General features: G+C 39.6%; 58 protein-coding genes (1 of these 58 running past the window's edge). 22 read left to right on the forward strand and 36 right to left on the reverse strand.

All coding sequences use genetic code 11. The features are described from left to right. From KIT27_01680 to KIT27_01710, 7 genes are all read right to left on the reverse strand, one after another. The coding region (locus tag KIT27_01680; protein MCW5588350.1) for a hypothetical protein at positions 1-419 on the reverse strand (419 nt) is incomplete at its 3' end. Between the two features lie 49 nt (positions 420-468). Then, positions 469-741 (reverse strand): cell division protein FtsB, encoded by a 273-nt coding sequence (gene ftsB / locus KIT27_01685; GenBank protein MCW5588351.1) that lies wholly within the window; start codon positions 739-741, stop codon positions 469-471. A gap of 11 nt (positions 742-752) precedes the next feature. After that, on the reverse strand, positions 753-2,021 hold the full coding sequence (gene eno, locus KIT27_01690; protein MCW5588352.1) for a phosphopyruvate hydratase: 1,269 nt from the start codon (positions 2,019-2,021) through the stop codon (positions 753-755). Between the two features lie 115 nt (positions 2,022-2,136). Continuing rightward, positions 2,137-4,281, reverse strand: a complete 2,145-nt coding sequence (locus KIT27_01695; protein MCW5588353.1) for a hypothetical protein — start codon at positions 4,279-4,281, stop codon at positions 2,137-2,139. Positions 4,282-4,313: 32 nt separating this feature from the next. Then, a complete protein-coding gene (gene kdsA, locus KIT27_01700; GenBank protein MCW5588354.1) occupies positions 4,314-5,123 on the reverse strand; it encodes a 3-deoxy-8-phosphooctulonate synthase in 810 nt (269 codons plus the stop codon). Then, positions 5,120-6,796, reverse strand: coding sequence for a CTP synthase (locus KIT27_01705; protein ID MCW5588355.1), 1,677 nt, complete (start codon positions 6,794-6,796; stop codon positions 5,120-5,122). The genes kdsA and KIT27_01705 overlap by 4 nt, the downstream gene beginning before the upstream one ends. A 122-nt stretch (positions 6,797-6,918) precedes the next feature. Then, on the reverse strand, positions 6,919-8,307 hold the full coding sequence (locus KIT27_01710; protein MCW5588356.1) for a hypothetical protein: 1,389 nt from the start codon (positions 8,305-8,307) through the stop codon (positions 6,919-6,921). 229 nt (positions 8,308-8,536) lie between these two features. Between KIT27_01710 and KIT27_01715 the strand changes: the two genes are divergently transcribed. From KIT27_01715 to KIT27_01765, 11 genes are all read left to right on the forward strand, one after another. Beyond that, on the forward strand, positions 8,537-8,869 hold the full coding sequence (locus KIT27_01715; protein ID MCW5588357.1) for a hypothetical protein: 333 nt from the start codon (positions 8,537-8,539) through the stop codon (positions 8,867-8,869). Positions 8,870-8,914: 45 nt separating this feature from the next. After that, a complete protein-coding gene (locus KIT27_01720; protein MCW5588358.1) occupies positions 8,915-10,300 on the forward strand; it encodes an ankyrin repeat domain-containing protein in 1,386 nt (461 codons plus the stop codon). A gap of 55 nt (positions 10,301-10,355) precedes the next feature. Continuing rightward, positions 10,356-11,735, forward strand: a complete 1,380-nt coding sequence (ffh, locus tag KIT27_01725) for a signal recognition particle protein (protein MCW5588359.1) — start codon at positions 10,356-10,358, stop codon at positions 11,733-11,735. A gap of 35 nt (positions 11,736-11,770) precedes the next feature. Further along, positions 11,771-12,472, forward strand: coding sequence for a hypothetical protein (locus KIT27_01730; GenBank protein ID MCW5588360.1), 702 nt, complete (start codon positions 11,771-11,773; stop codon positions 12,470-12,472). A gap of 218 nt (positions 12,473-12,690) precedes the next feature. After that, entirely contained in the window at positions 12,691-12,948 is a 258-nt protein-coding gene (gene rpsP / locus KIT27_01735; protein MCW5588361.1) for a 30S ribosomal protein S16, read from the forward strand. Next, positions 12,948-13,466, forward strand: coding sequence for a ribosome maturation factor RimM (gene rimM / locus KIT27_01740; protein ID MCW5588362.1), 519 nt, complete (start codon positions 12,948-12,950; stop codon positions 13,464-13,466). The genes rpsP and rimM overlap by 1 nt, the downstream gene beginning before the upstream one ends. A gap of 16 nt (positions 13,467-13,482) precedes the next feature. Further along, complete coding sequence (gene trmD / locus KIT27_01745) at positions 13,483-14,226, forward strand: tRNA (guanosine(37)-N1)-methyltransferase TrmD (protein ID MCW5588363.1); 744 nt, start codon at positions 13,483-13,485, stop codon at positions 14,224-14,226. Continuing rightward, positions 14,223-14,609, forward strand: coding sequence for a 50S ribosomal protein L19 (gene rplS, locus KIT27_01750; protein ID MCW5588364.1), 387 nt, complete (start codon positions 14,223-14,225; stop codon positions 14,607-14,609). The genes trmD and rplS overlap by 4 nt, the downstream gene beginning before the upstream one ends. Before the next feature lie 233 nt (positions 14,610-14,842). Continuing rightward, positions 14,843-18,265, forward strand: coding sequence for a hypothetical protein (locus KIT27_01755; protein MCW5588365.1), 3,423 nt, complete (start codon positions 14,843-14,845; stop codon positions 18,263-18,265). 337 nt (positions 18,266-18,602) lie between these two features. Then, the gene (locus KIT27_01760; protein ID MCW5588366.1) at positions 18,603-19,061 is read left to right on the forward strand and encodes a mobile mystery protein A; all 459 of its coding nucleotides are present in this window, start codon (positions 18,603-18,605) and stop codon (positions 19,059-19,061) included. Further along, complete coding sequence (locus KIT27_01765; GenBank protein ID MCW5588367.1) at positions 19,049-19,648, forward strand: mobile mystery protein B; 600 nt, start codon at positions 19,049-19,051, stop codon at positions 19,646-19,648. Before KIT27_01760 ends, KIT27_01765 begins: the two co-directional genes overlap by 13 nt. A 55-nt stretch (positions 19,649-19,703) precedes the next feature. Here the strand turns inward: KIT27_01765 and KIT27_01770 are convergent, their stop codons facing one another. Then, positions 19,704-19,952: a hypothetical protein gene (locus tag KIT27_01770; protein MCW5588368.1), complete on the reverse strand. Its 249-nt coding sequence runs from the start codon at positions 19,950-19,952 to the stop codon at positions 19,704-19,706. Between the two features lie 349 nt (positions 19,953-20,301). Between KIT27_01770 and KIT27_01775 the strand changes: the two genes are divergently transcribed. Beyond that, positions 20,302-20,778, forward strand: coding sequence for a GNAT family N-acetyltransferase (locus tag KIT27_01775; protein ID MCW5588369.1), 477 nt, complete (start codon positions 20,302-20,304; stop codon positions 20,776-20,778). A gap of 34 nt (positions 20,779-20,812) precedes the next feature. Here the strand turns inward: KIT27_01775 and KIT27_01780 are convergent, their stop codons facing one another. From KIT27_01780 to KIT27_01790, 3 genes are read right to left on the reverse strand one after another with little or no spacing between them, the layout of a single operon-like run. Beyond that, the gene (locus KIT27_01780; protein MCW5588370.1) at positions 20,813-21,088 is read right to left on the reverse strand and encodes a helix-turn-helix domain-containing protein; all 276 of its coding nucleotides are present in this window, start codon (positions 21,086-21,088) and stop codon (positions 20,813-20,815) included. After that, on the reverse strand, positions 21,081-21,263 hold the full coding sequence (locus KIT27_01785) for a type II toxin-antitoxin system RelE/ParE family toxin (protein MCW5588371.1): 183 nt from the start codon (positions 21,261-21,263) through the stop codon (positions 21,081-21,083). Before KIT27_01785 ends, KIT27_01780 begins: the two co-directional genes overlap by 8 nt. A 49-nt stretch (positions 21,264-21,312) precedes the next feature. Continuing rightward, positions 21,313-21,771 carry a hypothetical protein gene (locus KIT27_01790; GenBank protein MCW5588372.1) on the reverse strand — a complete coding sequence of 153 codons (459 nt, stop codon included), beginning with the start codon at positions 21,769-21,771 and terminating at the stop codon, positions 21,313-21,315. A 198-nt stretch (positions 21,772-21,969) separates the two neighbouring features. Here KIT27_01790 and KIT27_01795 point away from each other — a divergent pair, with 198 nt between their 5' ends. Together KIT27_01795 and KIT27_01800 are read left to right on the forward strand one after the other, a co-directional pair. Then, complete coding sequence (locus KIT27_01795) at positions 21,970-22,419, forward strand: hypothetical protein (GenBank protein MCW5588373.1); 450 nt, start codon at positions 21,970-21,972, stop codon at positions 22,417-22,419. A 284-nt stretch (positions 22,420-22,703) separates the two neighbouring features. Then, the gene (locus KIT27_01800; protein ID MCW5588374.1) at positions 22,704-23,618 is read left to right on the forward strand and encodes a DUF2608 domain-containing protein; all 915 of its coding nucleotides are present in this window, start codon (positions 22,704-22,706) and stop codon (positions 23,616-23,618) included. A 263-nt stretch (positions 23,619-23,881) separates the two neighbouring features. On the opposite strand, the gene KIT27_01805 is transcribed toward KIT27_01800, so the two are convergent. The 8 genes from KIT27_01805 to KIT27_01840 all read right to left on the reverse strand — a co-directional run bounded on the left by KIT27_01805 (position 23,882) and on the right by KIT27_01840 (position 31,241). Then, the gene (locus tag KIT27_01805; protein ID MCW5588375.1) at positions 23,882-25,054 is read right to left on the reverse strand and encodes an MFS transporter; all 1,173 of its coding nucleotides are present in this window, start codon (positions 25,052-25,054) and stop codon (positions 23,882-23,884) included. 19 nt (positions 25,055-25,073) lie between these two features. After that, positions 25,074-25,763: a DnaA regulatory inactivator Hda gene (gene hda / locus KIT27_01810; protein ID MCW5588376.1), complete on the reverse strand. Its 690-nt coding sequence runs from the start codon at positions 25,761-25,763 to the stop codon at positions 25,074-25,076. 3 nt (positions 25,764-25,766) lie between these two features. Then, complete coding sequence (locus tag KIT27_01815; protein MCW5588377.1) at positions 25,767-26,843, reverse strand: AI-2E family transporter; 1,077 nt, start codon at positions 26,841-26,843, stop codon at positions 25,767-25,769. A 9-nt stretch (positions 26,844-26,852) separates the two neighbouring features. Then, positions 26,853-27,920 (reverse strand): DUF2066 domain-containing protein, encoded by a 1,068-nt coding sequence (locus KIT27_01820; protein MCW5588378.1) that lies wholly within the window; start codon positions 27,918-27,920, stop codon positions 26,853-26,855. 484 nt (positions 27,921-28,404) lie between these two features. Further along, positions 28,405-28,704, reverse strand: a complete 300-nt coding sequence (locus KIT27_01825; protein ID MCW5588379.1) for a HigA family addiction module antidote protein — start codon at positions 28,702-28,704, stop codon at positions 28,405-28,407. 17 nt (positions 28,705-28,721) lie between these two features. Continuing rightward, complete coding sequence (locus KIT27_01830; GenBank protein ID MCW5588380.1) at positions 28,722-29,000, reverse strand: type II toxin-antitoxin system RelE/ParE family toxin; 279 nt, start codon at positions 28,998-29,000, stop codon at positions 28,722-28,724. A 137-nt stretch (positions 29,001-29,137) separates the two neighbouring features. Continuing rightward, positions 29,138-30,376 carry an MFS transporter gene (locus KIT27_01835; protein MCW5588381.1) on the reverse strand — a complete coding sequence of 413 codons (1,239 nt, stop codon included), beginning with the start codon at positions 30,374-30,376 and terminating at the stop codon, positions 29,138-29,140. Positions 30,377-30,473: 97 nt separating this feature from the next. Continuing rightward, positions 30,474-31,241: an FKBP-type peptidyl-prolyl cis-trans isomerase gene (locus KIT27_01840; GenBank protein MCW5588382.1), complete on the reverse strand. Its 768-nt coding sequence runs from the start codon at positions 31,239-31,241 to the stop codon at positions 30,474-30,476. Between the two features lie 215 nt (positions 31,242-31,456). Here KIT27_01840 and KIT27_01845 point away from each other — a divergent pair, with 215 nt between their 5' ends. After that, the gene (locus KIT27_01845; protein ID MCW5588383.1) at positions 31,457-32,815 is read left to right on the forward strand and encodes an L-serine ammonia-lyase; all 1,359 of its coding nucleotides are present in this window, start codon (positions 31,457-31,459) and stop codon (positions 32,813-32,815) included. Between the two features lie 479 nt (positions 32,816-33,294). Here KIT27_01845 and KIT27_01850 read toward each other — a convergent pair whose 3' ends face one another. The 4 genes from KIT27_01850 to pssA all read right to left on the reverse strand — a co-directional run bounded on the left by KIT27_01850 (position 33,295) and on the right by pssA (position 36,399). Further along, a complete protein-coding gene (locus KIT27_01850) occupies positions 33,295-34,128 on the reverse strand; it encodes a hypothetical protein (protein ID MCW5588384.1) in 834 nt (277 codons plus the stop codon). A gap of 115 nt (positions 34,129-34,243) precedes the next feature. Further along, positions 34,244-34,624: a hypothetical protein gene (locus tag KIT27_01855; GenBank protein ID MCW5588385.1), complete on the reverse strand. Its 381-nt coding sequence runs from the start codon at positions 34,622-34,624 to the stop codon at positions 34,244-34,246. 157 nt (positions 34,625-34,781) lie between these two features. Continuing rightward, positions 34,782-35,606, reverse strand: coding sequence for a carboxylating nicotinate-nucleotide diphosphorylase (gene nadC / locus KIT27_01860; GenBank protein MCW5588386.1), 825 nt, complete (start codon positions 35,604-35,606; stop codon positions 34,782-34,784). Between the two features lie 19 nt (positions 35,607-35,625). Continuing rightward, entirely contained in the window at positions 35,626-36,399 is a 774-nt protein-coding gene (pssA, locus tag KIT27_01865) for a CDP-diacylglycerol--serine O-phosphatidyltransferase (GenBank protein MCW5588387.1), read from the reverse strand. A gap of 177 nt (positions 36,400-36,576) precedes the next feature. On the opposite strand from pssA, the gene KIT27_01870 reads away from it, so the two are divergent. Continuing rightward, complete coding sequence (locus tag KIT27_01870; GenBank protein MCW5588388.1) at positions 36,577-36,888, forward strand: DUF3579 domain-containing protein; 312 nt, start codon at positions 36,577-36,579, stop codon at positions 36,886-36,888. A gap of 6 nt (positions 36,889-36,894) precedes the next feature. Here the strand turns inward: KIT27_01870 and KIT27_01875 are convergent, their stop codons facing one another. The 8 genes from KIT27_01875 to clpB all read right to left on the reverse strand — a co-directional run bounded on the left by KIT27_01875 (position 36,895) and on the right by clpB (position 45,451). Further along, positions 36,895-37,926 (reverse strand): spermidine/putrescine ABC transporter substrate-binding protein, encoded by a 1,032-nt coding sequence (locus tag KIT27_01875; protein MCW5588389.1) that lies wholly within the window; start codon positions 37,924-37,926, stop codon positions 36,895-36,897. Further along, positions 37,926-38,687, reverse strand: a complete 762-nt coding sequence (locus KIT27_01880; protein MCW5588390.1) for an ABC transporter permease subunit — start codon at positions 38,685-38,687, stop codon at positions 37,926-37,928. The genes KIT27_01875 and KIT27_01880 overlap by 1 nt, the downstream gene beginning before the upstream one ends. A gap of 8 nt (positions 38,688-38,695) precedes the next feature. Further along, entirely contained in the window at positions 38,696-39,550 is an 855-nt protein-coding gene (gene potB, locus KIT27_01885) for a spermidine/putrescine ABC transporter permease PotB (GenBank protein MCW5588391.1), read from the reverse strand. Next, positions 39,537-40,631, reverse strand: a complete 1,095-nt coding sequence (potA, locus tag KIT27_01890; GenBank protein ID MCW5588392.1) for a spermidine/putrescine ABC transporter ATP-binding protein PotA — start codon at positions 40,629-40,631, stop codon at positions 39,537-39,539. The genes potB and potA overlap by 14 nt, the downstream gene beginning before the upstream one ends. Positions 40,632-40,827: 196 nt before the next feature. After that, positions 40,828-41,268: an Hsp20/alpha crystallin family protein gene (locus tag KIT27_01895; protein MCW5588393.1), complete on the reverse strand. Its 441-nt coding sequence runs from the start codon at positions 41,266-41,268 to the stop codon at positions 40,828-40,830. A gap of 220 nt (positions 41,269-41,488) precedes the next feature. Further along, positions 41,489-41,917 carry a universal stress protein gene (locus tag KIT27_01900; protein MCW5588394.1) on the reverse strand — a complete coding sequence of 143 codons (429 nt, stop codon included), beginning with the start codon at positions 41,915-41,917 and terminating at the stop codon, positions 41,489-41,491. Positions 41,918-42,006: 89 nt separating this feature from the next. Beyond that, positions 42,007-42,714 (reverse strand): gamma-glutamyl-gamma-aminobutyrate hydrolase family protein, encoded by a 708-nt coding sequence (locus tag KIT27_01905; protein ID MCW5588395.1) that lies wholly within the window; start codon positions 42,712-42,714, stop codon positions 42,007-42,009. A 157-nt stretch (positions 42,715-42,871) separates the two neighbouring features. Further along, positions 42,872-45,451, reverse strand: a complete 2,580-nt coding sequence (clpB, locus tag KIT27_01910; GenBank protein MCW5588396.1) for an ATP-dependent chaperone ClpB — start codon at positions 45,449-45,451, stop codon at positions 42,872-42,874. Positions 45,452-45,681: 230 nt separating this feature from the next. On the opposite strand from clpB, the gene KIT27_01915 reads away from it, so the two are divergent. Together KIT27_01915 and KIT27_01920 are read left to right on the forward strand one after the other, a co-directional pair. Beyond that, positions 45,682-46,611: a S49 family peptidase gene (locus KIT27_01915; GenBank protein MCW5588397.1), complete on the forward strand. Its 930-nt coding sequence runs from the start codon at positions 45,682-45,684 to the stop codon at positions 46,609-46,611. 150 nt (positions 46,612-46,761) lie between these two features. Beyond that, the gene (locus tag KIT27_01920) at positions 46,762-47,166 is read left to right on the forward strand and encodes a type IV pilin protein (GenBank protein ID MCW5588398.1); all 405 of its coding nucleotides are present in this window, start codon (positions 46,762-46,764) and stop codon (positions 47,164-47,166) included. Positions 47,167-47,173: 7 nt separating this feature from the next. On the opposite strand, the gene KIT27_01925 is transcribed toward KIT27_01920, so the two are convergent. After that, entirely contained in the window at positions 47,174-47,752 is a 579-nt protein-coding gene (locus KIT27_01925; GenBank protein ID MCW5588399.1) for a hypothetical protein, read from the reverse strand. A gap of 257 nt (positions 47,753-48,009) precedes the next feature. On the opposite strand from KIT27_01925, the gene KIT27_01930 reads away from it, so the two are divergent. Then, positions 48,010-48,942, forward strand: coding sequence for an SDR family oxidoreductase (locus tag KIT27_01930; protein MCW5588400.1), 933 nt, complete (start codon positions 48,010-48,012; stop codon positions 48,940-48,942). Between the two features lie 13 nt (positions 48,943-48,955). Continuing rightward, on the forward strand, positions 48,956-49,366 hold the full coding sequence (locus KIT27_01935) for a hypothetical protein (protein ID MCW5588401.1): 411 nt from the start codon (positions 48,956-48,958) through the stop codon (positions 49,364-49,366). 18 nt (positions 49,367-49,384) lie between these two features. Here the strand turns inward: KIT27_01935 and ispH are convergent, their stop codons facing one another. The 3 genes from ispH to ileS all read right to left on the reverse strand — a co-directional run bounded on the left by ispH (position 49,385) and on the right by ileS (position 53,889). After that, the gene (gene ispH, locus KIT27_01940) at positions 49,385-50,338 is read right to left on the reverse strand and encodes a 4-hydroxy-3-methylbut-2-enyl diphosphate reductase (GenBank protein ID MCW5588402.1); all 954 of its coding nucleotides are present in this window, start codon (positions 50,336-50,338) and stop codon (positions 49,385-49,387) included. Positions 50,339-50,400: 62 nt separating this feature from the next. After that, on the reverse strand, positions 50,401-50,880 hold the full coding sequence (locus KIT27_01945) for a lipoprotein signal peptidase (GenBank protein ID MCW5588403.1): 480 nt from the start codon (positions 50,878-50,880) through the stop codon (positions 50,401-50,403). Between the two features lie 192 nt (positions 50,881-51,072). After that, on the reverse strand, positions 51,073-53,889 hold the full coding sequence (ileS, locus tag KIT27_01950) for an isoleucine--tRNA ligase (protein MCW5588404.1): 2,817 nt from the start codon (positions 53,887-53,889) through the stop codon (positions 51,073-51,075). A gap of 207 nt (positions 53,890-54,096) precedes the next feature. Between ileS and KIT27_01955 the strand changes: the two genes are divergently transcribed. After that, positions 54,097-56,262, forward strand: a complete 2,166-nt coding sequence (locus KIT27_01955; protein MCW5588405.1) for a hypothetical protein — start codon at positions 54,097-54,099, stop codon at positions 56,260-56,262. 37 nt (positions 56,263-56,299) lie between these two features. Further along, the gene (locus KIT27_01960; protein ID MCW5588406.1) at positions 56,300-56,674 is read left to right on the forward strand and encodes a hypothetical protein; all 375 of its coding nucleotides are present in this window, start codon (positions 56,300-56,302) and stop codon (positions 56,672-56,674) included. Positions 56,675-56,824: 150 nt separating this feature from the next. On the opposite strand, the gene KIT27_01965 is transcribed toward KIT27_01960, so the two are convergent. Continuing rightward, positions 56,825-57,671: the 3' portion of an aminoglycoside phosphotransferase family protein gene (locus KIT27_01965; protein ID MCW5588407.1), read on the reverse strand. Its footprint extends 140 nt past the window's final position; only the last 847 of its 987 coding nucleotides appear in the window; its start codon lies off the right edge, out of view — the gene reads right to left on this strand; the stop codon is at positions 56,825-56,827.

The following is a 57,671-nucleotide window of genomic DNA, read 5'->3' on the forward strand; positions in this document are numbered from 1 at the left end:
TTAAATTTAAGGCTGGGTGAATAAACGTAATAGCCAATCACTTCTAATTTATCGTTATAGGCTAAGGTAAACCGCAATAAACCGCGTTCTGTTGTCATGACTGAAGCAGCAACCAAGTGGGCGCGTTTATCTTCAGGTTTATCGGTGATGATCACTTGGCCAGATAGTTTAATTTTACCGAGTTTTCTCCGCAGTTTTTTCAGCATAGCCATATGTTCATCGGTATTTTCAATAAAATGCGTTTGATTAACGGTTTTCATGAACTCGTCAAAATTATTATTATCCCAGTAAGTTTCTAATTGTGAGAATTGTTGATTGATAATGGGTGTTGCCGATTTTACACTCACTCCACCGCATGCGGTTAAACTTAAAATAAACACTACGAGGAAAAAAAACTTCTGTTTCGACAAAAAATTCATTGGCAATTCCTTCTTAACCTATCCGTTGCAATTAACGTTAACAAATTTTTTAATGTTTAACAACTTGATAAAACGTTTCGCCTTGTTTGACCATACCCAATTCACTACGAGCACGTTCTTCAATGGCGGCCTCACCGTGTTTTAAATCTAACACTTCGGCGCTTAAGGCTTGATTACGATCGTTGAGTGCTTGATTTTCCATTTGTGCATTTTTCACTTGGCTATTTAATTGCAAGGATTCACGAACGCCGTCTCCTGCTAACCAAATTTTATATTGCAGCACCGCTAATAATGCAATTAATGCAATCCCTACTAATTTCATGATGTATTCCCTTAATCAAAGACTCGCGCAAACTGCGCATTTTCCCTCAACTCTTCTTCAATCCGTAATAATTGATTGTATTTTGCCATGCGATCGGTACGACATAAAGAACCGGTTTTAATTTGTCCGGCATTCACAGCCACGGCTAAATCCGCAATACTGGTATCTTCAGTTTCCCCCGAACGATGGGAAATAATCACACCATATTTTGCTTGTTGAGCAAGCTTTATTGCTTGCAAGGTTTCACTCACGGTACCAATTTGATTGAGTTTAATTAAAATCGCATTCGCAATGTGTTTATCGATACCTTGTTGCAAAATACGGGGATTAGTTACGAATAAATCGTCACCGACGAGTTGAATTTTTGAACCTAATTTTTCGGTTAATAATTTCCAAGACAGCCAATCGTTTTCTGCCATTCCATCTTCAATGCTGATAATAGGATAGCGCTCCACCCAGCGCGCTAAATAGTCGACAAATTCTGCGCCGGATAATTTTTTATTTTCCGATTGTAAATAATAAATATCATGCTCAAAAAATTCTGAACTTGCCACGTCCAGAGCTAAAGAAATATCTTCACCGGGTCGATATCCTGCGTGTTCGATGGCTTGCAAAATGACTTCAATGGCTTCTTGATTAGAATTTAAATTAGGCGCAAAGCCCCCTTCATCACCAACACTGGTGGTGAGTTTGCGATCGTGTAACACTTTTTTTAAGTGATGAAATACTTCAGTACCATAACGCAACGCTTCACTGAAACTAGGTGCGCCATGCGGTACGATCATAAATTCTTGCATATCAACATTATTATCAGCATGTGCGCCACCGTTAATGACATTCATTAATGGAATAGGTAACACGCGTGCTTTTTCACCTCCGAGGCTGCGATATAAGGGGACTGCTTGTAGTTTTGCGGAGGCATGCGCAAAGGCCAGTGAAACCGCTAAAATGGCATTGGCGCCTAAATGCGATTTATTCTCAGTACCGTCCAATTCTAATAAGCATTGATCAAACTGTTGTTGATCGCTAAAGGTTTGTCGAGTAATGGCTTTGGCAATGTCGACATTCACGTGTTTTACTGCAGTTAACACACTTTTACCCAAATAAAAGTGAGCTTCTTTATCGCGTAATTCCAAGGCTTCGCGCGAACCGGTGGAGGCACCCGAGGGTACACTCGCACGCGCAGTGATACCAGTGCTGAGCGTTAATTCCGCTTCGACGGTTGGATTACCCCTGGAATCGAGAATTTGTCGCGCATGTACGCGTTGTATTGTTATCATTTTCACCCTGCCCGCTTGGTTTAATTCATTCGATTCTACTCGAATTTTTAGGGTTATTAAACACTCATGGTTAGATTTTCTGCAGTAATAAAATTGTTGCCCTGAGATCGGTAAATTATGAAAAAGCTTTGAAGTTTTGCATCAAAGTGTTTCGAATATCATCAGTCGTAAGCATCGTTGTGATGTGCAAGGGATGTTGGCAAACTTGAGCTTGATTAAATAAACTGGGGGAATATTGAGGTTTTGGACGTGGTGCTATGACATCGGCTTGTAATATTTTATTAATTTCCTCATCTGCAAGTTTTGATAAATGGTAGAGTTGCAGAGGTTGGTGCTGTTTTATTAGCTGCAGCACGGTAATATTTTGATTTGTTTTAATCAATAAACCATCGCGCAATAGTTTTCGCCAAGGCTCGTGTATTTTCGCCAGTTCAATGATTTCTATTAGTAATAATGGCGAATAGCGAGCGATATGATGCATACCAGTCCACCCATAAAGATTGGCTTGTCTCAATAATCCAATGATCGTAGCTTGTAATAAAGGATTGGGGCTCTGAAATAATAATACTAAAGATTCTTGTAATCCAGCGTTCAAATGCTTTTGATTCGTTTGACTATAAAGAATTAATTCACTTAACCCTGAAGAAAAAATTTGATTTTTTTCGGCTAGTTTATCGCAAAGCAGACTCATCAGATTTGGATTTGAAAATGCTTGTTGGATGGTCAAAAATAATGATGTCTCATAATTTAAAAATTGTTTATCATAATTTATTCTCAACTCAGGCGCATTGCGCGCGAAACGCAGAGTTTCCAAAAGGTAATCTCTACATTCTAAAATAGCATGAAATTCGAATATCCTCTGGGTTGTCAATAAGACATAAAGTTTTTCGTATTTCTCGCGGATCACTTGATGAAGCAATAATACTCTTGAGTAAAAATTTGCGGGAATACCTGTTGTGCCCAGCAGAATAGTTTGAATTTTCCGCAATGACATTAACGGGCAGCGAACTCTTCTTAGCCAGAAATACAAATGAGCCCAATGCTTATCATCCAAAATAATGTAATAGAGTTGATTCTTTTGTGTGATATCGACTTGCGACAAATGCGAGACATAAATATCCGTTAAATAGGTAGCATATGCCGTCATAAAGCTATATAACCTCGGCAAGAGCCATTTAAAATTTAAGGCCTTAATTAACCCTCTCTCACCCTGATGATTAATTTGCAGGAGACCCTGCTCAATAACTTTTTGGGCATTGACTGAATGCTCACTATAGTTAAAAAATTGAATTAAGGTTTGTTCACAACCTGCATCTATTAATGCTGAAACTAAATTCCAGGATTGATAATAATAATGATAATAAAGGGCATTATTCAACGCAAAATCAATCGTTGGATTAATACTGGCTAATTCTAACAAACGCTCAAATATACTACTGTCCGGAGAAATGCTTAAGTCCAAACGGTTTGAATTCAAAAATTTTAATCCAAGTATTTCAGACTCGATATTGAGCAAATTAATTTTTATTTGCTCATCCCAAGTTGCGATATAAAAATCAAAATAGCCCCTATGGGATTTACTCATGTACTCAATAAATGATGTGGCATTCTCAAAGGGTATTTCAAAAGCCTGATTGTTTGCATCATAAAAATAATAGGCATATAGATCAGCATTGGGTTGGCCAATTCGCAAGGAATACGCATGCCTAATTTCTTCATTGACAAAATAAAGAATTAGATTTTGAGTCGATGGGTTGTGTCTTGCAAAGCTCTCTAACAGTTGTTGCAGTGAGGTAGTCAGCTTAAGGCAGTGAATAAGTGGTTTATCACCTTCTAGTGGCAAATTATTATCGGTTAATATTTCATATTGGTTTGCAGAGATTTGCAAAAATTTAGCAAAATTCTGCGTATAGAACACATAATCGCTAGCGCGTCGCAGTAAATCGTGTAAGGATGTAAATCCTCTGTCCGACGCCCAAAGTTCATAGTTTTGTTCTAAAGATTTTTCTTGCCCATCCCAGCGCGAAATGATGTCTAAATGATGTTGCCAAGATAAGTTTTTTTGCACGGCTGCCATATAAGAATAAACAATGGCAAACCCCACACAACAACCCTGAAGTTTGTTACCACAAAAAGCTTCCCACTCAGCTTCCGTCCAAACATGAGAATCATTTTTTTTTCGATCAATATCGCAAAAAGTTAATAACTGTTGAATGATCCAAGATTGTTGATATCGATAGACAGGTGGATTGGACAGCATTACTACCCAGATTAATTATTATTTTTAGTTGTTCATGATTTTACCACGCCATCGATTGCACGCAACTGTTTTAATAATTCCGACATTTTCGCTAAAGGCCAACTATTAGGACCATCGCTTAAGGCATTATCGGGATCGGGGTGGGTTTCCATGAAAATTCCAGCCACGCCAACTGCGACAGCGGCTTTGGCTAATGCCGGGACAAATTCGCGTTGACCGCCAGAGGTGGTGCCTTGTCCTCCTGGAAGTTGCACGGAATGAGTGGCATCGAAAACCACAGGGCAATGCGTTTCACGCATAATGATTAACGAGCGCATATCGGAAATTAAATTATTGTAACCAAAAGTAACACCACGTTCGCACACCATAATCTGCTGATTACCCACTGCTTGGGCTTTTTTCGCCACATGTTGCATATCCCAGGGTGCGAGGAATTGGCCTTTTTTAATATTGACGGGTAGGCCAAGACTTGCTACCGCTTGAATAAAATTCGTTTGTCGACATAAAAATGCCGGTGTTTGCAACACATCCACCACATCTGCGACTTCGTTTAATGGCGTATCTTCATGCACGTCGGTTAACACTGGCACGCCTATTTGGCTTTTCACTTTCGCCAAAATTTCCAAGCCTTTTTGCACACCTAAGCCTCGAAAACTGTGATGAGAGGAACGATTGGCTTTATCAAAAGAAGATTTATAAATAAAATGAATATTTAATTTTGCCGTCATTTCTTTTAATATGCTCGCCGTTTCTAACGCTAAACTTTCGCTTTCAATTACGCAAGGTCCTGCAATTAAAAAAAAGGGTTTATCGTTTCCTACTTCGAAGCCGCATAATTTCATTTGATGATTTCCTGAATAATAGGTTGAGTGGCACGTCTATGATTAGCCTGTTGAGATTTATATTGAATCGCCGCTTTAATAAAGCCACTGAATAGCGGATGCCCATCGCGCGGAGTGGAGGTAAATTCAGGGTGAAATTGACAACCCACAAACCAAGGATGTTCGGGAAGCTCAATCATCTCTACAAGATTACCATCGCGCGAACGCCCTGCAATTAACAGTCCCTGTGCGCTGAGTTGATCGAGATAATAATTATTCACTTCATAACGATGACGATGACGCTCAATAATACAATCTTGTTGATAAAGCGATTGCGCTAAGCTGCCAGCGGTTAAATAGCATTCGTAAGCGCCTAAACGCATGGTGCCACCGAGGTCGGATTTTTTCGATCGTTTTTCAACAGTACCGGTTGGCGTTGTCCATTCTGTGATTAAGCCCACCACCGGATGCGGTGTATCAGGATTAAATTCCGTGCTATTGGCTTTTTCTAAATGCGCTTTATGGCGAGCAATTTCGACTAACGCTAATTGCATGCCTAAACAAATTCCTAAAAAGGGAATTTTTTGCTCGCGGGCAAATTGAATGGCTTTTATTTTTCCTTCAATGCCACGCTCACCAAATCCACCAGGCACTAAAATAGCGTCGACATCCTCGAGTAAAGCCGGTTTGTTTTTTTCGAGTTCTTCTGAATCCACATAGCGTATATGAACTAAGGTTTGCGTTTTAATTCCGGCATGACGCAATGCTTCGGTTAATGATTTATACGAATCGGCTAAATCGACATATTTTCCTACCATAGCAACCGTGATTTCATGTTGAGGATGGGCCTGCGCGTCGATTACGGCTTGCCATTCGCTTAAATCGGCGGCTTGCACGGTTAAATTTAATTTTTCCACCACAAAATTATCGACACCCTGCTCATGCAAAGCGAGAGGAATTTTATAAATACTATTCATGTCTTCCAGCGAAATAACCGCGCGCTCTTCGACATTGGTAAATAAAGCAATTTTATAGCGTTCTTTACTGGGCAAACCTTTTTCCGAACGACAAATTAACATATCGGGCTGGATCCCGATGGAGCGCAATTCTTTCACGGAATGTTGTGTGGGTTTGGTTTTCATTTCTCCCGCAGAAGGAATATAAGGCACCAGGGTTAAATGGATAAACAAGACGCGATGAGAGCCTAAATCAATGCGCATTTGGCGAATGGCTTCTAAGAACGGTAACGATTCAATGTCGCCAACGGTACCACCCACTTCGATTAACGCGACGTCGGATTTACCCGCGGCTTTTTTGATTAACTGTTTGATTTCATCGGTGACATGGGGGATGACTTGCACAGTGCCGCCCAAATAATCGCCACGACGCTCTTTGCGCAAGACATTCGCATAGACTTGACCGGCTGTAAAATTATTATCGCGAGAAGTTTTAATGCGAACAAAACGTTCGTAATGCCCCAAGTCTAAATCGGTTTCCGCACCATCTTCGGTAACAAACACTTCACCGTGTTGAAAAGGACTCATGGTACCTGGATCGAGATTTAAATAAGGATCCATTTTAATTAAATTAACCTTTAACCCACGTGCTTCTAATAACGTGGCAAGTGACGCAATGGCTATCCCCTTACCCAACGAAGAAACCACGCCACCAGTGACGAAAACATAACAAGTCATGAGAATCCTTTATAGAAATTTACAAACAAAAGATGGGAGTTTATTGTATCAAAATGGGGGGATTTTACAATGTTTAAACAAGAAAGTTTGTTTAAACATTTATCTTGGTGAAGTTTAAACTCCTAAGAAAAAGAAGAAAACGCTGCTGAGTTTCTCAAATGAGAAGTAAAATCCGTCCCCGAAAGATCAACCATCACTGTATTATTTTTAATATATTTGTCAATTAAATTTTTTTGTTGTAAATGATACCCCATTGAATCTGCGCAATAACCAGTAAGGCTATGCGCGTTCGGGCCATGCCCGTCAAATACCATCATAAAATATTTTTGATTTAAATTTTTGTTTGGTTCAACAATATAAGCCACATAGGAAATATCATCCAGTGATTCATCCACTCTTCTTGCAGAATTTCCCAAGTTGGCTAATAATATTGGCAACAAATTTTTAAAAGGGTTTTCAGGGTTAACTTTTCTTTTTAGGTAAACTCGATGAATTAATTTCCGTAGATGTTCTTCATTTTCTGTTAATGTATCACCCAAGATTAAACCATCCGTTGCGGCTAATACAAAATAAATAAAATCAGATTGAAGTTCGATATCCTTGTTAAATTCATGCGGCGTTCTCGGTAAATCGGGACTATGAAGATCACCAATACTACTGGACATATTAACTCTTAACCTACCTAGTTTATCATAAAAACGATAGGATGATTTATTATTTTCTTGACCTATATAACCTGCTCCAAGTTGCTCATTAATTTCTTTTCTTTGCGCTTCATCATTTAAGTTTCCAGATTGGCTTCGCAAAGTATGAATAATGATATCTTTATCTTGAAGAGCTGGCAGATCGCCGTTGCGAATTCCCACACAATATACTTTTGAATCCCCCCAATTTAATGTTTTTAGTTTAATGGTTGGTAAAGAATTGTTATTAAGCACTTCAAAGGCAATCACTGATAATGTGCTACCAGCTTCTTTCCCATACTGAACAAATCGAGAATTATTGTTTGGTAATTCCACAATACATGTTTTTAGTTGTGAACAAAATTCTTCAATTTGAGAGTTGGGATTCAATGTTCCATACACACACAAATCTTGGTTGCGATATTTTGCTTTCCCTTTATTCCGAATGTTTTCTATAGTGCAAAATATCATTCCATATTGGTCTGTTACCTGAATACTTTCTGCGACACTCGCTGCTTTTACTTTTTTCTCTGCTTCTTCTGTTGAGGTATTTGATTGAGATAGATGCGTGGTTTGGAAAGCCAGCGAATCCTCAGTGACTTTACGGTGCTTTCTCAGCTGCGGCTCAGTCTTCTCTAGAGGGCTAGCAGCTTTTCTTTTCTGACTATTTTTAGCAGCGGCAATAACTTTTTGAAGATCTAAACCTGAAATTATTTGAGCCATGGAACTTGAACTATTACTATCATCACTAATTTCTTTTTGATTAGAATCTGAATTATCGCCAGCACCAGTGATTTTTTGCAGGAGGTTGGGATCATTGCCAAGCATTATTTAACCTTATTTGTTATTCTTTTTCTCAGGGCAGAAAGTTATCATATTTAAAAAAAATAAGCAAAGCTATACCCTTGAGGATGCAGATTTTTCAGATCGCATCATTCCACAGCTTAACCACGGGATGATGCATTTTTTCTTTTACAAAAAGGATAATTCGACTTAAAATTAATAAATGAAAATTTTATGTAATTGCAACTATACTCATTGCCCATGAGGTAACCCCATGAATTTAACTAAACTGGTCACCGATCGCATACTCAATGGTAACCCAGACGACGACGAAGGTAGTGCGGGTGGGCATCAAGGGTTTGCGCGCGATTTCATTACCCTGCCCCCAGAAGATTTTTATAGCGGACAATCGCATTCGGCCCCTCATCATCCTTTGCTGGCCAAAGAGCGCTATTTTAGCGGAGTTTTTGGGCGCAGCCGTCAGGGTGGCAGTAGCACACTCAATCCCCAAGTGACTAATAATGAATTAGCCTTGCAAAATCGCTTGGCTCATCAACTGGGTAATACCAAACGTTTAATGAATACGCCGCGCTTTACTAAAACCTAATGAGATCGCTACAATAAAATTTTTCATGATACTAAAAGGTAACCCATGTCGCTGAGTGACGCCATTATCGAGCAAAATATTGCGCTGATTGAGCGCTATCTTAAGCAAGGTGTCGATGTGAATGAAATCGATAATTATGGCTACACACCCTTAATTGAAGCGGCTATTGTGAATAACGTCGAAATTGCAGAGCGTCTCATTGCTAACGGCGCGATTGTTAATCAGCAAGATATGGCGGGTAATACCGCGCTGCACTGGGCTACCGACAATAGTAATCTAGAACTCACCACCCTACTCCTGCAACATCAAGCTAATCCCAATATTTTTAATCTTGGCGCACAAAGCCCATTGGTGAAACCTGTGCTACGTGAACATAAGGAATTAAAAAATCTCTTATACCAACACGGCGGCGATTTAAAATTTGCTCAAGATTTTATTAATGCTAAATTGATTGCGCATCGCTTTGAGTTAACGGGCACCACCTATATCGTCGATCCGAATAATGTGTTTATTGAAATGGAACTTGAGGGATTTTTTTTAGAATTCACCTTGAATATAATTCGACAATCCTTAGAACGTTATCAAAATAATTTTGCTGCCCGTCACATGCGTTTATTTTTTGATAATCTTAAAATCATTACTCAGGCGTTAGCGATTGCCGCTGAATTAATTCGTTATCAACAATACGCAATGGATCGACAACCGTTATATCAACGTATTCAGCAACTCTTGCAAAACAATCCTCTCATTATTCCCTTTTCTTATGAGGGGCATGCGGTGGGAGCTGTTAAATTTAATCAATGGTTAGCGATTTGTGATCGCGGAGAAATGAGTAAAAAGCTGGGGAGTGTGAATATTTATCGGATTACGCAGCCGAATGCCTTAACGCCCGACTTTTATCACACTATTTTTTATGAGAAATTATCTAAATCGTTTATGGAAAAGCAGCTTTATCAAATTTTAGGGTTGCAAAAAATTGCCGATTTACCTTTAAGCTCACAAATCACTGGCAATTGTTCTTGGGCGAATATTGAAGCATTAATTCCCACCTTATTATTTATGCTGGCCCTGAAAAATCAGCAGCATAATGTCTTAGATATTGAAAGCGAAAAACAAGCGGCATTGAATTTTTATCGTCATTGGGTGGAATGGGATAAAGATATCGCCCTCGGTGAATGTGTGAATAGTTTTCAGTATTCCTCGCCCGCGGCGCGTGCCAGTAAAGTTGAGTTATTAGCCATGATTATTGCTCAACAGTTAAAATACAATGAACCGCATGATATTGAGCGCGCTGAACTGATGATGCCGGTACTCACTCATCCCGATTACAGTTATGTGATTAAAGCGTATTTAAAAGTATTTCAACAACACCCCGACGATAAAACCGCAGCCAATTTTATTCGCTTAGCACAATTGTTCGACCTGCACTAAATTTTAGTGGTATACTTTTTCGCAATTCTTAAAAGCAATCAACTAGGAAAACAGTATGTTTGAAACTTTAACTGAACGTTTAAGTAAAACCATCAAAGATCTCACCGGACGCGGTCGCTTAACCGAAGATAACATCAAGGATTCTCTGCGCGAAGTGCGCTTAGCACTCTTAGAAGCCGATGTGGCGTTGCCCGTCGTCAAATCATTTATTGATGACATTAAAGAGCAGGCGTTGGGTCAGGAGGTTATGCAAAGTTTATCGCCTGGACAAGCCTTGATTAAAATCGTCCATGAAAAATTAATTGCCATGATGGGTGAAAGCGTCACCGATATTAATTTCAACGCCCAGCCTCCGGTGGTAATTTTAATGGCTGGTTTACAAGGTTCGGGTAAAACCACCACCGTGGGTAAACTTGCGAAAACCTTAAAAGAAAAACGCCAGAAAAAAGTCTTAGTCACCAGTTGCGATATTTATCGTCCTGCCGCTATCAAACAATTAGAAACGCTGGCTCACACATTACAAGTCGATTTTTTTCCAAGCCTTACCACGGATAATCCTCTTCAAATTGCTAAAAATGCCATTGAGCAAGCGAAAAAAAGTTTTGCTGATGTGGTAATTATCGATACGGCGGGACGCCTACATATCGATAATGAAATGATGGATGAAATTAAAAATATTCATAACGCCATTCAGCCGACTGAAACGCTCTTTGTGGTAGATAGCATGACCGGTCAAGATGCGGCAAACACCGCCAAAGCCTTTAACGATGCATTGCCGTTAACCGGTGTCGTCTTAACCAAAATCGATGGCGATGCGCGCGGTGGTGCGGCCTTATCCATTCGTTATCTCACCGGTAAACCGATTAAATTTTTAGGCGTGGGCGAAAAATTAGATGCTCTTGAGCCTTTTCATCCTGAACGGATTGCTTCGCGAATTTTAGGCATGGGCGATGTCTTAAGTTTAATTGAGCAAGTCGAAGAAAAAATCGATAAACAACAAGCCGATAAACTCGCTAAAAAATTAAAAAAAGGTAAAAAATTTGATTTAGAAGATTTTCGCGAACAGTTAAAACAAATGAATAAACTGGGTGGCGTTGCTTCGCTCATGGATAAATTGCCTGGAAATATGGGAGAGATGGCAAAAAAAATCAAGCAACAAGATCCTAATAAAATGGTTAAACGGATGGAAGCCATTATTAATTCCATGACCGTACAGGAACGGCGTTTTCCGCAAATTATTAAAGGTTCACGCAAACGGCGTATTGCTGAAGGGTCGGGGACAGACATTCCCGATGTTAATAAATTATTAAAACAATTTGCGCAAATGCAAAAAATGTTACAAAAATTCAGTAAAGGTGGCATGAAAAATATGATGCGCAGCATGCAAGGCATGATGTCGCAACAAGGCGGTGGGGGATTTCCGCCGTTTGGTTAGTTAATAAATAATCGCTATTAATAAAGGGAATTATTATGTTGAGTTTATTTTATAAAGCTTTCCCACTCTTAGCCGTTATATCTCAAGTTTCAGCGGGCTGCGTGGAGTTCCGAGACACCGCTACGACAATGTGTTGTGATGGTGGCATATCCTGGAAGGGCAATGAAATAACTTGCATTGATGGCGAGCCTGTTAAAATTACTCAATTAAATGCTAATTCAGAACAGTTTATCTCGGAACTCATTTCATTGTTACTTTCTCTACAAGAAAAAACGCCCGATCGCATAATGACTGTTTTACTTGTACTGATTACTTTGTTATTAGTAACCAGTAATGATTTAAGAGAAAAAATCACATCATCTTCAAAGACATTGTTTTCTACTCTGCTGGATTCAGTGCAAGGTAAAGAGAAAAAACTCCAGCAAATACACCTAAAAGAAAAATTAGAACTATTTAAAAATGAATTATTTCAGCAAAATATTGTTCTCGATTTTACTATAACTGCTCATGATACTGTCGAAGTTGAAGGAGCTCAATGTAATATAAAAAAACTAAAAGGTATAATTAAATGGCAAGAAATTGATGATCCTGAAAAAGGAGAAATAATACTCGTACCAACAAAAAAGAGAGCCCAACTTATGACTCGTCTTAAATTTAGTGTAGCCAATACTATAGTAATGGACACTATCGAAGCATGGATGAAGTCTATTAACGCGAACTTGCGAATGCACCACTGAGATATACTCATCACCCTTCCATATGCGACTTTCTCCAAAAAAGAAATATGCGTCATCCCGCATCTTCATTGGCGAGCGGTATAGCATTGCAATCGTTGCTACACATCAAATTTTCAGTGGCTCGTGGCTTATAATAAAAAATCGCTTCCCATTAACCACAAAATCCAGTAAAATGCACGGCTTTTGTAAGATAGAACAATTAGTTAGAGGAAAAAAACATGGTTGTGGTTCGTCTATCCCGTGGTGGCGCTAAGAAAAAGCCCTTTTATCACTTAGTTGCTACCGATAAACGCAATGCGCGTGATGGTCGCTTTATTGAAAAGTTAGGTTATTTTAACCCTATGGCACGTGGCGCGGAAGTACGTTTTCACGTCAATGCAGAACGTTTGCAACATTGGCAAGCACAAGGCGCGCAATTATCCGATCGCGTCAGTGCACTCGTCAAAGAGCACGAAAAAGCGTCTGTAGCGGCTTAATGATTGAACAAACATTCGATCCCGTTATTGTTGGCCGCTTTGGGGCAGCATATGGGATCAAAGGATGGGTACACGTACAATCGTTTACCGATCCTTTAGATAATATTTTGAATTATTTTCCTTGGCATATACAGCGCCAAGGACAGTGGCAAGAAATCGCGATCGCCAACGCCAAATTGCACGGAACAGGTTTAGTCGTGCAAGTTGCAGGCTGTAATGATCGCGATCTTGCCCGTTTGTATACCAATAATTTAATCGCAATTGATTTTAAACAATTGCCCGATTTAAGCAACGATGAATATTATTGGGAAGAGTTACTGAATTTAACGGTGGTGAATTTAGAGCAAATTGTCTTAGGCAAGGTTACTCAAATTCTCGCAACTGGCGCAAATGATGTGTTAGTGGTAAAAGACAACCAGCAAAAAGAACGCTTAATTCCGTTTACAATGGGACAAGCTATCAAGCAAGTTGATCTCAATAGCCAGATAATAACCGTCGATTGGGACGCCGATTTTTAAGGAGCATTCACAGGAAATGAAAATTGGCATTATTAGCCTATTTCCCGAAATGTTCCGCGCCCTCCACCACGGCATTACTGGTCGTGCCTTGGAAAAGGGCTTGCTTGATTTGTATTTTTATCATCCGCGTGATTTCACGCAGGATAAACATCGCAATGTCGATGATAAACCATACGGCGGCGGGCCAGGAATGGTCATGATGTATCAACCGCTGGCTGCAGCAATCCAAGCTGCAAAAAAGGATTTAGGTGTTAACACACCGGTAATTTTTATGACGCCGCAAGGCCAATCTCTCAAACATGAGAGTGTGGTTAAAACATCGCAACACGAAGCGATTATACTGCTTGCAGGGCGTTATGAGGGCATCGATGAACGTATTCGTCAACAGTTTGTCGATGTCGAATGGTCTTTGGGTGACTATGTAATCAGTGGTGGCGAATTAGCTGCCATGGTGGTAATCGATGCAATCATCCGGCAATTGCCTGGAGCATTGGGAAATGAGCAGTCTTTAATAGAAGACTCATTTGTTAATGGATTTCTCGATCATCCCCATTACACACGCCCTGAAGTGATTGATGATTTGCCTGTGCCTAGCGTATTAATGAGTGGTGACCACCAAGCAATAAAACGCTGGCGCTTAAAACAATCCATCGGCCGCACCTGGCAACGGCGTCCCGATGTATTCAATAGCCGGCAGTTATCAAACGAACAACAACGTTTGTTAGATGAATTTATTGCAGAACATGGAGCAACAAAATGAGTAACATTATTGCAGAACTCGAAGCAGAACAATTAAAAAAAGATATTCCCGATTTTCAAGCCGGAGATACCTTACTGGTGCAAGTGCGCGTGATGGAAGGTACCCGCGAACGCTTACAAGCCTTTGAAGGCATTGTCATTGCAAAATCCAACCGTGGTTTAAACTCGTCGTTTACCGTGCGCAAAATTTCTCACGGCGAAGGTGTCGAGCGCGTATTCCAAACTCACAGCCCGAGCATTGCCAGCATCACGCTAAAACGCCGTGGTGATGTGCGTCGCGCTAAACTCTATTATCTCCGCGACTTAGCCGGCCGCGCCGCTCGCATCAAAGAAAAATTAGTCAGCAAAGACAAAGCCGAAGCCAGCGTAACCACTCAAGATTAATCAACGGTTATCTGCTTGTCTAACCCATAACGTTAGTTATTATCTAAAAACATATCCCGTGGCAAACCTGCGGGATATGTTGTTTATAGCTAAGCAAATTTTTTTCTTTGATCGCACAGTTTAATAACCTAGCTCTTGTCAGTGGAGCAAAAATGACTTATCATTTAAATACCTATAAAGTATGCCCGCATACGTTATTCAATTATGTAATGAAAACAATAGGATAAATCAACATGCCTTTATTTCGCGGTCGTAATGATATTCAACCCGTTTCCGATTCAGACGTCTTAAGAAAAGAAAATGAAAAAGCCTTAGACAATTTTTTATTATATAAGAAAAAAGGAAACATTGAGACGATTTATCCTGTTTCCAATGTTCCAGGGCGGTCAAAAGCGCTATCTGCAGATAAGTATTCTAAAGAAACATTTACAATAAGTAGTAACAACGCTACTCCTGAAAATTGTTTGCCAGTATGGGCTGATAAAGCGACATCACGTTATCAAAAACTTAGACAAGTTCAATTTGAATATCAATCAAAGAAACAACAAGAGCATGAACCCTCATCATTAAATGCAACCAATGCACCAACCAACGATTCAGCAAGTCAAGCTAAGCAAGCCCCACCACCTAACACTAAAGAACGACAGATCGATGTCATCAATAAAAATGGCGAATATCACTCTTTTGTTTGGCATGCAACCGCCGACAAAATCCGTGAAGCGGTGAGATGGAATTTAGTTTCCACGCAAGCAGCCACCTCGCAAGTCATCGGAAAATTAGGCCATTACCGTATGATTTTTTTGGAGCGCGTGCAAAATGGTATTGTGAGTAATCGTGCTACCGCCAAATTAGCATTGTTGGATTTCACTCAAGATCGTATTGAGTTACTACAAGAATTAGAGCGCATGACCAATTGCGCAAATACTCGAGAAGAGTTTGTATCTGCTATCAATCGCTATAAAACGAATATTACCGCGTTGTTTGGAACGTATGAAACTCAACTCAAACATAATATTAAAAAGACTAATTACGAGACACTAAAGACCAATGAAATCGCGCGTATCGATGAGTATTTAAAGACTATTCCCACAGATAATGGCGCCGACTTAACCGACTTCAACCGCTCTACTGGCGTGCGCTCAGTTTTTACCTTTGTTAAACAACAATTATTGCACCACTTGCGCGAAAGCCAAATGTTGAATCAGTTAATGACGTATTCTACTCAACCTGGCTTTGCCGCAACGCGCGGCGATTTGAATAGCGCCATTGAAGATGGCGTACGCGTCATTTTAGATTACGAAGCCGATCCTCACAATCCAATCCTCCCGGAGCATCAAGGAATATTTGGAGTCGGTAATGAAAAAGTGGCCTACCATTCTAAAAAATTATTGCGAGATGAAGCAGATGATCAAGCTGGAATGGCGATTACTTTTATTGAAGGTTACAATCAATTTGTTCTTGACAACAACAATATTAGTAGGGTTAAAAATCAAAACGAGGATCAAGCAAACGATTTAAATAAAAATTTAAAAACAACTCCTTACACCAAATGGCGTGCCGATGGAGGGATGTTAACCAGCCTAAAAAAAGCCAGCAAATGGTTGTGGAATATATCAACGGGCTTGTTATTGGGGTTATTTATTGACTTTCCTTTTGGATTTCTCGCTTCCCTTATTACGTTCGGGAACCTCAAACTCCCATCACTTGCAAATAAAGTTCGCTTAGCAGATACCGTAAGCTCGCATGCCCCTGTTTTAAATGGCACCGACATGTGCAATCGAATGAAACCCACTCGAGATGGACTCGGTACTCGTGTGGGTCACTTTCTTGGGAATTTAATAGCAAATGTGGTAAAAGACATTGCCTATGGCTTAAAAGACGTCGCTTCACAATGGTCAGTAAAATTAGTTAGGCAAGTGCGCGATGATTATAATCGAGCGGAGCAGGAGAATTTAGACACTAAAGAGGTATTAGATGCCATTGAAAAAAATGACTTAAAACCGAAAACTGAAGCTACTGAGCAGATTCCAGAAAATCCCTCAATTTATGATAAGATTGCAACGGCCAAATCAAGGCTAAAACTAATCAACACAAGTTCTTCTTCAACACATTCACCTACCTCGAAATTTGCAACTGTTCCATACGATCTAAGCCCAGGTGAATGGAACGACTTACTCAGCGCTGCCGCGCATGGTGGCGATCGCTTTCTCAACTTTTTCATGCACAACATTTATGCTAAACATCCATTCACAGGCCTAGTTTTTACCCTAACATTTGCGGCGGGAGGTTTTGCAGTGTTAACTCCCAGTTTAGTGAAATTTCTGGGACCGAGTTATCTTGGCTTTTCGAAATCCCTAGGCACAGCTATGGCTCATGGTACAACTTCTTCTGCTGTGGCTGGTGGTTTCATGCAGGCAAAAATGGCTGCAGCGCTGGTTGAACTTACTTTACATGGTCCGCGCAGTTGGTTTGTGAAAGGTTTAAAAGATTTGGAGCGCGACCCTGCCACTGCCATTGTTTACACTGCTGTAGCCTTAAGTCTAGGAGCGGCCATTGCCTTTAAACTCAATGTTCCCTGGTTAAGTGAACACATTCGTGAAGATCTCGGCACATTTTGGCCAGCAGCCCTAGGCTTTGCAGGTGCGAAATTAGGTGCTGTAGTCTATGAAGTTCTAAAGGAACCTGAAGCCACTCGTGAGGCAAAAATATCGGCAGCTCGCGCAGAATTAACAGCGATTCTTACAGAAGCACACAGTAAAAAATTTCCAAATGCTTCAGAGCAAGAGAGAAATACAGCAGTGGATAAGTTGGTCACTCAAATTTCAACGAATACAACTCATCAAATCACTAAACGTATAGAGCAAGCTAAAATTATCTACTTTTTACGAGAGCATAACGAACACTTAACAAAAATTAGCGATGCTAATAAATTAAAACTGGCTAGACTAATTGAAGCTAAATTTGAAAATCCGCAGCAAGTACACTCCTTAAAACAATATCTCTACCCTACCCCTAAAGAATCCATCGTTAGAACCACAATAAAATTAATCGGTAGTTATGTTGCTTTTTGTTTGCGATTCATTGCAGCTCTTGGCTCTTCAGCAATCCAAAAAAACTCCGCGCCTCTTGCTGCGTGCTCACAAGATTTTAAATATAAACTCGCAAAAGATTTGACACGTGTAGCCCGCTCTTTTTCCAAAATAACTAAAACGGTTGCTGGATTTTTTCGCTATATGGGCAGAATGCTCGGCGATGTTTTTGGAAACAGTGTAGCAGGTAGACTTGGAGCTGAAGAAACTACCATCGATAATTATGCACTATCGGCTAAACTAGATAGCTCCTATGAGTCAATGAGACAAAGCTTATCTACTCCTGTAGACGCCGCGGTGCGTTACGTAGAAACAGCTCATCCACTAGTTGCAGGTCAGGCAACTTTACTATCGGATGACTTGATAATGGCGAGCACACCTACAACGACGCATTCAGTAGATCAGCAATCACCAAGTAGTTTAAGCAACTCAAGTAGCTCAAGTAGCTCAAGTAGCTCAAGTAGCTCAAGTAGCTCAAGTAGCTCAGCGTATTCATCTTCTGCGAATAATCAAGAAAAGCCCGAAACCAGATTTAAAATGCCTCTTTTGGGAAGTTACAAAACATAAAGTTTAAAGCAAACTTTATGTTGGTATAATGTTTTTTTTTCATGCCACCGCAGAAAATTGCGAGATACAATGTTAACCGCTATTAGTTAGCTTGATATCATTAGCGATGACAATCAGGCTCGTTTTTTTGCACGCATTCGTCTTCGCAGGCTTGTAAATCGCTTCTGCCGCCGCTTTGGCATTCCACTTGACAATTTTGTCAATTTAAAATCATTAAACCTGAGATATTCAACCTATCCGAATATTAGCTACTTATTTATAACTAATAATTGACTTATTTAATTATAATTATATAATTAATATTTGTAGAATATAGTTATAAATAGATAGGTGAATTATGAAAAAGGGACTGGTAACGCTTAAACAGCTGGATCAACAATTTGCCCACTACAACGAAAATATTGCATTATCTACACCTAAGCAGGGTTGGGTGAGAACCTTGCGCAAAGCTTTAGGTCTGACGATCAAACAATTAGCGAAACGATTACACGTTGATCCTTCTCGCATTGTTAAAATTGAAACAACTGAAATCGAAGGGGCTATAACGTTGCGCACGTTAAAAACGGTAGCAGAAAGTTTGAACTGCCAGTTTGTTTATTGTTTTATCCCAAATAACAGCTTAGAAAGCCAAGTTAGAACTCGAGCACGAGAATTAGCACTGGAAAAACTCAAACGCACCTCGCACACCATGGATTTAGAAGCCCAATCCATTAGTCAGGAGTGGTTTGAACAGCAGGTAAAGGATCTGACCGAAGAATTATTACAGCATTCCTGGAGATACCTATGGGAGGAGTAGTATGGAATTACCCGCCTGGCGCTACACCACTCGATCCCGATGAAGCAAATGGTTTAATCCCTCAACATATTACTACTCAAGGGCAGTTAAATGAGTGGGAACAGGTTAATATTCTGGAAGCAGAAAAATGGTTAAGCTGGCATCGACTTGAATTTGAAGCGATCGTGAGTCAACATTTTATTAAAAAACTCCATCAACAAATGTTTGCCAAAACTTGGCGCTGGGCAGGAGAATATCGGCGAAGCAATAAAAATATTGGTGTTGATTGGCCAATGATATCCGTTCAATTGCAATTGCTGCTGGATGATTTAATTTATCAGGTTAATCATAATAGTTATGCGATTGATGAAACAGCAGCGCGCTTTCATCATCGTTTAGTGGCTATTCATGCCTTTGCTAATGGTAATGGGCGACATGCCAGAATGATGACGGATATTATATTATTATCACAGCAACAACCCAGGTTCACTTGGGGAAGGCAGGAGAGCTTGGTGCAAGTATCTCCTATTCGAGAACACTACATTCAAGCTTTACGAGCAGCTGATAAAAATAATTATGCACCATTATTAAATTTTGTACGGTCATAAAAATACCGTTGCAAAAAAAAGCAATCATCGTTAAGCCATCAATTTAAATTATAAGTTAGCGATGACAATCAGGCTCGTTTTTTTGCACGCATTCGTCTTCGCAGGCTTGTAAATTGCTTCTGCCGCCGCTTTGGCATTCTACTCGACAAATTTGCCGATATTCATCCGTGCAGCGATCATAAAAATGCGTATGATGAGATAATCTTACGGTGGGTAATTCTGAATTACTAGAGGAACCTGTGGTAGCACACGCCGATAACACGGTAGTTGCGATTATGATCCCAGCATACATCACGTAACGCATTTTACTCTCCTTGGTAGTTACAGTTCACGCTTAGTGTTTAATCGTTTTCAATAATGAAAATCAATATTTATTCCTAGATTCAGCAGTGGGTTACTACTGCTCAATCTAAGATAATATGCTAATCCTACCACTGGCACAATAGTACCATCTTAGAGCCTGTTCAAAATCTCCAAGCTTGAGTCAGAAAGTGTCGATTTTTGAGCATCGGAGCGCCGTTTACACGTCAGTAAATGAGCACAGAAAATCGGCAGTTTACGACCAAGATTGGAGACTTTGAACAGGTTCTTAGAAAAAACAGGCTTTGATTTTGCTATCATAGCTGAGGTTAGCTGATTAGAGGGAAGGAAGCATGACAATCATTATTTTACCAATGCAACAAGAGGATATTGAAGCGGTTGCGCAAATACACGCCCAAAAATTTTCACGACAGATGAATTCATTACAATGGGTTTCCTGTAATTTTGCCGCATTTCCCAGAATTATGCTGTTTGTGGCTCGCGATGAAGCCAATCAAATTGTTGGCTATATTCAATGGATGCAAAAAAGTGGTTTTCGCCAGGAAGTGGTTATCGAGCTTGAACAAATAGCCGTTCTTAGCAGTTATCAAGGTATAGGCATTGGTACGCAATTAATTAAAGAATCTCTTCAGCAAATCGAAAAGTATTTAGCACAGGATAATTCCCAATTAAAAGCGATCCTCATTTCAACCCGCCACGATAACCCAGCAAAAACCTTATATGAAAACATATTAGCAGCAAAAAAAATTGCGGTGATTAAAGATTTATATTCAAGTGATGAGGTGCTACTGTTGGCGCTTTTAAAATAAATCATTACTTTGAACACTACCACACTACAATACATTATTTCCAAACACGATCGACAAATACTTCAGGATGTTTTGAAGCAATATATAAAAGCGAACGTGCGGCTCCAGAGGGATGACGTCTTCCTTGCTCCCAATCTTGTAAAGTCCGCTCACTTACGCCTAATAATGCTGCAAATGCCGTTTGAGACAGAGATAGTTGATCGCGAATATGACGAATATCATCCAGTTTTATTTCCCTTTTTTTACCTTTACCTTGTTTAATCGTACAAATGCTTTCTAGGAGCTCTTGTTCAATATTTCGTTTACTCATGGTCTTGCAACTCCTGCTTTAATAGTCTTAATACGTGTTGAGAAATATTATCTTGTTCTTTTTTGCTATAAATGGTTAACAACCAAATCTCCTTTTTCTGTGTTTTCCAATAATAGATAATGCGATTTCCACCTCTTTTGCCCTGCCCTTTACCGCCCCAACGGATTTTTCTCAAATTTTTTAATTTTTTTGCATTACCAGTCTATAACGCTCATCTGACAACCTTAATCTTGATCCGCTAAATTATTTTCCTCAGTGCTATTTCTAGCAATAGTTTGCTGTAACAATTTATCTAATAATTCTTGGCTAGGCTTCCCGCCCGTTTTCTTCGTGGGATTTTTGCCTTTACAACCCAAATAAATCGCTTCGACAATCACTTCATCCGTAGTACTTGGATTCCAGATAAATTGTGAAATATGACAATCGGTGACGCCATGTTCACCACTGTTAAAGACGTTAACAGTAGGTTTTTCACCTGCGCGTTGATTCACGACATATAACTTCCCTAATCTAACAAAAAAAAATTCTGGGACTTCGTGTCTATGCCAATCACCCACGCTTTGTGGTGGTAACGTCACTAACCAGCGCTCAAGTTCAGCGACACCGGGTTGTGGATAATTAAAACTCTCACCGAAAACGGTTTTGTTGCCTTTGAAAAGCTGAAGGAAGTGAATTTCATTCATCCCAAATTCTCCTTATTTTTTACTCCAGGAGTTTCGTGCTAGTGTGAAACTTCTGTAATCAGTTAAATAACGTTTTAAATGCTGCTGGGGTTAGGTTCCATTAATTTCTCTGTCGCTAACTTAATGAAAATAATTCTCATTTGCATTTCTGTGTGCTATTCTCTTGGTTTAATTTTTTCTAACAAGGAGAATGGACAGATGAAAAAATCGACGATTATTCCCATGGCATTCATTATTGCATGCTTTTCACCTAGCGTATTCGCAGAGGGCGTTCACACCTGGCATAATATCACAGCAGACACCGCTACGTGGAATGGGCGCCTTATCATCACTTCCTCAAATGAACAAGCGTTTTTTACGAATAAGTCTGGCGAGAATGAAGGGAGTATTTATGATTTTACCCTCAACCCTGCAAATCCCACGTTTACTTATGGCTTTGGTTTTACCACCGCAAATTTCAATGTTTCCTATGTCTTAACGTTATATCAGCCTCAGTCAACGAAATCGATGTTTGTCAGCAAGGCGTGTCAATTTGATGTTTCAGCGAAAGGCCCTGCTAATCCTGACATCCGGGTTGAACAATACAATGGCGCCAATTGTCGCTATAGCATAGTCTCAGGGGTTGGTGAAAATTTTGAAGTAAGTTAGACAGAACTTACGAAAAACTTCGATGTTTGCCTGCACTTTTCGTTACGAACCTTGCTGCGCTGCTCGCGACGGTTCGTACCTCGATTGGAAACAAAACTCTCGTTTTTAGTAAGTCCTGTTAGAGCAAGATTCACTGCCTTTTTGTTTATATATAGTTTAATTTTGTTTAAATATAAACAAGGAGTGTATAACGCTTATATCATTGGCAAAAATCTCCGAAAGTTATTATAATCCCACCATCTTGTACTGATTTGATGCTTTGATACAACAATAAAGGAAATGCCATGAAATCATCTTGCCATGCGTTATGTGTTTTCGTTCTCTCAAGCCTACTCTTATTCACCACCTCAAGCTTTGCCATGGCGATTAAAACCAGCGCGGCGGATTTTAAGCAAGTAAATAACATTATTGCTAAAACCCTGCAACAAAACCCTGCTGCGAATACCCTGGTGGCGTTTGATGATGATGATACGTTGCTCACCACGCCCCAATATCTAGGCGGAGTGGCTTGGTTTAATTGGCAAAGTGCTTTATTAACGTCTCAACCTCAAAGCAGCCAATTAGTTGCCCAAAATTTTAACGACTTACTCAACGTGCAAACTCTCTTATTCACCTTAAGCAAAATGGTCCCAACCGATCGTGGAACAGATATCGCCAAAAGCTTAGCCACACTCGCTCAGCAATACCCCCAACTTCATCTGATTGTTGAAACTTCGCGAGGCCCAAACATGCAAGATGTTAGTGAAGCGCAATTCATGGATAATCAATTTGTGGATAATCAACACCATTTATTATTTCAAACGACAGGATTAGTCGATACCAATAATCAAGCCGATATCGCCAGCGAATTCCCTTTGTGTGATCAAACCACTCGCTCCATGTCGTATCATAAAGGCGTTTTTTATACGTCAGGTTTAGATAAAGGCCAAGCCTTACAATGTTTATTCAGTAAATTAAACATTGTTACTCCCAATGTGATTATTTTTGTCGACGATCAACAACAAAATGTTGATAATGTTTATAACGAATATGTGAATAATCCTGCGGTCACTGCCATTACCGTCCATTACACGAAATTAAATTCCTCACAACAAGATTTTGCTAATGATGTGGATCACGTTCAAGAACAAACGGCACAGCAATGGTTAACTATTAAAAAGACTTTACAAGAAAATTTAATTAAGCCTAATTTGCCTTAACTTCACTACTATACCGCTCGCCAATGAAGATGCGGGGAGTCGGAGATTAAGTCGCAGGCGTTAGTTAATAAGTGCGTTCGCTAAGCTTTCGCAAAAAAAGAGGAAAAATAGGTGTTTATTAGGATGGCTCACTTCGACAATCAGTGAAAATTTCTAACCCTAGATTTTGTCTTCAGCCGCATCTTGAAGGGCGTTGGGTATATATTCACACAAGTATTGCAGATGGTTTTGACAAGAAAAAATCTCGATGGCAGTAAAAAATATCATGATGATAACGGTCTTACTCTCCAGAACAGAATAATTGCCGCAATATTCAGCGCCGCCATTAAACCGGCGATGGTCAACATCTCTGCGTGTAAAATGAAAATGATAAAAAATCCTAAAATCGGCGCTAATAAATATTTTACCGCGTAAGTAAGTGCAGCAGCATGTGCCGATAAGGTCGATCGTGCTAAGATTAACGAAGTACCCGCACTATTAATTAATGCCACTCCCGCACTAGCAATGGCAAGTGGCACAAAGATTAAAATTTCATCATGCATAAATCCATAAAAAGCCACAATCAAAATACTACTCATAAATAATAAGCTTGAACCTAATATGGCAATCTTATCCGCTTCCAATTCTTGACTATACCAATAGGCAATCCCCGAACCTGTGGTGTAGGCAAAACCTAAAAAAATCAGCATAATGGCATAAACATGTTTATTGACGATTAAATCATTCAAAAAAATAAAGGGAGAATAGGCAATAACGATAAAATAGGCGGTAAAACCACAAGCAGTCGCCAGCAAATAGTGCCGCAAGGTATAATCGTTTAATTGCTTAAAATAACCATTCCAAATATTCATTGTTGGCGCTGGTGATAGTTTAGCTGGAGTACTTTCCTTTAACAGCAGCAGAACACCTAAAAAACCTAATACACCTAAAAAAAATAATCCTAAAAAACTAACTCGCCAACCATACCACTCATTGACATATCCCCCCACAAATGGCAGCACAGCAACAGCAAAACCTAATATACCACCGAGAATAGCCACTTTTTTTCCTAAGTCACGAGATGTTTCTTGATCGCTCAAAAAAGAAAGCGCCAAGACACCACAGCCTGTAGCGGTTAATACTTGCAAAAAACGCGAGAGATTCAACAGTGAATTAGGGATAGGGAAAAAACTTAGCAGACTAAAAACACAATATCCTGCAAGGCTAATTAATAATATCAAACGTCGACCACCATATTCAGCCAATGGCGGAAAAATAAATTGGCTTAGGCTAATACCCACCAATAAACTGATTAAAATTAATTGCATCGCGCCATGACTTGCTGAATCAAGACCACTAAAAATAGGACGCGATGCTAAATAAAGTTCTATCGATATTCCACTTAAACAAAATAAAAGTATGATGACCCCAAAATTTAAATTGTTCCGTGTTAACATGATTAAAATCCTTTTTTGGTTAAATCTCCAAAACTTGTTTTACAAAAGGTATGGTAACTTTTCGTTGTAAAATTAAGGATGCCTTATCAATTTTTTCGAGCGCATGAAATAAGTCGCTGGTTTTTCGCGGCCAACGTTTAATAATGAATTCGGCTACTTCTGTCGAGATCTCTAACCCTCGTTGTTTACCTCGCAAAATAAATGCTTGAATTTTTTCATTATCATTTAACGGGTGTAAATGAAAAATTGCAGCAAAAGCCAAGCGTGAGGCTAAATCGGGTAAATAAAAACCACAATCTTGCGGAGTCGTCGCAGCACTCATCAGCAAAGTATTTTTGGCATCAAAGATGCGATTGTAACAGTGGAATAAGGCTTCTTCCCAAATTTTATTGCTGGCAATGTAACCTACATCGTCTAAACAAATTAATGAATAATGTTCGATCCCTTGCAAAATATCGGGGTGATAACAAGAAAAATCGCGCAACGATAAATAAAATACGCTCGTCGCATTAAGTTGCGCTTGATGAGCAGCCGCTTGGAGTAAATGAGTGCGTCCGCAATTTTCACTACCCCATAAATAAATCATTGACACAATCGAGTGCATGCTATTTTTTACAGCACTAACAGCCTGTTGATTATGATCACTCACATAAAAATTTGCAAAGGTTGCATCATCATCTAATTGCACGGGCAAAGTTAATTGTTGCATTAATTATTTTTCCTCCACCTGCACTACGCTCGCTCCTGAATACAGTTCACTGTGGAGATAACGTGTTCGCCAATAACGAATTAATACCATGGTCACAGCAGCAACAGGTAATGCGAGAAGAACACCAGTAAAACCAAAAAATTGTCCGCCCACTAAAATTGCAAAGATAACAGCCACTGGATGAAGTCCTATTTTATCGCCGACTAAAATGGGTGTTAATACCGAACTTTCTACTGTTTGACCAACTGCAAAAACAATCAGAACATAGATTAAATGAATAACATCGTGAAATTGCAAATACGCAGCGAGACTTGCTGCAATCATTCCAACAATAAATCCCAAATAGGGAACTATACTCATTAATCCCGCTAACATCCCAATGATAACCGCAACATCAAGACCAATCATTAATAAACCTAGCGTATAGATTATTCCTAAACCCAACATTACCAATAGTTGACCTCGCAAAAATGCTGCAATCACTTCATCACATTGTTTGGCTAAGGCAGAAATAATTGGTTCTTGTGGACGGGGTAATAAGCGCTGAATACCTGCAATTAACCGATCCCAATCGCGGAGTAAATAAAATGTTACCACTGGAATTAAAATTAAATTGGTAAAAAATGCTAATACTGCGAGTCCTGAGTGCGTGACAGCACTCATTACACTCACTGCAACATTACCAGCTTGTTGCCAATGTTGAGTCACTGCATTTTTTACCTGCCCCAAATCGAGATGTAAATTTAAACCCAGATGCTCTTGAAGCCAGGGAATGAGCGTTTGTTGAATGTTTTCTAAAAATTGTGGAAATCGATTAATGATTAAACTAATTTGTTTTTGCAATAGCGGGAGCAGAGAAAAAACACATAATATCATGATGAAAAATAAAATAATAAATACTATGACTACGCCAATGGTACGCGATATTCGCAGACGCTGCAAAAAATCAACCAGCGGATCAAATAAATAGGCAATTAGAGCAGCGGTTAAAAATGGTACCAGCACCGCAGATAAATGGTAAATTAAAAAGATAACAACGAAAAAAAACCCAATGATTATCCAACTACGTGATTTGAGCATGTGATCTCCTTAGCCCACCCAATGGGTTATTAAATGATTAGCAGCGGCTGTCGAGCTAGGATCTGAATTGATTTTTAATTTTTGATCATTAGCCAAGGCTGCTGTTAACTCGTTGACTGTGCCATTAATTTGTAGATTAAATACCACATAGTCTGGCTCTACATTGGCGATTTCTACCTCTTTAACAACTTTTAAGCCAGCCAAATAGGTTTTGATCTGATCAAATGTCGCCAATTGATTGACCCCCATCACCGTTAAACTCGCTGTCTGAAAATCTGTTTTTTCGTTTGTTTTAAAATGACTCGCCAACGTATCTGCTAAGGTATTAATTGCCGGATTTAACACCGCGGTTAAATTTTTGCCCTGCGTTTCCCAGTGAGTTTGATCGTTGCCAATGTAGTTTTGCCATTGTGCGCGCCAATTTCCTTGATCATCAACCTGCATTTTTCCAACTAAAATAGCAGGAACCGCATAGCGAGCAGAGGCGCGCTTGATGCTTTCTTGATTAAATTCCCACACCGTTTGATCATTAATATTATTCATATCTTGCAAATCTAAAAGAGGAAATAATAGCGTAATTCCACGAGTTTTTGCTGCCTGATCGATCAATTGGCTAACGGGATTGGCAGTATCATTAATCAAGGTTTTACCCGTCGCCGTTTGTTGCACAATCCACACTAAGGTCGTGGGACGATTATGTCCCCAAATCGGTTGTTTAGCTTGTGTGAGTAAGTGATCGATGCTAGAAGGATCGAAGTGGACGTTGAGATACAGCTGCTGTTCTGGCATGCCATCGCTTTGAGTCATTTTTTTATCGAAAAAATTAAATTGATCCACATAAGTATCGGCTTTTGACCATTGCTGTTTTAACGTAGCATTATTGATTATGGATGATTGTCCGCTAATTTTTACTAATACGGCTTGCAACGCTTGCACAAATGCTTGCTGACGAGTTTGCGCCGACATATTCGCGATGGGAATATCAACTTGATAAAACGAATTCACTGCTTGGGCAAATCCCGATGAACTTACAAAAATCATAAGGCTTGCCAATAAACTTGAAAAATAACGCGACATGGTAAAACTTCCTGTATAACACAGCTAGAATGCCGACATTATAATGGTGATGAGGATAAAAAGGAATTTTTATACGCAATACGTGGGAAGGCGCGGCTTTAACTCGGAATCCTCAGGTTTTGAGAGTCTCATGACAAAGAATCGTTGAAAGGATATTTTTTTAACTTATCAAGAACCAAATCATTTTTTGCAAAAATACAAATCGTATTGAGCCTGCATTTTCAAGTTATTAAGAAAATATGTAAAAATATCTCATCGTTACGATATACTCTTCACACTTGAATTTTAGGCTTTGTTGTCGAGTTAAAGCTACTCAGTTATGTATTCAGTATACACTCCTTCGTAGCTTTAACTCGACGCCTCGCCTAAAATCCAATTGTTTTGAGTATATCAGCCCACATCTTGAAGATTGCGTTTCGTCAAAAAAACACAGGGACGATCAGCAGTGTTGAGAATGGAGATTTTAACAATTTTAAAACTTGATTCAACATGCCCTAATTTTAAGTTTTTTAATATTCACACCAAGTTTTCCTCTTTTTTTCTCCGCTTGAGAAAGATCATACATGCTTTGCATATTGATCCACATTTCACTACTGGTATTAAGTGCTAATGATAACCTCACCGCCATTTCAGGACTAATGCCTGATTTTTTATTAAGAATTTTCGATAACGTTACTCGACCAACACCTAGCGCTTTCGCTGCAGCCGTGACAGATAATTCTGCGCTATCAATTAACATACGCTTCACAAGGAGTCCAGGATGCGGGGGGTTATGCATAATCATAAATAGTCACCTCGTTGTTAATGGTAATCGAGATAATCAACCAAAATGGCATCTTGTCCTTCAAATTGAAAAATAAGACGCCAATTACCGCTGACTTTAACAGAATAATATTGAGCTAAATCTCCTTGTAAAGAATGGAAATAGTTTCCTGGAGTATTCATATCCTCCGGTTTGATAGCGCTCGTTAATTGCAATAAAAGCATGCTAAGTACCTCGGCATGCTTGGGTTGTATCCCTGCTTTGCTTCCAGTCTCATAAAATTTTTTAAGCCCTTTATGTCGCCATCCTTTGATCATGTTTAAATTGTATACTATATATATACAGTTGTCAATAAAAAACATGAGGTAGCGTTGAAGATAGTAATTTTTACAATTTTAGCAAATTTTCAATTGTCACTCGCGCTGATGGACCCTAAATATTTTAACTCCCTCTTTCATAATGCGATGATCAACTTTCTTAACCTCAACACTAACAGTAAGCCGGGTAAACATAACACGATACTGAAAATAAAATAGTCTATCCAACCAAAATGGGCGGCAATGGCTCCAGCAAGTGGAGAAATTAAAACGCGCACTAATGCAAAGGCCGCAGAAAACAAGGCATATTGAGTGGCAGAATAGCGTTTGTCGCAGAGTGCCATTAGCAAGGCAAAATACGCGCTTAAACCTAAACCGGAACAAAAATTTTCGGCAAATACTGTCAGTGCGAGTAACCAATACACTTTTCCGGCGAGCGCTAACCATAAATACATCACATTCGAAATAGCTTGCAGCACACCAAATCCCAGTAAGGCGCGATATAAATCCAAACGTAATAAAATAAATCCGCCGACAAAACTGCCAACAATGCTCGAGAGCATACCCACCAGTTTGTTCATTTCGGCAACTTGGATTAAATTAAATCCCAAACCTTTTAGTAAAAAGGGAGTTACCAAGGAAGATGCAAAAGCATCGCCTAATTTATACGTCATGATCAACAGCAATAAGCCCACGGCATGCGAGCGCGACAAAAATTGTATAAAAGGTTCAATGACTGCAGCGTGTAACGAACGCGGAGGTTGAATATGACCACTGGGCGTTTCGCCCATACAAGTAATGCCGACCCAAATTAACATCAATACCGCCATGATGGCATAAGTTAAATGCCAGCCAATATAATAAGCAGAGCCTAAGGCGAAGGCTCCAGAAACAATAATGGCTAAGCGATAACCACCCATGGTCACGGCTGCTCCCAGACCACGCTCGGTGTCGTGTAATAAATCCGCGCGATACGCATCAATCACAATATCTTGAGACGCTGAAAAAAAGGCGACGAGCAAGGCCAGACTCGCTATCACCCATGTCCCCTGATGAGGTTGCCACGTGGCCATGGCCAGTAGTGTTGCGAATAATCCCAGTTGCATTAACGCAATCCATCCCCGCCGACGATCAAGAAAAGGTGGCACAAAGCGATCCATTAAGGGTGACCATAAAAATTTTAATACGTACGGCAAACCCACTAATCCTAATAAGCCAATGGTTTTAATATTCATTCCGGCTTCACTCAGCCAAGCTTGAAGGGTGGTTCCCGTTAACGAAAAAGGTAAGCCTGAGGAAAATGCCAAAAACGCTGTGATGAGAATTCGGCGATGACTCATTCCCTGTAAAATGGTGGGTTTTCTAAAACGCATCATGTGGTTAGTCCTTCAACATAACGTCAGCAGAGCGTGAAATTGGAATAAAAAAAAGGCGGACAGAGGTTGCCCGCCAAAGTGATGATCGTAAATTCAATTAGTGAGAAGCTTTTGCCGGTTTGGTATCGGCTTTTGCAGCCGCTTCTTTAGCATCGCCTTGTGTGTTTATTTTGATTAAATGAATTTTAAAAATCAAGGCCTGATTAGGACCAATCATTCCACCAATACCATGTTCGCCATAGGCCAATGTAGGTGGAACGAACACTTCCCATGTGGATCCGACTTTCATCATTTTTAATGCTTCAGTCCAACCTGGGATGACTTGAGATACTTTAAACGTAACCGGTTTACCGCGTGTATAAGAGCTGTCGAATACTTTACCGTCGATTAATTTACCTTCGTAATCCACCGTGACTAAATCGTCCGTGGTAGGTTGAGGTCCATTACCTTCAGTAATAACTTTATATTGCAAACCGTTGGCAGCTTCTTTTACGCCTTCTTTAGATTTATTATCGCTTAAAAATTTATTACTGGCTTCTAAATTTTTATTAGCTTCATCTTTAAACTGTTGTTCGCGTTTGGCCATTATGTCTTTTTGGAATTGAGTCATCGTGCTTTCGATGGCATTTTTATCCATTAAAGGTTTAGCATCGGGAGTGATAGCATCGGTGATACCGCGCGCAACTAATTGAGGATCGACATCGATTTGTTGCATTTTGAAGTTTTGACCAATACTCATGCCAATGGCATAGCTGACTTTGGATTTTTGATCGGCTAATGCCGCAGAGTCGCTTGCAGCTGCTGCAAAGGCTTGACCCACTAATAAACTTGCCGCAGCAACAGTGGTTAGTAAACTTAATCTCATGTCACACTCCTGTTTGTGCCATTTTGGAAAACTTTGGCTACACGCCATTCGAGATTTGCATTGTGCCTGAAATTACAAATAAATCCCAGTTTTTTTTTACTATTTTTTAAAAAAAATTTTTGCCCAGTGTTAGGCTGTATTCAAGCACAATTTCTTCTTGTGCAAGCGCAAGAGAACTTTTAAAATCTCTATTTAACTCAAAAAATAGCACTATCATGCACATTAGTTTATTCGATTTATTTTCCATTGGCATTGGACCATCGAGTTCACACACCGTGGGTCCCATGCGAGCTGCACAGGCATTTATCCATAAACTCACACCAAGTCAATTGCAATCACTCACTCGCGTGACGGTTGAACTTTATGGCTCGTTAGCACTCACAGGGATTGGCCATGGCACCGATAAAGCCATACTAATGGGCTTGGCTGGAGAATTACCAGAAAAAATCGATCCCGATACTGTCAACCAACGTGTTTTAGAGATTCAATCTCAACACACTTTATTAGTATTCGCTCAAAAAAAAATTCATTTTAATTATGAAAGCGATTTATTATTTCGTAAATCCGAAGTATTAGCTAAACACACTAACGGCATGCGTTTTTGCGCCTATGCAGAGACAGAAATACTGGCTGAAGAAATTTACTATTCGATTGGTGGTGGTTTTATTGTTACGGAAGCGGAATTTGGCCAACAACGTAATCAATTAACAGAACCTTACCCGTTCGATACCGCGCAAGAATTATTACATCACTGCCATTCCCAGCAAAAATCGATTGCTGAAATTATGTTAGCCAATGAAAAAATTGCCCGCAGCGAAAAAGATATCTACCAAGGAATTTTGCGAATTGCGAATATCATGCATGAGTGTATCGAAAAAGGGTGTAAAACCCATGGCATTTTGCCGGGAGGTTTGAAGGTCACACGGCGAGCCCCTATTTTATGGGAAAAAATGCAAAAGCAAACCGATCCGCAACATTCGATCAGCGTTCTTAATTGGATCAATTTATTTGCCATGGCAGTCAACGAAGAAAATGCCGCAGGTTCTCGCGTGGTCACCGCCCCCACCAATGGTGCTGCGGGAATTATTCCTGCGGTACTAGAATATTATCGACGATTTTGTGATGGTGCAAATGAGCAAGGCATTGTTGAGTTTTTGTTAACAGCGGGTGCGATTGCGGTGTTATACAAAAAAGGCGCGTCGATTTCTGGTGCAGAAGTTGGATGTCAAGGTGAGGTCGGTGTGGCTTCCAGCATGGCGGCTGGCGCACTTGCGCATGTGTTGGGTGGCAGTGTCGATCACGTTGAAAAAGCCGCAGAAATCGCCATGGAACATCATCTCGGCATGACCTGCGATCCGATTGGCGGATTAGTGCAAATTCCTTGTATCGAACGCAATGCCATGGGAGCCGTAAAAGCCGTCAATGCGGCACGTTTATGTTTGATGGAAGATGCAAAGCACAAGGTTCCTCTGGATAATGTCATCGCCACGATGAAACAAACCGGACGCGATATGATGACGATTTACAAAGAAACTTCGCAAGGCGGTTTAGCAGTCAACGTACCGGATTGTTAAGAGCCTGTTCAACGTCTCCAATCTTGGTCATAAACTGCCGATTCTCTGTGCGCCGGTGCTCATTTACTGACGGGTAAACTGCGCTCCGGTGCTCAAAAATCGACACTTTCTGAACCAAGCTTGGAGCCTTTGAATGGGCTCTAAGATGATCGTTTATAAAGTCCATCTAGAAATCGAACCACGTATTTTCATCAAGTTTCAACGTTGACTCGCCGACGACATTCAAACGATGTTAACTTTTCCGGGCTTTTGCACAGCGATGATTTATCAATATGATGTAGCAATGACGGATAAATATTATTTATCCGTTCATTACACATAACATTAAACACACTATTGCAGGAGTATTTCAATACGGACGCTCAATCTATGTGCAAAGCGGGCTATCGGCGATTTGGTCATTCCTTCTCCGCCGCAACACGCATTTTGCATTTCACCTAAGCAAATTTCCCGCGCATTGAGCGCGGAAATAATTTTTACTAACTAGTTGGTTTAGGTTGACAGCTAGATTTTAATTTATCGTACATTTCGAGAAAAGTATTGAATTTAGAGTTTGCTTGTTCATTAGCAGATAATTTTTTTACTTCTTGACCTATAAAGGTTGTTAATTTTTCTAAATTTTCCACATTATTTGCTAAAATAGAATTTAATATACTGTCATCGTTGCAGTCGACTACAAGATAAATAGTGCGAACTCTTAAATCTCCGGTAAATCCTCTTTGTAATAAATTGGTAAAAACGCCTGTTACTTTTGTTGATTTATCTGAAGCATCTTGTGCCAATGCGCATTCTGCGAGGATAAGATTGGAGCGAAAGAAGTTATGATCGGACATATTTTTAGCATTAAAATATCTAAGCGATTTCGTAGCATATTGTTTTGCAAACTCTAATTTTTGATTTTTTTCAGTTTCATTGTTAGTTCTGCATACTGCTGCTTCGTAATAGGCTTCTGCAATTACATTGCAAAGATAGGCATCATTAGCATCGTTAATACTCTCTTTAGTACTCATATCTTTAATATAACACTCCAAAACCTTTATTGCTTGGTCGGCATGCTTCATTTTCGATGCTATATCATCAGCTTGTCGCGCCAATGAGATATAATGTTGAGCCTGATTTTTTTCGACACGTCTTATTAATTCGTTCAATTCGCTACCTAATGACTGCAAATAAACGGTCCATGGCAATTTATCATTAATTTTAGGATTATTTGCTGAGCTTGCAGAAAATAAAGCATTGGCATTTTTATAGTTTTTTTCGACCTCTTCGATATTACCGAGACGTAACGCAATTAAATGGGCTTCCGCATACATATGACCCATAATCAGTTGTGAATTTTTGATATCTGCTACCGTATTTGCGAGTTCTATAGCTTTTTTAATTGCAGTGGCTGCCGAGATTTCATCGGGTTCCTTCCAGACTTGGTGGCTATGAATTTTCCTTCCATGCTGGAGAGTGATAAACTGCTATGGTTACATAGTGAAAATAACAGCGATATTCTTTATTATCTTCTGGAATCAAATTGTTCGCCAAAGTCAGCAACTCTTCACATTCGGTAAAATGCTGTTTAGACGTGCAAGCAAGTTTCCACGCCGCGCGCAAACAGCATTCAGCCATTTTTAAATCCCAATCCAATGGAAAAACACAGGCATAGGATTGCCTATTTTGATGATACTGATCAGCAATGACTTTCATAGCCAATAATTCATCGATTGTAATCGTAGCATTTTCTGCCAAAATATTGGCTGGTAATTTCTCATAAAACTTTGCAATTCTATTTTTAAGTGCTGGCTCATATAAACCTAACATAAAACCTCCTATACGATTTTTATTCATTTAATTTTGTAAAAATATACTTTAGACCAATCGCAAATAAAATCAGGATTATTGCGTTTTCGTTTGGAATGTGTTGACAATTTTATTATCTTTTTACTTAATCTGCCAGTTTAAGAACTTTAAAAGTTGCTTATTTTAGATCAACCAACAACGACAAATCAACCGCGTGTATATGTTTAGTGATACTACCGACTGAAATATAATCAACACCAGTTTCAGCAATTGCCGTAATCGTGTTTAAATTCACTCCGCCCGATGCTTCTAGTTTGGCAACACCGTGAGGAATAGCTACTGCTTCTTGTAGTACATTCAATTCAAAATTATCCAACATAATAATTTCACAGCCGCTGTTAATCGCTTCATGATATTCAGCTAAATTTTCTACTTCGACTTCAATGATTTTATGGGGATCGATTTCTCGTGCGCGCTTCACGGCTTGTGTAATGCCGCCACACGCACGAATGTGATTTTCTTTAATTAAAAAAGCATCGAATAATCCCATGCGGTGATTTTTTCCGCCACCACAACGCACCGCGTATTTTTGCAATGCGCGAAAACCTGGGATAGTTTTACGGGTATCCAATAATTGTGCTTGGGTATGTTTAATTTTTTCAACAAAATAATGCGTTGTTGTTGCGGTTGCAGAAAGCAATTGTAGGAAATTTAACGCACTACGTTCTAACGTTAAAATAGTACGGGCATTGCCAGTTAATTCAATTAACGTTTGATTTTCTTCAATGAAATCACCATCGCTGACCCGGGCATTTAGCGTGACCTCTGCACTCACTTGTGAAAAAATGGCTTTTACCACTTCTATACCACAAACAATAGCGGCTTGTCGCGAAATTAGCACGGCGTGAACGATTTTATTAGGAGCAATTAATTGGGCACTAATATCACCGCTACCTATATCTTCTTGCAACGCAAGTCGGATAATTTCGCTTAGATTTTCCATTTTCTACTGTTATTCCTGTTTATAGTTTCAATTTTTTTTGTCGACGGTAGTTTAGATATAACATAATCCGGCGATAACGCATCAGCGGTCCTGAAAATCCATAAAGCATAAAACACACAAACAACACCGTAGGTGGATCGATGGCAATAAACACGATAATAATCACCACTAAAATTAATTTGCTAAAGGGCACCCTCCCCTTAAAATCTAACTCCTTAAAACTATGAAAGCGCACATTGCTAACCATCAGCATGGCAACCACAATGGTAATGAGTGCTACCAACAATGAAATACTTTTTCCAGCAATATGAAAATGATGTCCCATCCACACTAAGCTTGTGACAATGGCCGCCGCTGAAGGAATGGGTAGACCTTGAAAATAACGTTTACTACTGGAGCTTGTCACATTAAAACGCGCCAAACGCAATGCCCCAGCAACGGCAAAACAAAAAGCAATAAGCCAACCAATTTTGCCTAGCGAGACCAACGACCAACTGTAAACCACTAAGGCGGGGGCAATTCCAAAGGCGACTAAATCGGACAAGGAATCATATTGCGCACCAAACGCACTTTGCGTATTGGTTAAACGCGCCACTCGCCCATCCATACCATCGGCTATCATCGCGACAAATACGGCAATCGCAGCAATATTAAATAGCCCATTCATGGCGGCGACAATGGCATAAAATCCGCCGAATAAACCACAAGTCGTTAATAAATTGGGTAAAAGATAAATTCCACGCAACCGGCGATTTTCGTTTTCATCCTCAACAGGCGACTTCAAAATTCCCATACCTACTTCCATCTTATTGAAAAAGCATAGGATAACGGTTTCGCCGATGGGAGGGAAGTAGAAACTTGAGATAGGGTTGAGGTGACTTGCTAAACTTGACTTCATTTTTAATTCGCATTTTTATTGCAGAGCGGTATAATGACGTCCATCTTAATACAGTAGTTAATTATAAAAATTATGACGAAGCAAAACCCAGACGATTTGAAACAGTCTCTTAAACGCATTGTGATTGAAGGGGTTACTCATCAAGGTGAACCTTTTCGCCCTAGCGATTGGGCGGAACGTATGAGTGGGCAACTGTGCACGTTTCAAAAACGCCGAATTCGTTATTCACCTTTGTTACAACCCAGCCAACGCGATGGCAATAAATGTGTGATTTTAGACCCCGCACTGAAAGAATCGAATCCAGCTCTATACGAATCAATCATGTTATTTGCCAAAAATAACGATTTATTAATCCACGATGATAATGAAAATAGCTCCAGCTAAATTTTTTTACATTCCCAATTTTAATAATTCCCAATATTTTGCATAAAGAGCCAGCGCCGTTGTTGTCACATCCGTTTGGAATATGCCATGCTGCAAAATTGCTGCTGAGGGATACAATACGGGATCGTTTTGCATATCTGGTGGTAGTAATTCTTTGGCTTTCCAATTCGCCGTAGGGAAACCATTTTCCATGGTTGACCATTTAGCAATATCGGGGCGCAACATATAATTTATAAATTTATAGGCATTCTCGACATGCGGAGCATCTTTAGGAATAGCCAGCGTATCTACCCAAATCACAAAACCATCTTCAGGATAAACAAATCGCAAATTGGGATTTTCGCGTTTAGCATTAAAAAAATCGCCATTCCAAATAATGCCAATGGTGACATCATCGTCGATAGCGTAACTACTGGTAGACTGACTATTAAAAATTTTAATATTTGGCGTCAAGGTGCGAATTTTTTCATAAGCTTTAACAATTTCTGCCGGATCGCTAGTGTTGGGGGATAAGCCTAACACCATTAACGCTAATGAAAACACTTCGCGCGGGTCGTCTAATAATAAAAGTTTATCGCGAAATTGTGTATTCCATAATTGTGACCATGACGTTACGTGTAAATTAGGAAAAAACTTTGTGTTATAAAAAATTCCTGTTGCGCCCCAAACGAAGGGAATGGTGTAATCTCCTTCAGGATCATACTGTGGGTGCAAAAATTCTGGAGCAACGTAGTGAAAATTCGATAAGCGTTTAGTATCGATTTTTTCTAGCATATTCAATTTACGCATGCGATCAGCATAATAACTGGTGGGTTGAATAATATCGTACCCAGGATTTCCGGCGGCCGTTAACTTGGCAAATAATACTTCATTACTATCGAACGTGGAATAATTGACTTTAATGCCGGTATCTTTTTCAAATTGCTTGATGGCACCATAGGGTATTTCATTAGACCACACATAAATATTTAATACTGGCTCCTCCGCTCCTGCAAATGTCGCCAATAGCATTAAAAAAATGAATAAAATAATACGCATTATTTTTTCCTATATAGGGTATGAGCACCAATCACGAGAATTAACGTGGCAGAAAACATCAGCGCACACAGCGCATTAACATCGGGTCTTACCCCATGGCGTACCATCGAATAAATTGCCAGCGGTAAAATTTGAAAACTAGGACCTGAGACAAAATAGCTGATTAAGACATCATCTAACGATAAGGTAAAACCCAATAACCAGGCTGAAGCAATCGCCGAAAATAAAATCGGCAGCAAGATTTTGGTTAAGACTACACTATCACTCGCGCCTAAATCCTTAGCCGCTTCAAATAAATTACGTTCCAGCGTGAGCATGCGACTGTAAATGATCACAATCGCAAAGGGGATACAAAAAGTAATATGGGCAATCAATAAACTGAAAAATCCTAAGGGAAAATGAAAAACACTATAAAGCACTAATAATGCGATTCCGAATACGAGATCGGGCATCACAATTAAAATAAATACGATGATATAGCTGAGTTGTTTTCCCATGAATTTATAGCGATATAAACTCATCGCGGCGAATAAACCAATAAAACTCGCCATCGTGGAAGACAAAATACCAATGATAATGGAGTGCCAAGCCGATGACCACAAATCACTATTGGCAAATAAAGTGTGATACCAGTTCAAGGTAAACCCCTGCCATTGCGTAGAGTAGCGTGCCTGATTAAACGAAAAAATAATTAACGTGATAATAGGTGTATATAAAAATAAATAAATTAATCCCATATACCCCATTTTAACCGTACGCATCGATTGTTTCATACTAACTCCCGCCGATCGGTACCGCGTGAACTCCGCCAGTAGATGGATAACATGAGTCCCATGATCAAAGTTAAGGTGACACTCACAGCCGAACCCAATGGCCAATTTTGGCTAGTTAAGAATTGTTCTTCGATTAAATTACCTAATAATAATGATTTGGCACCGCCAAGCAGATCAGGAATATAAAATACTGTCATGGCAGGAAAAAATACTAAAATACAACCGGCGATGATTCCAGGAGAGGTTAGGGGTAATATGATTCGACGAAAAACGGTGAACGGTTTGGCACCCAAATCACGAGCCGCTTCAATTAACTGCAAATCCATGCGTTCTATGTTGGTATATAAAGGTAAAATCATAAAAGGCAATAAATTATAAACTAATCCTATCATGACTGCGGTATTGGTAAATAAAAGTTGCAAGGGCACATGAATAAATCCAAACTTTAATAAAAACCAATTCAATACTCCGCGAGTTTTAATCAACGTGATAATGGCATAACTGCGTACTAATGAACTGGTCCAAAAAGGAATGATTAAGGATAATAATAAAAAATTTTTCCATTTAGCATTCACCTGTGTTAAAAAATAGGCGAAAGGATAGGCAACAATTAAACACAATAAGGTACAACTGCCAGCAACGTAAAACGATTTGAGAAAAATATTTAAATAAATAGGATTAAATAATTCAAAATAATGACTGAGCGTAAAATGAAATGTCAGCACCATCTCTGGATCGCGATGCATGAGGCTAACAAAAAATACAAAGATAAACGGCAAAAGCCCGAATAAAAATAACCAGGTTAAAAATAAACTTATTGAAAAATATTTAAAATAATTATCCTTTTTCATAAGGCAATATCACTTCCCATCCTAACATCCAATCTATCCACACCGATTCGCCAATGGTATAAGCCAGGTCTTCATCTTCTTCATCAAAAAATTCTGTGGCGTGAATTAAACGCCCAGAATTTAAGCGCACCATTAAATCCACGGTTGAACCTTTGTAAATCACTTCCTCGACCCGGCCAGAAAGCATACTATCGGGATCTTCGACTTCTGTGCGATCGAGCACGCGACAATCTTCAGGGCGCACAATCACATGAATTTTATCCCCTACTTCAAATCCTGCCTGATTGTTTAAGTTTAAATCGAGTCCATCCAAATTCACCAGAATTTCATCGTCGTTGGCTTGTAAAATTTCTAGATCAAAAATATTCACTTCACCAATGAACTTGGCCACTGCAAGATTACTGGGATGTTCATAGACTTCACGAGGCGTGCCTTGTTGCACAATTCGACCGTGTTGCATAATCGCGACGCGATCGGACATTGATAAGGCTTCTTCTTGATCATGTGTCACGAAAATAAAGCTGATACCTAATTTGCGTTGTAATTGACGTAATTCTAATTGCATGTTTTTGCGTAGGCGATAATCCAAAGAGCTTAATGGTTCGTCGAACAATAACACCAAAGGTTGATTCACAACAGCACGCGCAATCGCCACACGTTGTTGTTGACCGCCTGATAATTGCGCGGGACGACGTTGTTCAAAGCCGGTGAGTTTAACGATAGCTAAGGCTTCGTTCACACGGTGGCGGATTTCATCTTCGGGTAACTTTTGGCAGCGTAAACCAAAACTGACATTTTCAAATACGGTCATGTGTGGAAATAAGGCATAATTTTGGAAAACTGTGTTCACATGACGCAAATTCGGTGCTAATCGCGCCACATTTTTCCCTGCAATAAAGATTTCGCCTTCATTGGGATCTTCAAAACCAGAAATGAGTCTTAATAAGGTCGTTTTACCACAACCCGAAGGACCCAGCAGGGTTAATATTTCACCATTGCGAACTTCGAGGTTGATATCTAGCAGAACGGGATGCCCCGCATAGGATTTGGTTAATTGTTTAATTTCGATAATATTTTCCAGTGCCACACTAGCCGCCTCCGCTCCGACAACGAAAGTGTGATTTATATAGGATCTACAAAAAATTGCAAGAAAAATTGCAAGGTAATCAATCCAGGAAGGAGTAGCGCATTGAAAGTACGAAACTCCTGAAGTCAAGAAATTGCGCCAGGAACGACTCCCTGGCGCAGAGGCTTAACAACATCAAGAGAAAAAAGGATTAACCTTCTACGGGAATACGACGGCTTTGATCTTTTTCCTTTTTAGGAATAACGATTTCAAGCACGCCATGTTTGCTTTTTGCGGCAATTTTTTCACCATCGGCAGTATCTGGTAAACTAAAGCGACGATAAAACTCACCGTGAGCGCGTTCGATACGTTTATAGAATTTTTCATCGTGCTGATGTTCACTGTGGCGTTCACCTTTAATGGTGAGCATGCCATCTTCCATAAACACTTGAATATCTTTAACATCAACGCCAGGTAAATCAGCATGCAATACAAATGCCTTTTCATTTTCGACGATATCAACTAATGGTAACCACTGACTGGTGGCAACATTAGAATCATCGCCATATAAAGAACGATTAACAATATTCGCTAATTCATCTTGAATTTTTGCCAGATTACCCCAAGGACGATACACATTAACTTTACTCATTTTTACTTTACCTCCAATCATCTTCTGAGTATAAAAATGGGGTTGCGGTAAATTTTTTCAAGTAAAAAAATAAAAAATTTAGGGCGTGTTGACAATTTACTATGCTGAGATTTAGCGCGTTGATTTTTCATCATCGTGCGCAGTTTACAGGCAGAAAATGAGCAGCGGATCACAACAAAGCAACGAGCTTAGGCCATCAAAGTAGAATTGCCGTTATACCCTAGTCTTCGATCCGCACCATAATCACATCACATTTAGCATGATGAGCGACTGAATTTGCCGTTGAACCCAACAAAGCTGAAAATCCATGACGTCCATGACTGCCGATAATAATCACATCGGCTTGAATATTTTTTGCGGTATTAAGAATTTGCGATTTGGCTGGACCCATTTCTAAATGGCAATCGCGTTCTGATAAATTTAATTGTTTAGCTAATGTATTTAATTCTTCGCGCACGCGATCTAACATTTGCGCTTCAAAATCGATAACGTCGATAAATCCGTAACTGTTGGCAGGAATAGGTTCTACGACGTGTAATACACTTAATTTAGCTTGCGTTAATTGACGAAGTTGTTGGGCTTTTTCGACAACAAGTTTGTTTTTTTCGGTAAAATCCACAGCAACTAGAATATGTGTATAAAGTGACATGATAAATTCCTTTTACGAGCTGAAGCAGAATACTTATTGTAGACATTTTTCAATGGACTGGCTACACCTACTCAGCTCAATGGGAGAATTTAGGCATAATTTGAGCTTGCCTTAACAAATAAATCGAATAAAGTTTGTTGCAGCGGATCGCTGGCTGCCGATAACTCAGGATGCCATTGCACGCCTAGTAACCAAGAATAATCTGGCATATCATAGGCTTCAATCACACCATCACCACACGATCCTACTACTCGCAAATTCTGCCCTAATTGATCAATCGATTGATGATACCATGAATGAACTTCAAACGCCTCGCACTGATAGGCATTGCTGAGAATGGAAGGCGAATGCAATTGCACCTGATGCGTCACCGGCTTACAGTTCTCACCGCGATGTAAAATGGTTTCGCCATAAACATCGGGTAAATGTTGATGTAAACTTCCCCCTTGCAGCACATTAATTAATTGCGCTCCGCGACAAATGGCAAAAATAGGTAAGCGTTTTTTTAAAACGGCTTCAGCAAGTTCCCATTCTGCGTTATCGCGCTCATGATTGATTTTTTCAAGTGCCGGATGTTTACTAGGAGCGCGATATAAATCAGGATTAACATCACTGCCACCCGTAAAAATTACGCCTTGAATCAAATTTAAAAGCTCGCCGACCTCGAGCAAACCGGGGGAAATTAAAATAGGAATACCACCCGCTGCTCTCACGGCACGAATATAGGCTTTAGGCATGTAAAGATGATCGTTATTTTCCGTCCAATAACTGGTAATTCCGATCAGAGGTTTTTGCATGCTTTCCATTCTCAAGAGGATATTTAAATGGATTGTAGCGCCGTTAGCTCGCGTTGACAATTCTACTCTGAAGAGCAACTTATCAACGCGTCTTAATTAAAATACGTAACCTGAAATAATGTAAGAGTTTCGCACTACTACGAAACTCCTGTCACCTTTAAGTTTTAGTAAAGACAATTTTTCCTTGTGCGCTACTGACTTTAATATGCGATCCTGCTGGATACTCTCCTGCTAAAATTGCTTGTGCTAAGGGGTTTTCTAAGTGAAGTTGGATAATACGTTTTAAAGGTCTTGCGCCATAGACTGGGTCATAACCTAAATTTGCAATTAAATCGAGGGCATTGTCATCCAGTGTTAATGTAATTTCACGATCGTGTAAACGTGATGCTAAGCGTTGAATTTGAATACGGGCAATATCGTGAATTTGTGCGCGTTGCAAGCCATGAAAAATCACTTGCGCATCTAAACGATTTAAAAATTCAGGGCGAAAATGATTGGCGACCTCTTCTTGCACCACACTGCGCATTTTTTCGGGATCGCTGGCGTATTCTTGAATTAAATGCGAACCAAGATTTGAGGTCATGACAATCACGGCGTGACGAAAATCCACGGTACGCCCTTGCCCATCGGTTAAACGACCATCGTCTAATACTTGTAATAAAATATTAAAAACATCAGGATGCGCTTTTTCCACTTCATCCAGTAAAATAACAGCATAAGGACGACGGCGGATTTGTTCGGTTAAATAGCCACCTTCTTCATATCCCACATATCCAGGCGGTGCGCCAATTAAACGCGCCACAGAATGTTTTTCCATAAATTCCGACATATCAATCCGCACCATGGCGGCTTCAGTGTCGAATAAAAAGCCTGATAATGCTTTACATAACTCTGTTTTACCCACACCGGTTGGGCCTAAAAATAAAAACGATCCAACAGGACGATTAGGATCGGATAACCCCGCGCGTGAGCGGCGAATGGCATTGGCTACCGTTGTCACCGCCTCTTCTTGTCCAATCACCCGTTGATGCAAATAGTCTTCCATGTGTAATAATTTTTGCTTTTCACCCTCCAGCATTTTGGCGACGGGAATACCCGTCCATTTTGACACAATTTCAGCAATTTCTTCATCGGTTACCCGACTGCGCAATAATTGCGGTTGATTATCTGCCTGCTCAGCCGCCAGTGCTACCGTTAATTTTTTTTCTAATTCAGGAATTTTGCCATATTGCAATTCCGACATCCGCGTTAAATCCCCTGCACGTCTCGCCGTTTCTAATTCATTGCGAGCACGCTCTAATTCAACTTTGATATTTTTAGCGCCTTCAACAGCGGCTTTTTCTGCTTTCCAAATTTCCTCTAAATCGGAATAATCTTTTTCTAATTTTTCAATTTGATGAATTAAATCTTCCAAACGTTTTTTAGAAGCTTCGTCTTCTTCTTTATGCAAGGCTTCGCGTTCAATTTTTAATTGAATAATCCGCCGTTCTAAGCGATCCATTTCTTCAGGTTTGGAATCAATTTCCATGCGAATGTGACTCGCCGCTTCGTCAATTAAATCGATCGCTTTATCAGGTAAATTGCGATCGGTGATGTAACGTTGAGATAAAATAGTTGCAGCGACAATCGCGGGATCGGTAATTTCTACACCATGATGTACTTCATAACGTTCTTTTAAACCACGTAAAATTGCAATGGTATCTTCTGTGGTGGGTTCATTAACTAATACTTTTTGAAAACGACGTTCTAAGGCTGCGTCTTTTTCAATATATTCGCGATATTCATCTAACGTAGTCGCGCCCACACAGTGTAATTCGCCGCGAGCTAACGCGGGTTTTAGCATATTTCCCGCATCCATAGCACCTTCTGCTTTACCCGCACCGACCATGGTATGAATTTCATCAATGAATAAAATAATTTGTCCTTCTTGTTTTGCCAAATCGTTTAATACGGCTTTTAAGCGCTCCTCAAATTCACCACGAAATTTTGCTCCAGCGATTAATGCGCCTAAATCAAGCGATAATAAACGTTTATTTTTTAATCCTTCTGGCACTTCACCATTAATAATGCGTTGAGCAAGTCCTTCGACAATAGCGGTTTTACCCACACCAGGCTCACCAATTAATACGGGATTATTTTTGGTGCGTCTTTGCAAGACTTGAATCGTACGACGAATTTCATCATCCCGACCAATCACTGGATCGAGCTTGCCTTGTTCAGCGCGTTCGGTTAAATCGATGGTATATTTTTCCAATGCTTGACGGTGCTCTTCAGCGTTTTGATCGTGAATAGTTTCACCGCCACGAATCGCGTGAATGGCTTTTTCTAATGCCGTTTTCGTCACGCCATTACGTCGTAATAATTCACCTGCGTGATCGGTATCTTCGAGGAGTGCTAATAAAAATAATTCACTGGAAATATACTGATCTTTTCGGGCTTGCGCTAATTTATCGGTGATATTTAACACGCGTTGCAAGCTGGAAGAAATATGTAATTCACCACTCGCAGCGCCACTCACTTTAGGTAAATTATCCAAGGCATTATCAATATGACTGCGTAATTGTGCGATATTAGCACCGGCATTATTTAAAATATGATTAGCCGTTCCGCCATTTTGATCGAGCAGTGCTTTTAATACATGCAAGGGTTCAATCATTTGATTATCACGCCCAATTGCCAACGATTGCGCATCGCTTAAGGCTAATTGCAATTTAGAAGTTAATTTATCATAACGCATGAGTAAGCCATCCTGTGTTAAACATCAATTAGATTGTAATAGAAATGGGGAATAAATAAAAAATTTCAAGTTGGTATTTTCACTTGATCAGCAGTTTCGCACAAGTGCGAAACTGCTGTTGATAACAATACCGCAGACTCTGCGTAAGGTGTATACCACTTTCTAGTGCTTGCTATCTTAATTGTCTTGGTTACAATGTTCGATAATCAAATACGCTTTAGGAAAAAATCATGTCAGCAGAACAACCGCAGTGGGAAAAAGATGTTTTAGAACGACTATTATTTGCGAGTTTGCAAGAACAACGGCGGGCGCGTCGTTGGGGAATTTTTTTTAAGTTAATGTTCTTATTTTATGTTTTAATTTTTATTCTCATACTATGGCCTAATAACACCACAGAAATGCCAGGTGTTTCAACGCCTCATGCTGCCATCATCAACATTACCGGCACTATTTTCCCCGGTGGCGAATATAGCGCAGAGCACATCATTCGCAATCTTAATCGCGCGTTTCAAGATAAAAATACCTTAGGGGTAATTTTAAATATTAATAGTCCAGGCGGCACACCCGTACAAGCAGATGAAGTGTATAACGAAATTACACGTTTGCGCCAACGCTATCCCAGCAAAAAAATTTATGCGGTGTGTTCCGATATTTGCGCTTCCGGTGCGTATTACATCGCCGCTAGCACAAACGCTATTTACGCCGATCCCTCAAGCTTAGTCGGCTCCATCGGCGTGATGATTGGCAGCTTTGGTTTTACCGATGCCATGCAAAAACTCGGTATCGAGCGTCGCCTATTGGTTGCAGGTAAAAATAAAGGCTTGCTTGATCCTTTCTCACCGATGAATGATACGCAAAAACACTATTTACAAGATATCATCGATAAAACCCATCAAATTTTTATCGATAAAGTAAAACAAGGTCGTGGCGCACGCTTAAAGTTAGATACCCCCGATTTATTTTCCGGCTTAGTGTGGACCGGCGCGGATGCAGAGCGCATCGGCTTAGTCGATGGCATGAAGAGTGTGGCCGATGTGGCAAGGGATCTCTTTAAAACTAAAAATATTGTCAATTATCGTAGTCCAGTCAGTTTTATCGATCGCTTAAGCCGTGGACTAACCACCGATTTTGCCGATGGTCTGTTGCGACATTTAAGCTAAATGCGGCTGTTATGGTTTTAAATAGGATCACTAGGGCGTGTTACCAATTCGCTGTGGCCAACGAGGGATATTGTTAATCCAGCCTAATCCAAACAGGCTTAAAAAATTGAGCTAAACTTAAAAGAGTTGATCCGGGGAGTAGAGAATTAAATGAAACGTAACCAAGGCTTTACTTTAATCGAGCTGATGATCACGGTCGCCATTGTCGGCGTGATCGTAGCAATTGCAGTTCCTATGTATAATCAACACATTATGGCCACCCGTCGAGTAGAAGCCACGATGTCGCTCAACGATTTAGCGGCACGCATGGAGCGCTTTCACACCATGAATAATACCTATGCGACCATCGCCACACCGGCAAGTTTAGGAGCAACCAACCCTGCGAATTATACCTTAAGCATTCCAACTCAAACCGCAAATACCTTTACCATTCGTGCCACACCCGTCGCAGGCACGACGCAAGCTAATGACCCCTGCGGGAGTTTTACCCTCACGCAAGCCGGCGTTATTGGTGTCACGGGCACTGAAAATGTCAACACCTGCTGGAGACGTTAGCGTCTACTCACCATCTCCGGTCGTGGTTCTCGACATATTGTAAAAATTGTTCGCGGATCATTTTAGCATGACATTTTTTTAACAACGAGTTTGCCTGATCAATTTGATTTTGGCCAATAGCATGGATCCAAATCACTTTACCTCCGTGCTGAAATTGATGATGTTCGCGAAGTGTGCGTCGATGATGGTACCACTGGGCTAACAGTGAGCCTGGAATTAATCCCACAACCACACTCACAAGTAATACGCGGTAATTGTGTGCAATCGAGTCTCCGTCACCGAAGAGCAATAATCCCAGAATAATGATAAAAAACATCGGCAGACCTATCATAAATCCCAAAGTCCAACCTAGTTCATCCCTTAACAAGGGAAATGATTTGGGCGTGCGGGGATTTTTTTGTAATTTTTTAGGATCAATATATTTTTGTGAAAATTGTTTGTCTAATTTTTCCGCACTGGCTTGGACAACAATATCATGCATAGCAAAACCATGTGCCATCAACGCTTTTACCAAATTTTCCATTTTTTGCTCCGAATTAATAATTGCAGAAATTTGCACTTCTTGCTTTGGATTATTTGCATTCATAATAAACTCCCAATGCTTTATCAAAAAATTAACTTCTATGGTTTAAAATAATATCACTATTACTTTTAAACGTTTTAGACAATAGTCAATTTACATGGATTAAAAATTGAAAATTAAACTAGTTTTTTATATAATGTATTTGTGACTTCAGCTAATTCTGTTATAAATTCTTTTTTTTATTGTATTTTTAAATTTCACTTTATCACTATTTCTGCTCATTTTTAATCAACTCTCTTACACATTGCCAGGAGGCTAGCATGAATAAAAACCCTGTCACCCCAGCCGAATTAGAAAAAATGGAAGAGGTTTGCGAGTTGATTGTGGAAAATAAAAAATCCACCTCCAACATCCCTGCGCAACAACAAGACACTCAACCAGGTTTAGAAGAAGAAATGTGTCCCCACCCTATTTCCATTCACGAAAATTATCAGGGCGCTAACAAATTAAATAATAAAGTTGTTTTAATCACAGGCGGCGACAGCGGAATTGGTCGTGCCATTGCCTATCACTGCCATGCAGAAGGCGCTACTATTGTTTTTGCTTATCATAATGAACATAACGATGCCAATGAAACTTATGAATACATCAAACAACGTGGCGGCAATATTGCACCACCCTTAGATACCGATTTGTCACAATTTACAGAATGTCAACGTTTAGTGGAATATTGTATTAAACAATACGGTACCGTCGATATTTTAATTAACAACATTGCTGTGCAATTTTATAACGAAGACATCACGAGCATTAAGCCTGAACAATTATCGACTATTTTCGCCACTAACTTTTTTAGTTATTTTTATCTGTCGCAATTATGTTTGCCTTATTTAAAAGAAGGAAATTCCATTATTAATTCTTCTTCGGTAACCGCTTATCGCGGAAGTTCTCATTTAGTGGATTATTCTTCCACCAAAGGTGCCATTATTGCTTTTACCCGCTCTCTTGCCAAACAACTTTACTCACGAAAAATTCGCGTCAATGCTGTGGCACCAGGACCGGTGTGGACACCGTTAATTCCAGCGTCATTTCCCCAAGAAGCTGTAAAAAATTTTGGTAGCGACACTTTTTTAGGACGTCCAGCTCAACCCGCCGATATTGCACCCTGCTATATTTTTTTAGCGTCAACAGAAAGTTTATTTATGACCGGCCAAGTCCTTCATCCTAATGGCGGAGAAATTATTAATAGTTAGGAGGAAATTAACCATGACTCATGCAAACACTCATCATCACCAAACTCATTCTAGTTCTGGCAAAAAAACTAAAACTCAACATCAATCGAAAGGAAAACAGCGTAAAGCACCTGGTACCACGGGAAAAGGTGATTATTATCATGTGATATTGCGCCCTAAAGAAGAATTTGCAACATTTCGCAATCATGATGTTGGTAATGAAGGACACTCCATTCGAGTCGCAGGCAAACGCAGCAGTGGTTCGTGGTCAACCCAAAAATGGTTAATCAGCAAAAACGATGCGTATGTAGATAAAAATAGTTATCTGCGCAGCGATCGCGAAAAAACGCAAACCATTTTAAAACGGTTAGGCACGATCCCAAAACATACTAAAGGTGATCGTTTTACCGCGAAACCACGCCACACTGCGCATCATTCTAATTGAAGATAATTAAACTTGCTTTTACTCAGCCGCGTGCCGCAATTCTTTAGGCAAAGCAAATACAATATTTTCTTGACGTCCATTGAGTTCGTGAGAATATACGCCGCCTATCGATTCTAAATAGTGGATAACTTCTTTGACCAGAATTTCTGGCGCCGAAGCACCGGCAGTGACACCTACGGTTTGTATAGTATCGCTGAACCATTTCGGATCAATATTTTTGGCGTTATCGATTAAATAGGCTTTACAGCCTAATCGCGCGGCTAATTCTTGTAAGCGATTTGAGTTGGAACTGTTTTTAGATCCTACCACCAACACTAAATCCGATAGTTTTGCTAAATCCTTCACGGCATCTTGACGATTTTGCGTGGCATAGCAAATGTCTTCCGTACGCGGCCCATGAATAGCAGGATAACGTTGGCGTAGAGCAGTAATAATTTCTGCAGTATCATCTACGGATAAGGTGGTTTGGCTAATATAGGCTAATTTTTCGGGATTTTTAACGCGTAATTTTTCTACATCTCCTAAGTTTTCGACTAAATAAATACCGCCTTGTGGATTGTGATATTGTCCCATAGTGCCTTCCACTTCGGGGTGTCCAGCATGTCCGATGAGAATGCATTCATGGCCTAAACGTGAAAACCTCATGACTTCCATATGAACTTTGCTAACTAAAGGACAAGTAGCATCAAATACGTTTAATTGTCGCATTGCTGCTTCCTGGCGCACTTGTTGCGAAACGCCGTGCGCGCTATAAATCACCGTGCTTCCTGGCGGAATTTCTTTCAAGTCATCGACAAAGATTGCTCCTTTATTTTTTAATTCGGAGACGACAAATTGATTATGAACCACTTCGTGTCGCACATAAATGGGCGCACCTAATAAATCGAGCGCGCGATTAACAATTTCAATCGCACGATCGACACCGGCACAAAAACCGCGAGGATTGGCGAGATATATGGTAAATGGTTTCATAATAATTCACTCAATTTTAAATTTTTGAAGATGAAAAGCTTCAACACTCGCATCTTCTGGTGTTATTTTTTACTGTGTTTCCAATGATCGAAAATAATCAAACACGCCCCGATAAAAACCGCAGTATCAGCAATATTAAAAATTGGCCAATGCCAATGTTGCCAATGAAAATCGAGAAAATCGATCACATAACCGAAGCGCACGCGATCGATTAAATTTCCAATCGCTCCTCCTAAAATACACACAATACCACACGCTAATAATCGCTTTTGTTGAGTTAAGCTTGCTAACCACACCAATAAAATAATACTAACGCCACTGGCTAAGCCTGAAAAAAACCACACTTGCCAACCACCGGCTTGATGCAAAAAACTAAATGCTGAACCCGTATTAAACGCTAGGGTAAAATTAAAAAATGGCAACAGCACTTTTGGTTCGCCCAGTAAGAGGTGATGAGCAGCTAAATATTTAGTCGCTTGATCAAGAATAATAATGATAATACTTAACCATAACCAACGTAATTGCCCTTTTTTTTCTTTCATTAATAATGTTGCCATAATTTCCTCATTGGTAGTATGTAGCCTAAAATGGAGTAGCCGTAGCCTGGAACGTAGCGCAGACGTAGCCTGGAACGTAGCGCAGCGAAGATCCAGGATCGGTAATATTTTAAAACTTCGATCCTGGATCTTCGCTGCGCTACGTTCCAGGCTACGGCTCCGTTCCAGGTTACGGATTTATGCGAATTGACGAATTTCGCCTGCTTTTTCAATATTCGTCACACACCGCGAACAGAGTTCAGGATGTGAAGGATGTTGCCCCACTTCTTCGCGATGATGCCAACAACGCACGCATTTTGCATGTTGTGAAGCACTCACTTGCACACGTAATGTTTCATTGCCAATAGTCATTGTGCTGTCAGAATGATTAGCCTCACTTAAGGGTAATACCGTGGCGTAAGACGTAATAAAAATAAAACGCAACTCATCGTTAAAAACTTTTAATTGTTGCAATAATTTATCACTGCAATATAAAGTAATTTCTGCCGCTAGCGATGAACCGATTTCTCCTTGATTACGTTTAATTTCCAATTCTTTGTAAACCGCCTCGCGCACAGCAATGATATTTTCCCAATCGCTTTGAGTAAATTGGGGATCATTTAATGATTTTAATTCAGCATACCACGTGTTAAGAAATACCGAATCATTTTCACGGTTCGGTAAATATTGCCAAACTTCATCGGCGGTAAAACTTAAAATGGGGGCAAGCCAGCGCACTAAACTTTCCGCAATATGATACATCACCGTTTGCGCCGAACGCCGTGCTAAACTTTGGGTTGGCATAGTATAAATGCGATCTTTGATCACATCTAAATAAAATGCGCCTAAGGTTAATGTGCAAAAATGATGGATGGTTTGAATGACCTCATGAAATTGATAGGTTTCGTATGCTTGACAAACCTCTTGTTGCACCGCATACGCTTGCCCTAAAACATAACGATCGAGTGCTACTAAATTCTCATACGCCACACTATCTTTACTCGGATCAAAATCGCAAATATTGGCTAATAAATAACGCAGGGTATTACGAAGTCGACGATAAGTGTCGGCTGTGCGATTGAATAATTCGTGAGAACACGTAATTTCGCCGCGATAATCGGTGGAGGCAATCCATAAACGTAGAATATCCGCGCCCATGGTTTGAATAATTTTTTCAGGTGGAATAACATTACCCAATGATTTCGACATTTTATGACCGTTCTCATCGATGGTAAAACCATGAGTTAACACTTGACGATACGGTGCTTGATCATTTAAAACCACACCCGTTAATAACGACGATTGAAACCAACCACGATGTTGATCGGAACCCTCAAGATACATATCAGCAGGATAATTCAACTCCGGTAATTGTTTTAATACGCAATAATGAGTCACCCCAGAATCAAACCAAACATCTAAAACATCATGACTTTTTTCATAATCACTGGCGTCACTACCTATCAATTCTGCCGCCGGAATATCGTACCAGGCATCGATGCCATTTTTTTCCACGGCTTTTGCCACCTGTTCAATGATTTCTGGCGTGCGCGGATGAGGTTGTGCCGTTTCTTTGTGTAAAAATACAGGAATCGGCGTGCCCCAAGTGCGTTGACGCGAAATACACCAATCAGGATTATTTTCCACCATCGTGCTAAGGCGTTTTTCACCTTGAGGCGGAAACCATTTGACTTGCGCAATAGCATTTAAGGCGCGTTGACGTAAATCTGTTTCCTCCATGCTAATAAACCATTGCGGTGTCGCGCGGAAAATTAAAGGCGTTTTATGGCGCCAACAATGCGGATAACTGTGATTAATGTCACTGGCATGAATTAATAAATTTTTTGCTTGTAAAAATTCAAGCACCGTTTTATTGGCTTTTAATACATGTAGACCCGCAAAATGGGGTACCTCACTGCTGAATAAACCATTACTTAATACGGGATTATGAATTGGCAAACCATAATTTTTAGCGACTTGATAATCATCGGGGCCGTGTGCAGGGGCGGTGTGAACAGCGCCTGTTCCAGCTTCTAAGGTAACATGTTCTGCTAATAAAATCGGTACCCATTTATTCGAAATCATCGGATGTTTTAAAGTATGATGCAGTAATTTTTCACCAATAACCGAGGCAAGTACCGAATAATCTTCGCCGTTTATTATTTGCATGAAAGGTGTTACTAAATCGTGAGCAATGAGCAAACGTTCGTCGTTGACTTGGACTAAATCATAAATAAACTTAGGATGCACTGCGACCGCTTCATTCGCGGGCAATGTCCACGGTGTCGTGGTCCAAATAACCACCGAGATTGCACCGTGTCCTGAATTTTCTGCATTAAACGCGCTTAAGATCTTGGGTTCATCCACCACCGGAAAACGCACATAAATAGAAGGAGACTGTTTATCTTTATATTCCACTTCCGCTTGCGCCAGCGCTGAAGCGCAATCAAAACACCAAAATACTGGTTTATAACCCTGAGTAACCACACCTTTTTCAATGACTTTACCCAACGCGCGAATGACATTCGCTTCGTAATGATAATCCATCGTTAAATACGGCTTAAACCAATCGCCTAATAGCCCTAAACGCATGAATTCTTCGCGCTGAATATCAATAAATCCTTGCGCGTAATCCCGACAAGCCTGACGAAATTGTTTAGCAGAAATTTTATCGCCGGCTTTGCCGTGTTTTTTTTCCACGTTTAATTCAATCGGCAACCCATGACAATCCCAACCGGGCACGTAAGGGGTGGCAAAACCACTGATGTTTTTGGATTTCACCACGATGTCTTTTAAGACTTTATTCACCGCATGTCCTAAATGAATATTACCATTCGCGTACGGCGGACCATCGTGCAAAATAAATTTAGGCCGTGACTGCCACATTTTTTGCAGTTGTTGGTATAACCCCATTTCTTGCCAACGCGCTAAGAGTTGCGGCTCGCGTTGCGCTAAATTGGCTTTCATGGGAAACGCCGTTTGTGGCAAATTCAGGGTGTCTTTATAATTCGTCATGATTATCTTGATCCAGTTCCTATTCAGGGTGTTAAGCTTACACACTGTGAGCTTTTCTGGCTAGATTTTTTGTGCGTCCGTAACAGAAGTTAATGGCTCTCCTCAACCGTTTAGTTGGATTTAGCTGGTCAAATGCGAGATTGTTGTGTACAATTAATGATTAAAATCCTCATGCCCAATTTTCGATAAAAAAAACAGGAAATCAACATGTTAAGCTTAGACACTCACAACACGCAATCCCCTAATAATGATGAGCAATTAGAAAAACTTATAGCTGAATTTACTCAGCAGAATTCCAATAATGATAATAATATGCGTAATTATAATCTTGGGATTTTTTTAAAGCAATTTACAAAAGAAAATTTACGCTTAGTCTGCGAAAAGATCCCGTCATCACTCTTTACAACCGTACAAGATTTTCCTCATATTTTATGTGAATTAACTCCTGAGCAAATTCGCACTGTTTTCGAAGTAGAAGCATGGAAAAATCAATTAAAGGTAGTTGTTACCAATGCTAATAATTTTTTTGCCGTTATGATGCTGATTATAGATGAGACGAGTGACATTGTTTTTGATATATTGAAAAGCAAAGTTATTGATCTTGCTAATAATGCAAATGATTTTAATACAATTATTATTTCACTTGATTGCAGCAAACGTATAGAGGTCTATGAAATCTACAAGGATCGTTTAGCAAATCTCATCACGACGGTAAATGATCTGGAGCTTATTTTTAAATTTTTATTGCCTCCACAAAGAGAAAATGCAATCGAAATTTATTTTAGCCAAAAGCCACCTACCCAGATAATCAAATCTTGTGCGGATTTTATATTAATTTCACCCCATCTTTCCCCTCAACAGAAAAAAATGGTATTGAATTGCTCGGAAAACCTCATCCTCTCGACAATTAAAAATTCAATCGAACTTGATGAGCTTCTTCTGTGTCTTGATAGTAAAGAACGAGAAATTTTTATCAATAAGTTGATTTCTAATAATCTAGTGCAAGTTTTAATTCAATCTTATTATGATATTATTAAGATTCTTCACCACCTTTCTCCTGAACAGTTAAGAGCAGTTTATTATCGAGTTGAAAGCAAGATAATTTCATCATATCTAGTAGCCGATATTAACCATGTACTAAAGACTGTTAACAACTTAGTGATAATTGAACTTTTTTTATTTTCACGCAAAAAAGCTTTATCCAACTATATCAATTCAGCGAACGATTTTACCTCTATCTTTAGTAACATAAGAGACAAAAATAAACGCAACCTCATCTTTCAAAAACTTAAAGATATATTAATAGAAAAAAATATAATTAAAAACCCCAAGGATTTTCATAATATTTTTCAAATTCTTGATATCAAGGAAAAACAAGATTTTTTTCCAGAAATTCAAGAACAATTGTTAGAAGATGAATTTATACAATCCATCGAAGATGTCACTGATTTATATTACATTTTTTTTAATATTACAGCCGACAATTTCAGAACACTGACCCAAAAAGACGCTTTTAAAAAAAGAATTTTAGACATCATCAAAGGCTATGAGGAATTTGAATTATTTATTAACACTCTTTTCTCTGAAATATCGTACCTTACTTATAACAAGTGTCTAAATGAAATTACTGAACTCATCATCCAAACTTGTCATACCTCATTAACAAATAACATCAGTAATTTGGGCAACATAAGTATAAATTTTGTTAGTGACAAACAAATTGATACCTCTGTTATCCATACCTACCTTAATCTTTTCAAAGATAAACTAAATGATTTAATCCAAACCACTTCAGATTTTCAAACTATAGCACAGAGAATTGCGCTTGAATATCTAGAAGAAAGCTGGCATATAGAATTACCTGCTTTGCTTCTAAATAAAAATGACTTCCAGAAATTTTCAACATCAAGTATAGCTATAAATCTAAAAAGTTATTACGATCAAGAAATTGGAAAAATCACATTAACTCCCGACTCAACTAGCGATAGCATAAAACGTCTAGTAACAGCCGTAGGATATAATTATGGTCTTTTTTGCACGACTACTAATTTTTTCCAAAATGGATTTTTATTTTTTAGTCATGGCACTTCAGGTAAAAATAGGGTAGTTAGTTTTTTACAGAAAATTGCCATAATATCTGATGCCAATGAACTTCATCTGTTTATATATAACTATCTAAAAAATCCTGATAACGGTAATACTAAGCCAAACTCTTTTAGAACTAAATTGTTAAACGCGTTAGTCACCGCTTATGGTTTAAATAACAATTCCAATAACCCTTCATTTGATGAACTATTACTCGGCTATCAAAATAAAATAGAATCCATGGCTAAATATGAATCTTCAACTAATGCACTACCCCTCACAAAGTGATACATTTCGAAATGATTAACACCAAAGGTTATTTAAAATGAACATTAAACACTGGATAGCTATCATTGGCTTAATTTTTTGCACGCAAGTGTATTGTACCCCGCTTGCTGGGCGTTATATTTTAGAAAAATCTCATTGTGCAGGATTTGATTTTAAATCGTCACAGGTCGTGTATTGGTATAACGAAACGCAATGCCAGGCACCGGAACGTTTACGAATAAAATGGTTAAGCGCTAATCTTTTTGCCTTGATTGAAGATAAACCTGCTAGCACAAACCATCCCTGCCCGCCGCGAGTGTATATCGAAAAAATTCTGACATTAAATTCACACCACTTAGTCCTCAAAGAATTTTGGACCGGCTGGAATAATTTACCCGATGAGATTAATGTTTATACGAAACGCAGCGAGTAGCCTGGAACGGAGCGCAGCGTGTAGCGAGTAGCCTGGAACGGAGCGCAGCGTGTAGCGAGTAGCCTGGAACGGAGCGCAGCGTAGATCCAGGATCAGAGTTTTTTTATACCTCGATCCTGGATCTACGCTGCGCTCCGTTCCAGGCTACAGCTATGCTCCGTTCCAGGCTGCTAGATTATTTTCTAAATAATCCATCATGGTTATGCAAGCGATTGCCTGGTGATGGGCCGATTTTCTCTGTTCGGGGTGGTTGAACATACGCTTAATCATGTAATATAACCACCCAAGCCAAGTCGCAAAACTTGCAAACACTAAAGTCTGATCCAAGTGTGGTCGATAGCCACGAATTTTTGAATACGTGTGGATGACCTCGTTAAAAATAATGCGATCGCAAGTTCCATCGTCACCATAAGACACATTCACCGCTAAATTAATTAAATCAACATGAGGATGAATGATCCCAGCACCCTCCCAATCGATTAATACCGGCTCATGGTGGTTACGCCAAATAATATTTCCCAGATGTAAATCGCGATGACTGACGACTCGTTGTGGATCTAATGTTTGCATCGCTCGTTTATAACAGTCTTGCCAATGAATTAATTTAGGCAAGTAGTGATAGAGTTCTAAGAAATTTTCCACTTGACTCTGTTCAATTGTATTAAAAAAATAATGCCAATTAAAAATTGTCGGCATTTGCCAAGGCAATTTGGGCGCCTCTAGCAAAGGTAAATTCATAGTATGAATGTTTGCCAATACGCGGGCTAAAGCCTGTGTTTGTGAGGAACTCAGTGTCCCCTGTTTCACGTGTCCCTCAATCCACGGTGAAACTAAATAAATAATGTTATCGATTTTTAAATAAGGTTCATTTGCATATAATAATAATTCCTGGCTTGGGATCCCGCTCTTGGCAAAAATTTGCTGGATGCGATGAGAAGATTGAATATTTTCTTCATAGTCACCCTGCGCAAAACTCGGATGAATTTTTTTAATCATG

It is taken from the genome of Legionellales bacterium (genome assembly GCA_026125385.1).
GTDB lineage: Bacteria > Pseudomonadota > Gammaproteobacteria > JAHCLG01 > JAHCLG01 > JAHCLG01.

Coding starts and splice junctions, on each gene's coding strand:
- ftsB (MCW5588351.1), bottom strand. CDS start 741: ATGAAATTAGTAGGGATTGCATTAATTGCATTATTAGCGGTGCTGCAA.
- eno (MCW5588352.1), bottom strand. CDS start 2,021: ATGATAACAATACAACGCGTACATGCGCGACAAATTCTCGATTCCAGG.
- KIT27_01695 (MCW5588353.1), bottom strand. CDS start 4,281: ATGCTGTCCAATCCACCTGTCTATCGATATCAACAATCTTGGATCATT.
- kdsA (MCW5588354.1), bottom strand. CDS start 5,123: ATGAAATTATGCGGCTTCGAAGTAGGAAACGATAAACCCTTTTTTTTA.
- KIT27_01705 (MCW5588355.1), bottom strand. CDS start 6,796: ATGACTTGTTATGTTTTCGTCACTGGTGGCGTGGTTTCTTCGTTGGGT.
- KIT27_01710 (MCW5588356.1), bottom strand. CDS start 8,307: ATGCTTGGCAATGATCCCAACCTCCTGCAAAAAATCACTGGTGCTGGC.
- KIT27_01715 (MCW5588357.1), top strand. CDS start 8,537: ATGAATTTAACTAAACTGGTCACCGATCGCATACTCAATGGTAACCCA.
- KIT27_01720 (MCW5588358.1), top strand. CDS start 8,915: ATGTCGCTGAGTGACGCCATTATCGAGCAAAATATTGCGCTGATTGAG.
- ffh (MCW5588359.1), top strand. CDS start 10,356: ATGTTTGAAACTTTAACTGAACGTTTAAGTAAAACCATCAAAGATCTC.
- KIT27_01730 (MCW5588360.1), top strand. CDS start 11,771: ATGTTGAGTTTATTTTATAAAGCTTTCCCACTCTTAGCCGTTATATCT.
- rpsP (MCW5588361.1), top strand. CDS start 12,691: ATGGTTGTGGTTCGTCTATCCCGTGGTGGCGCTAAGAAAAAGCCCTTT.
- rimM (MCW5588362.1), top strand. CDS start 12,948: ATGATTGAACAAACATTCGATCCCGTTATTGTTGGCCGCTTTGGGGCA.
- trmD (MCW5588363.1), top strand. CDS start 13,483: ATGAAAATTGGCATTATTAGCCTATTTCCCGAAATGTTCCGCGCCCTC.
- rplS (MCW5588364.1), top strand. CDS start 14,223: ATGAGTAACATTATTGCAGAACTCGAAGCAGAACAATTAAAAAAAGAT.
- KIT27_01755 (MCW5588365.1), top strand. CDS start 14,843: ATGCCTTTATTTCGCGGTCGTAATGATATTCAACCCGTTTCCGATTCA.
- KIT27_01760 (MCW5588366.1), top strand. CDS start 18,603: ATGAAAAAGGGACTGGTAACGCTTAAACAGCTGGATCAACAATTTGCC.
- KIT27_01765 (MCW5588367.1), top strand. CDS start 19,049: ATGGGAGGAGTAGTATGGAATTACCCGCCTGGCGCTACACCACTCGAT.
- KIT27_01770 (MCW5588368.1), bottom strand. CDS start 19,952: ATGCGTTACGTGATGTATGCTGGGATCATAATCGCAACTACCGTGTTA.
- KIT27_01775 (MCW5588369.1), top strand. CDS start 20,302: ATGACAATCATTATTTTACCAATGCAACAAGAGGATATTGAAGCGGTT.
- KIT27_01780 (MCW5588370.1), bottom strand. CDS start 21,088: ATGAGTAAACGAAATATTGAACAAGAGCTCCTAGAAAGCATTTGTACG.
- KIT27_01790 (MCW5588372.1), bottom strand. CDS start 21,771: ATGAATGAAATTCACTTCCTTCAGCTTTTCAAAGGCAACAAAACCGTT.
- KIT27_01795 (MCW5588373.1), top strand. CDS start 21,970: ATGAAAAAATCGACGATTATTCCCATGGCATTCATTATTGCATGCTTT.
- KIT27_01800 (MCW5588374.1), top strand. CDS start 22,704: ATGAAATCATCTTGCCATGCGTTATGTGTTTTCGTTCTCTCAAGCCTA.
- KIT27_01805 (MCW5588375.1), bottom strand. CDS start 25,054: ATGTTAACACGGAACAATTTAAATTTTGGGGTCATCATACTTTTATTT.
- hda (MCW5588376.1), bottom strand. CDS start 25,763: ATGCAACAATTAACTTTGCCCGTGCAATTAGATGATGATGCAACCTTT.
- KIT27_01815 (MCW5588377.1), bottom strand. CDS start 26,843: ATGCTCAAATCACGTAGTTGGATAATCATTGGGTTTTTTTTCGTTGTT.
- KIT27_01820 (MCW5588378.1), bottom strand. CDS start 27,920: ATGTCGCGTTATTTTTCAAGTTTATTGGCAAGCCTTATGATTTTTGTA.
- KIT27_01825 (MCW5588379.1), bottom strand. CDS start 28,704: ATGATTATGCATAACCCCCCGCATCCTGGACTCCTTGTGAAGCGTATG.
- KIT27_01830 (MCW5588380.1), bottom strand. CDS start 29,000: ATGATCAAAGGATGGCGACATAAAGGGCTTAAAAAATTTTATGAGACT.
- KIT27_01835 (MCW5588381.1), bottom strand. CDS start 30,376: ATGATGCGTTTTAGAAAACCCACCATTTTACAGGGAATGAGTCATCGC.
- KIT27_01840 (MCW5588382.1), bottom strand. CDS start 31,241: ATGAGATTAAGTTTACTAACCACTGTTGCTGCGGCAAGTTTATTAGTG.
- KIT27_01845 (MCW5588383.1), top strand. CDS start 31,457: ATGCACATTAGTTTATTCGATTTATTTTCCATTGGCATTGGACCATCG.
- KIT27_01850 (MCW5588384.1), bottom strand. CDS start 34,128: ATGTATGCGGAAGCCCATTTAATTGCGTTACGTCTCGGTAATATCGAA.
- KIT27_01855 (MCW5588385.1), bottom strand. CDS start 34,624: ATGTTAGGTTTATATGAGCCAGCACTTAAAAATAGAATTGCAAAGTTT.
- nadC (MCW5588386.1), bottom strand. CDS start 35,606: ATGGAAAATCTAAGCGAAATTATCCGACTTGCGTTGCAAGAAGATATA.
- pssA (MCW5588387.1), bottom strand. CDS start 36,399: ATGGGAATTTTGAAGTCGCCTGTTGAGGATGAAAACGAAAATCGCCGG.
- KIT27_01870 (MCW5588388.1), top strand. CDS start 36,577: ATGACGAAGCAAAACCCAGACGATTTGAAACAGTCTCTTAAACGCATT.
- KIT27_01875 (MCW5588389.1), bottom strand. CDS start 37,926: ATGCGTATTATTTTATTCATTTTTTTAATGCTATTGGCGACATTTGCA.
- KIT27_01880 (MCW5588390.1), bottom strand. CDS start 38,687: ATGCGTACGGTTAAAATGGGGTATATGGGATTAATTTATTTATTTTTA.
- potB (MCW5588391.1), bottom strand. CDS start 39,550: ATGAAAAAGGATAATTATTTTAAATATTTTTCAATAAGTTTATTTTTA.
- KIT27_01895 (MCW5588393.1), bottom strand. CDS start 41,268: ATGAGTAAAGTTAATGTGTATCGTCCTTGGGGTAATCTGGCAAAAATT.
- KIT27_01900 (MCW5588394.1), bottom strand. CDS start 41,917: ATGTCACTTTATACACATATTCTAGTTGCTGTGGATTTTACCGAAAAA.
- KIT27_01905 (MCW5588395.1), bottom strand. CDS start 42,714: ATGCAAAAACCTCTGATCGGAATTACCAGTTATTGGACGGAAAATAAC.
- clpB (MCW5588396.1), bottom strand. CDS start 45,451: ATGCGTTATGATAAATTAACTTCTAAATTGCAATTAGCCTTAAGCGAT.
- KIT27_01915 (MCW5588397.1), top strand. CDS start 45,682: ATGTCAGCAGAACAACCGCAGTGGGAAAAAGATGTTTTAGAACGACTA.
- KIT27_01920 (MCW5588398.1), top strand. CDS start 46,762: ATGAAACGTAACCAAGGCTTTACTTTAATCGAGCTGATGATCACGGTC.
- KIT27_01925 (MCW5588399.1), bottom strand. CDS start 47,752: ATGAATGCAAATAATCCAAAGCAAGAAGTGCAAATTTCTGCAATTATT.
- KIT27_01930 (MCW5588400.1), top strand. CDS start 48,010: ATGAATAAAAACCCTGTCACCCCAGCCGAATTAGAAAAAATGGAAGAG.
- KIT27_01935 (MCW5588401.1), top strand. CDS start 48,956: ATGACTCATGCAAACACTCATCATCACCAAACTCATTCTAGTTCTGGC.
- ispH (MCW5588402.1), bottom strand. CDS start 50,338: ATGAAACCATTTACCATATATCTCGCCAATCCTCGCGGTTTTTGTGCC.
- KIT27_01945 (MCW5588403.1), bottom strand. CDS start 50,880: ATGAAAGAAAAAAAAGGGCAATTACGTTGGTTATGGTTAAGTATTATC.
- ileS (MCW5588404.1), bottom strand. CDS start 53,889: ATGACGAATTATAAAGACACCCTGAATTTGCCACAAACGGCGTTTCCC.
- KIT27_01955 (MCW5588405.1), top strand. CDS start 54,097: ATGTTAAGCTTAGACACTCACAACACGCAATCCCCTAATAATGATGAG.
- KIT27_01960 (MCW5588406.1), top strand. CDS start 56,300: ATGAACATTAAACACTGGATAGCTATCATTGGCTTAATTTTTTGCACG.